The following is a 54943-nucleotide window of genomic DNA, read 5'->3' as shown; positions in this document are numbered from 1 at the left end:
CGAGGCCGGAGGTCACGAGGGCCCGGGAAACATTCACGCCCTTGCCGCCGGATTCCTGGCGGACGGAGACTGCGCGCTGCACCTCGCCCCGCTCGAGGGGGCCGGGCAGGGCAACCGTCCGGTCCAGGCTCGGGTTGGCTGTGAGGGTGACAATCATGCGACTACCACCTCCACGCCGGCCTCGGCGAGGGCCGCAGCTAGTTCGGAGCCGGGTGTGCGGTCAGTGATCACGGTATCCAGATCTTTCAACGAGGCGAACTGGACGAGCGTTTCCGCTTCCAGCTTGGACGAATCGGCCAGCACCACAATGCGGCGCGCCGAATGGACGAAGGCAGCCTTAACGGCGGCTTCTTCAGAGTCTGGTGTGCTGAGGCCGAAGCTTGCGTGGATGCCGTTGGTCCCCACAAAGGCGATGTCCGGACGCAGCCTGCCGGCGGCTTCCACCGTGTCCTGGCCCACTGCTGCCTGCGTGAGCCCGCGGACCCGGCCGCCCAGAATCTGCAGGGCGATGCCGGGGGTGCTGGCGAGCTTCGCGGCGATGGGGACGGCGTGGGTGATGACGAGGAGTTCCTGGGCCGGATCGGCCGGTTTGGCCGGAGCTGCGGCGCCGCGGGCCAGGAGGTCGGCGAGGACTTCGGTGGTTGAACCGGCGTCGAGGAGGATGCTGCTCGAGGGCCCCTTCGGGAGGAATCCGAGGGCGGCCTCGGCGATGCGGAGCTTCTGTGCCTGCCGCTGGATGGTCCGCTCGAGGATGCTCTCCTCGGTGGTGCTGAAGCGGTCAGCGGAGACCGCCCCGCCGTGCACACGGCGCACCGTTCCGGCCGATTCCAGGGCGGCCAGGTCCCGGCGGACGGTTTCGGTGGTGATGCGGAACCGCTCGGCGAGGTCGGTCACGCTGGCGCGGCCGCTGGCTGCAACGAGCCCGGCGATCTGCTGCTGACGCTCCTCGGCAAACACATACCCTCCATTGCGTAGTTACTGCTGCAGTGCGTCGGCACTGCCTCCACGGATCCCTTCACCGATCAGTGACCGTTATCACAAATCTGCAAGTACTTGACTTTATCTTCGTTCTTGTTGGTTTGTCAACGAAAAAGCCACAGAAAACCAAAAGCCGGCCCAGACCCGAAGGTCCGGCCCGGCCATGCCGTGTGGGGCCACTGCTGCCCGCCCTTTTTTGTGCGTGGCAAATTCGTGAGGTTCTACAGGCCGTTGTCGCGGCTTTCGTTGCGGGTGATCCGCTCGCCCGTGTTGGGATCCACGACGGAACGCGTCTCACTGACGCGCCGGCTCCTGCCGGGGGCGGCGATGACCAGCGAGGCGACGAGGCCGATGACGCCGACGGCCATCAGGATGTAGCCAATCAGCGTCAGGTCCACGTTGGGGATGAGGCCTGGCGTTACGGCCCAGGCGAGGATGGCGCCCAGGGCGATGAGGAAAATGGCGGAACCGATTCTCATGACTTGCTCCTTGCGTTCGCGGACTCCTGCGGCTTGGATGCGTGCGGTCGCCCTGCGTCAATTGCTAAGCATGCTGTCAAGCGTCAGGCTACATCCCGTCAACTCGCGTTTCAATCAAATCCGCAGGTCAGTGGCAGGCGGGCTTTCCAGGGACTCGCTAGGCTGATCGGATGGAGACGGTTGTGTGGTCCAGGCCGGAGGAGGAGCGCGCCGGCACCCCGCTGTTGGTGATGATGCACGGCTATGGCACGGACGAATCCCGGATGGTGAACCTTTTCGATTATCTCCCCAGGGAATTCACCTGCGCGGCACTCCGGGCGCCCATGCCAATTGCGAACGGCTATGGCTGGTTCCTGCTGGATTATTTCCTGACCAACGATTTTGCCGACGTCATCACGGCCGCCAATTCCGTGTTTTCCTGGATCGACTCGGCCAGGACGCTCCACAGCAGCGTGAGCCTCCTGGGCTATTCGCAGGGGATGGCCATGGCGAGCACGCTCCTGCGCTTGCGGCCGCACGACTTTCCGGCGGTAGTGGGGCTTTCCGGCTTCGTTTTGAATAATGACCTGCTGGCGCTCAGTGAGTCATTTGACGAGCGGCCCCCGTTCTTCTGGGGGAGGGACAAAGCCGACCTCGTCATCAACGGGGACGCTACCGCCTACACGGAGGAGTGGCTGAACGCGCACACCCGGCTCACGGCGCGGACTTATCCGGGAATGGGCCACGCCATGTCCAAGGCGGAGATGGTGGACGTCAGCGCGTTCCTTCGTCACTACGTCCTGAGCTAAAAATCGGGTTCCGGCCGGAGAGGCGGATGCCGAAATCGGGGCGCCGAAATAAAAACAGTTGCAGGGTAAATCTGCAAGCGCTTACACTCTTCTTCGGCCGGGACCCGGCCGGCAGGCGTCCACTCGGGGGTGGGCGGCTGGCAGTGCACGACTCAACAGTGTCGAAAGGGCAGGACCGCGCCATGCATCCTTGCGCCACCCCTCCCGCGGGGATGTTCAGCTGGCTTGCCCTGAACTGCCGGCACGTTCATCATGGACGTAGGCAAAGAACTGTGCGCCCGCGCCTCGACGCGTTCTGCCTGGCCCGCAACGCCGCGGTGCAAGTGGCGGAACCGCGAGAATTCACGCACCGGACATAACCCGGCCACTACGTAAGAGAAGCCGGCCGCGCAACAACTGGTACGCCGTCGCAGGCGGCCAGGGGCAACGCCGCCCGGCCCGCGAAAAATGCCGGCCTGTCCTGCAAGCTGCAGACTCACCCTCACCGAACCCCTCCGGGTCCGAGGTGCGTTGAGCCAAGGTTTCTGAGCGGCAGGTTCTGCAGGCCCGCACCCTTATGGTCACCGCCGACCACGTTCCTGTTAACTCCCAACACATTGCTGTCCGAACCCCGAAAGGACACGGAACAAAGCATGACCGAAACCCTGAATACCAGCGCCGGCAGCCGGCCCAGCTGGACCGGCGCCGCCGCCATCCTCTTTGACCTCGACGGCGTGCTTACGCCCACAGCCGTGGTTCATGAGCGCGCCTGGCAGGAGCTGTTTGACGGCTACCTCGAAACCGTCCCGGAAAAGGACGGCTACCGGGAGAGTGACTACTTCGACCACATCGACGGCAAGCCGAGGTTCGACGGCGTGCGGGACTTCCTGACGTCCCGCGGCATCACCCTTCCCGAGGGTCCCGCGGACGACGACCCGAATAACATCACTGTCCAGGGCCTGGGTAACCGGAAGAACCGGATTTTCAACGACATTGTCAGCTCCGGGGTGGAGCCCTATGCGGGATCGGTGCGTTTTCTGGAAGCCGTGCTGGACCGCGGACTTAAGGTCGCCGTCGTCTCCTCCTCACGGAACGCCCCTTCGGTGCTGCGTGCGGCAGGGCTGGCGGACCGTTTCGAGGTGGTCGTCGACGGCATCGTCGCAGCGGAGGAAGGACTGCCCGGCAAGCCCGACCCGGCAACCTATGAGTACGCCGCGCGACTCCTGGACCTGCCCAGCGAGCAGTGCATCGTCGTCGAGGACGCCGTATCCGGCGTTCAGGCGGGCAGCGCCGGCAGTTTCCATTCCGTCATCGGCGTGGACCGCGGGGCAGGCCGGCAGACGCTGCTCGACGCCGGCGCCACCCTTGTTGTCAGCGACCTCGGGGAACTCCTCTAGTTCCGGCACTGCAACCGCAAGCGGGTCCCGCCAGACCCGGCAGAATTTCCAGCATCACATCCGACCCGTCTAAGGAACGCCACTCATGGCACTCATCACCGCCAACCGCGTCCGCTTCCCCAATGACCCCTGGAAGCTCGTGGAGACGAGCCACGAACCCGGCGACGCCGGAACGCTTGAGACGCTCTTTGCCCTTGGCAACGGACACCTCGGTGTCCGCGGCGCCCACTGGGCGTCAGCCGATGCCGAGCTGCCCGGCAGCTTCATCAACGGCTTCCACGAGATATGGGACATCAAGCACGCCGAGAACGCCTATGGCTTCGCGCGCACAGGCCAGCGCATCCTCTACATTCCGGATGCCAACAACTTCACGGTCATCATCGACGGCGAATTGCTCAGCCTCGCCGAATCGACTGTGCTGGACTACCGGCGCTCCGTGGATTTCGCCACCGGCATCTACGAGTGCAGCATCGTCTGGCAGTGCCGTTCCGGCGCCACAGTGACCACGGTGGAGCGCCGGGCGGTGGGCTTCGATGCGCGCGGCAGCGTTGGCATCTCGCTGGAGGTTTCGGCCGACCGTGAAGTTTCCGCGGACGTCACCTCGTCCGTCATCAACCGGCAGGACCAGCCGGTGGAGGACCATTCCACCCACGACCCGCGCCGGGCAGGCCGGCACGCGGGCCGGGTCCTGCTGCCCCTCAGGATGGAGGGCGGCGACGGTTCGCTGCGCCTCTCGTGGGAGGCCGCGGAGTCAAAGCAGCGGGTGGGGATCGCCGTCGACCACTGGACGTCCGCCGGCCAACAGCCCTTCGATACTCTCGTGGACCAGGACGACAGCAGCGTCCGCTATGTGCTGGCGATTGCGGCTGACGAGCCGTTCCGGCTCGAAAAGAGCGTCAGCTACGCCGTGGCCCGGGGCGCCCGGACGGGCCTGCCCGGCGCTGCCGACGCGGAAGCGGGCGAGGACCCGGCGGACGCCGCGGAAGCCGGCCTGAAGCCGGTCGGCGACGTCTTCGCCGAAAGCGAGGCGCACTACCGAGGCTACTGGGCGTGCGCCGACATCCAGGTGGGCGGGCAGCCTGAGCTGCAGCAGGCCATCCGCTGGAACCTCTTCCAGCTCGCGCAGGCCACCGCAAGGGCCGGCGTGGCCGGCATCCCGGCCAAGGGCGTCACCGGTTCGGGCTACGACGGCCATTACTTCTGGGACCAGGAGGTCTACCTCCTGCCGTACCTGACGTATTCAAACCCCGACGGCGCGCGCCAGGTCCTGGAGTTCCGTCACGAGATGCTCCCGGACGCCAAGATCCGTGCCAAGGAGCTCAGCGTTGACGGTGCACTGTTCCCGTGGCGCACCATCAACGGACTGGAGGCGAGCGCGTACTACGCCGCCGGCACGGCGCAGTTCCACATCGCCGCCGCCGTTGCTTTCGCCGCCAACAGGTACGTCTGGGCCAGCGGCGATACGGACTTTGGTGCCGGGATGGGCGCCGACCTGCTGATCGAAACCGCCCGCATGTGGGCTTCCCTGGGCTTCTTCGGCAAGGACGGAGCTTTCCACATCCACGGGGTGACGGGTCCCGACGAGTACACCGCGGTGGTGAACGACAACCTCTACACGAACGTCATGGCCCGGTTTAACCTGCGGGCCGCCGCCGCACTGGACCACCCGGCAGTAGACGACGCCGAAAGGGAACTGTGGGAGGCTGCCGCGGAGCGGATCCAACTGCCCTTCGACGAGCACTTCCAGGTGTACTCGCAGGACAACGACTTCATGACCCTGGAGCCGTGGGACTGGACCACGCCGCGCTCCAAGTACCCCCTGCTGCTGAACTTCCACCCGCTGGTGATCTACCGCCACCAGGTGCTGAAGCAGGCGGACACCGTGCTCGCCATGTTCCTGCAGTGGCAGGAGTTCACCGCCGAAGAAAAGCGCCGGGCCTTTGATTTCTACGATCCGATCACCACGGGGGACTCCACCCTCTCGGCGTGTGTCCAAGGGATCATGGCCGCCGAGGTGGGGTACCGCAAGGCCGCCCTGGAGCACTTCACGAATGCCGTTTTCATCGACCTGGACAACTCCCACGGCAACACCATCGACGGCGTCCACATCGCCTCTACCGGCGGCGTGTGGAGCTCGCTGGTGTGCGGCTTCGCCGGGCTCCGCGACCAGGGGCCAGTGCCGTTCTTCGACCCGCGGCTGCCCGCGGAATGGGACACCCTGCGCTTCCACCTGAAGCTGCAGGGCCGCCCGCTCCTGGTTGAACTCGACCAGGAGGCCATCACGCTGACCGTCCTCGACGGCGAAGCGCTGGACATCGACGTGCGCGGCGTCCGGTTCACGGTGGCTTCCCAGCCGGTGCGGATCCCGCTGGAACCGGTCCACGTCCCCGAGCCTTCCGTGTTCCCGAGCGGGCCGCCGACCGCGAGCATCCCGGTGGTGCGCACACGCGAGTGAGCTAGTGCCCGGTGGTGGCCTCGGAGCCGGCGGGCAGGGTGTCCCGGCGGTCGAGCGGATGGGCGATCTCGTCCGCTGACATCCGGGCCACCAGCAGGGCCACCACCGCCATGACCGGGCACACCCCGCCCGCCACCAGGAAGATCAGCCAGATCGGGAGTACGGCGGCGGCGGGGCCGGCCAGCGCCATTGACACCGGCATCAGTGCCAGGGACACGAAAAAGTCCAGGCTGGAGACCCGCCCCAGCAGGTGCGGCGGCACGCGCCGCTGCAGCAGCGTTCCCCAGATGACCATGCCCACACTGCCCGTGGCTCCGAAGATGAAGAGCGCCAGGGCCAGCAGCCAGAAGCTGTCCATGAGCCCCACCGCCGCGAGCGGCAGGGTGCCCGCTCCCCAGCACACCATCATGACGGTCAGGTAGCGGCGCGGGAGCCGGACGGATGCCGTGACCAGCGAGGCGACGGCGCTTCCCACACCCATGACGGCCAGCAGGAAACCGAACATCCGGCTGTCGCCGCCCAGCTGGTCCCGGGTCACGAAGGGCAGGAGCACCTCGATGGGCCCGATCAGGAACAGCACCGAAATGCAGGCCCACAGCAGCGTCCAGAGCAGCCACGGCGTCCGGACCGTGTAGCTGACGCCCTCACGGAGGTCGGCGAAGAAGGAGGTCCTGCCACCGTCCTCTGCCGCGCCAGAGCCGGGTGCCGCGAGGGCATGCTGGCCCAGGAAGTTCAGGACGATGAACGCCAGCAGGTGGCACACGGCAACGCCTGTCACGGCGTGCGACGGCGACAGGGCGGCCACGACGACGCCGGCCACCGCAGGACCAGCCGCCTGCTGCAGCGTGGGGCGCAGGGTACCTTCCATGCCGTTGGCCGCGAGCAGGTCCTCCGGCGGCAGGATCCGCGGCAGAATCGCCGAGTACGCCGGGAAGAAGAACGCGGCTCCCACGCCAAGGACGAAGGCGCCGGCCACCAGGTGCCAGAGCTGAAGCCAGCCCGCCATCGCCAGCCCGCTGACCGTGGCGATCACGGCAAGGTTGATGCCCTCGACGGCGATGATCAGCAGCCGCTGCGGAACCCGGTCCGCTGCGATGCCGCCGGCCAGGACGAACGCCACAAGACCCACGCTCCCGGCAGCGGCCACGAGGGACAGTTCCAACGGACCGCCGCCGATGTGGATGACCTGGTAGACCATGGCCACGGCCCACATGCCCGAACCGAAGATGGAAATGGCGAGGGCGCCGATCAGCACGCGGTATTCGCGGTGGGAGAAGGGTCGAAGGGCGCGGGGGAGGGGCACACGGCAATCTTAGGCTGAGCCTGCGGCGCGGGGAACGCGTCCGGCGGGATAGGCTCGAGCCATGGGGAACACACCGGCCCGGCCGGGGCGGCGCAATGTGGCGCTGATCGGCGCAAACTTTGGCCTTGCCCTGCATCCGGTGGACCGGAACGGCGTTCATGTCCCCGGCGAACCCGCCAGCTGCTTCGCCTCGTTCTGGGTGGCGGACTGGTCCCGGTGGGGAACCGGAACGGTCCTCATGGTGGCCACGCTCCAGGGCTGGCGCAGCTACGGCTCCAACGAATTCTTTGCCTCCTCCCTCGCCACCGAACTGACGCGCTTCTTTCCGGAGGCGGCGCGCTTTCCGCTCGGCGCGGTCAGCCACACCCAGGACGAGTTCGACGTCGCGCTGGACCTTGAGCGGGGATTCCGGGCAACCGGGCGGCGGGCCGCTATCGAAATTTCCGGGGTGCTGGACCGGCGGCAGTTCTCCGCGCCCGACTTCCAGCTGGGGCCCGCCAGCGGCTCGATGAGCAACATCTACCATCCATGCAGCACGGGAAAGCTCTCCGAGTTCGGCGTCGAATGGCCCGGCGCCCCCACCGTCTACCCTGGACCCCGCGGGCCGTCCTCCTCCGCGTACATGGCCGTGGCCGAGTCCTGGGCGCTGTAATCAGCATGCTTGGTATGTTGGGAAGTGGCCTAGTGTTAAGGCTAGACGGCGGCCTCCGGCTGCCGGTTGATCCGACGTAGAGGTGATGATGGCCAAGCGACGCAACCCCGCGGTGAGAATCGCGCAGGAAACAGCCCACAACGCCGTGTTCGATGCCCACGGCAATCCCAAACCCGGCGTTCACAACGTGCTGCTGCGGGCCGTGGAGATTCAGCGTCCGCTGGTGCTGGCGTACATCCGCAGGCTCCAGCGCCGCAATCCGCGGGCATCCGCCGCCCAGTTGGCGGACATCCTGGAACGCGACTATCTCCGGGCAGTGACCGGCGGGGGAGCGCTGGTGGGGGCCACCGCCGTCGTTCCCGGGGTCGGGACGGTGGCGTCCCTGGGCCTCTCCGCGGCCGCGACTGTTGGCTTCCTCGAGGCGACAGCCCTCTACGCCACCTCGCTGGCCGAGCTCCACGGCATCCGGATGACCGACCCGGAGAAAGCCAGCACCCTGGTGATGGCCGTGATGCTCGGCGAGGAGGGGACCGCGCTGCTTGGTTCGCTCAGCGGGCAGGCCATGGGCAAGGGCAAGGGTGCCAGCCAGGCCTGGGGAAATGTACTGGCGGGCAGGATGTCGACATCGGGGTTCGGGTTCTTCCGCGAACGCATCCAGAAAGCCTTCCTGCGGAACCTGCTCAGGCGTCAGGGGACCGCCCTGTTCGGCCGTGCGCTGCCGTTCGGCATTGGGGCGGTGGTGGGCGGTGCCGGTAACCTCATGATGGGCCGGGCCGTCGTCGTTAATGCGAGGGAGGCCTTTGGGCCGATGCCGGACACGGTGCCGGGCGAACTCACGGAAGGTAGTACGGGTGGATCTGAACGCTGATCTCGGGGAGTCTTTCGGCTCCTGGACCATGGGTGATGACGCGGCCATGTTTGAGCTCATCACCAGCGCCAACGTTGCCTGTGGCTTCCATGCCGGGGACCCCGTGACCATGCTGGACAGCTGCCGCGCCGCCTATGAGCTGGACGTCAGGGTCGGCGCCCACGTAGGCTACCGCGACCTCGCCGGGTTCGGGCGGCGCTCCCTGGACATGTCCTTCGACGAGCTGTTCGGCGACGTGCTGTACCAGCTCGGGGCACTGGACGGAGTGGCGCATGCGGTGGGCGCCTCGGTTGACTACGTCAAGCCGCACGGCGCCCTCTACAACCGGGCGTTCCACGACGCCGAGCAGGCCTCCGCACTCGTGGCTGCTATCCAGGCCTACGATCCCGGCATGCCCATTCTCGGGCTTCCGGGATCCGAGCTGCTGAAGCAGGCCGAGGACGCCGGGCATCCCGTCTTCCGCGAGGCGTTCGTGGACCGCGCCTACCTGCCGGACGGCACGCTGGTGCCGCGCTCGCAGGAAGGCGCCGTGCTGCACGACGTCGGGCCGATCGTTGAGCGGGCAGTCCGCCTGGCGCTTAAGGGTGAGGTGGTGGCGGTGGACGGAACCGTGGTCCGGGTGGACCCCGATTCCCTGTGTATCCACGGCGACACCCCGGGCGCGGTGGAGATGGCTGCCGCCGTCCGCGCCGGCCTGGAGGAAGCCGGAGTGGAACTGTCACCGTTCGCCTGAGCGGCGCCGGCACGTTGTGGTTATCGGGGCCCGGGGCGCGCCTCGATCCGTTGCTCCAGCACCCGCGCTGTGGCAGGCGGGCTGCTGGCAGGGGTTGTTGTGCCGCGCAGCACGGGCGGCGCCGTCCCGGCCGGCTTGGCGGCGGTGAACAGCCAGTCCTGGAAGAAGCTCCCGAGGTCCTGGCCGGAAAGCTCCTGGGCCAGTCGCATGAAGTCGGCGCTGGAGACATTGCCGCCGGCATGGGCATCAGTCCATTCCCGGAGGATGTCGAAGAACACTTCGTCCCCTACCCTGTTGCGCAGCGCCTGCAGTGTCATCGCGCCGCGGACGTACACGGCGAAGTCGAAGAGGGCTGCCGTTCCCGGGTCGCCGATCTTCACTGTCCAGAACGGCGCCTGGTCAGGAATCGCGGCGGCATAAAAATCGAACAGCTGTTGAGGGGTTTCCCGCCCCTCGCTTTCGCTCCAGAGCCACTCGGCGTACGTTGCGAACCCCTCATTCAACCAGATGTCTTGCCAGCGGCTGACCGCGATATCGTCGCCCACCCACTGGTGTGCCAGTTCATGAACCACCACGGAGTCGCCCGATTCAGGGCTGGTGAAGAAGAGCCTGGAGTAGATCGGCCTTGTTTGGTTCTCCAGCGCAAAGCCGAGGTTCTTCAGGTCATCAACGGTTCCACCGGCGGCGCTGAACGGGTACGGGCCGAAGATATTGGACAGGAACCTGATAATTTCCGGCTGCCTGTTGAACGACGCCTGCACCCGGTCACCGGTGGAGGGTGGCCCCGAGCTGGGCGCGCTCCACTTTGCGTCATTCCGCGGGCTCCCAGGCGGCGGACCGGACGCTGACCAGCCGTCCGTGGTGTTGCCGTCCTCCTCGAATGACGTGGTGCCTTCCCCTGTTGATACGGTGACGTCGTCCATCGACACCCCGTCCAGCGCGACGACGTTGTCGGTGACGTAGGTCACGGAAAGTTCAACGGTCTTCCCGGCGAACCGGGAGAGGTCGAATCCCCACTGCTCCCATCCCTGGCTGGGTCCGGTCGCTGCCCACCATGCTCCGGAGCTTCCGCGTGGGCTGCATGAGCCGTTGCGGCCGGCCGTCAGGTAATGGCCGAGGAAGGGATGAATGGCCAGCAGCTGCTGGCATCCGGGACCGCTTTCGGCGGACGTATGGCCGTTCGCATCCCGGAGGGTCGTCCAGTCCTGCGCACCGGCGGTGCGCGCTTCCACCACGGCAAAGTCGCGGCCGAATTCGATGGTCCGGTTGAGCCAGAAAGAGAGCTTCGCCCCGTCCGGGGGGACCGTAAGAGTCCTGGTTAGACGGGTATAGGTTCCCGCACGGCTGTCCGACCAGGCGAAATTGTGACCCGTCCGGGCAACGACCGCCGGTGCGAACAGGTCGGGATCGATGGCGTCGATGTACCGGACCCGCCCGTCCCGGTAACGGTCCAGATTGAACTTGCCAACACTCGCCGTGGCCAGGTATGTGGCCAGGGGTTCGGGCGCGTGCCACGTCCACGTGGTTTTCCCGTCCTGCGACTCTTCGTCGCGAAGCACGCCGTTGGCCACCACAGCCAACCCGTCCGGGACAGTGATCTTGAAAGTGAAGGCCGCCTTGTCCAGGGGGTGGTCGTTGGCCGGGAACCAGGTGGCTGCCACGTGCGGCTGCCCGATGATCAGCGAACCGTCGTCGGTCCGGAGGAATCCTGAAATTCCGAACTGGTCAACGACCGGTTTCGGCACGCCGTCATAGGACACGACGGTATCGAACTCCCGGCCGTCCCTGATGCCCAGCTGCGGAATCACCGTAAGCTCCGCACCGCTGCGCCGATAGGCGGCGTCCCTGTCGTTAACCCGGATGCCGCGGACAGCCAGCCCCTGCAGGTCCAGGTTGAACGACGAGAGGTTCTGGGTTGCACGGGCACGGATGGTGGCGGACCCTGCCAGGAACCCGGTTGCCGGATCGTAGGTAAGCTCCAGCAGGTAATGCCCGACGTCGTAGCCGCCGTTGCCGTCAAGCGGATAGTAGGGATCCCCAAGGCCGGGTGCGCCGGGGCTGAAACCGCCGTCGTCAGCGTTGACCGCACGGGCCGGGACGGCCGCCACGGCAGGCAGGGCAAGCTGGGACGGCAGCGTAGCTGACAGAACCAGGGCGCAGAGAAAAAGGCCGGCGCGGTGGAACGCTGCCGGCCGGTAAGTCGCGGGACTCATGGCACCTCATTCGAAACTCCCGAACGGAGCGCCGCGGTGCCGGTCCGTGGACTGGCCACCCATGGACCGGCAGGAGACCGGGCGGCGTAGTTGACACCAAGGTGGCCCTGCCCGCCAAGGCTGTCAAGCGTCTTTTGGTGGCATCTGCGCCGGCCACCTGGGAGCACCTGCGAGCACAGGGCCGCCCGGGGCGCAGCCCGCTCAGCCGAACGTCAGGTGAGCGACCGTGAAGATGGCGAGCCCGGCGAGGGAGCCCACCACTGTGCCGTTGATCCGGATGAACTGCAGGTCCTTGCCCACCTGGAGTTCGATCTTCTGCGACGTTTCCTCGGCATCCCAGCGGGCCACCGTATCTGTGATCACTCCGGCGATGTCCGACCGGTAGGTGCGGACCAGGTAGCCGGCGGCATCGCCGATCCAGGCGTTGACCTTGCCCGCCAGCTCCTCGTCGTTGACCAGCCTGGTGCCGAAATCGCGGACGGCCGCCTTGAACTTCACCGTCAGCTCGCTCTCCGGGTCGTCGACGGCGTTGAGCAGCGCGCCCTTGATGGTGGCCCAGGTCCGGGACGCCAGTTCCCGGACCTCCGGGTCGCCCAGCACCTGCGCCTTGATCCCCTCCGCGCGGGCGATCATGGCGGGGTCATGCTGCAGATCCTGGGCCAGGTCCGTCAGGTACTTGTCGATCGACAGCCGGACCTGGTGCTGCTGGTCATCCTGGACCGCGCGGGTGAATTTCAGCAGCTCGATGTAGACCTTGTCGCCCACCAGGCCGTCCACGAAGCTGGGCACCCACTGCGGGGAACGTTCCGTGACGAGCCGGCTGACCGTCTGGTGGTTGGCAGCCACCCAGTCCGCTGCCCGGTCCACGAGGAGATCCACCAGCTTGTGGTGGTGCCCGTCGGCGAAGATCCGTTCAGCCATGCGTCCCACGGGCGGTCCCCACGGGGGAGCCAGCAGGTGCTTGCGGACCATGCCCTCGATAACTGCCTGGACGTCGTCGTCGTTCAGCACTTTGAACGTGCCCCGGATGACGGCGGCGCCCTCCTTGGCCACGCGCTCGGCGCCGCCCGGACCCGACAGCCAGCTGCCCGCCTTGCCGGAGATGTTGATGCTGGCCAGCTTGTCCTGGACCACCTGTTCAGAGAGGAAGTTGGTCTCCACGAACTCGCCCAGGGACGCGCCGATCTGGTCCTTACGGCGCGGAATGATGGCAGTGTGCGGGATTTTGAGCCCCATGGGGTAGCGGAACAGGGCCGTTACCGCGAACCAGTCGGCCAAGGCGCCCACCATGCCGCCTTCCGCCGCGGCCCGGACGTACTCCAGCCACGGGTACTGCTTCTGCAGCGCGAAGGCCACGACGAACACCACCGCCATGGCGATGAGCAGGCAGAGGGCCAGCAGTTTCATCTTCCGGAGCGCTGCCGCCTTTTCGGCGTCGCCCGCCGTGAAATCACGTACGACGGCGGGACGCGCCGGAGTGCGGCCGCCGAGTCCGCCGTTCCGCTCGGGGCTTTCCGGGGAAAGCTTCTCCGCCGGATCTTGCTGGGTGGTTGGCTCAGAGTTCACCTGCATGTACCAAGCCTAGCCCCGCTTTGGCGGCCGCGGTCGGCTAACGTGTGACCATGACAGCCGACGAGTCAGCCCCAACCCGTCCCCTGGTCTACGCCCACCGGGGTGCCAGCGCGGATTTCGCCGAGCACACCCGTGCCGCTTATCTCCGGGCACTCGCCGACGGCGCGGACGGCGTGGAGTGCGATGTGCACCTCACCCGCGACCAGCACGTCGTCCTGCTGCACGACTCCAACCTGGACCGGACCTCGGACGGTACAGGCCCCGTGGCCGAACGGACCCTCGACCAGCTGCGGCTGCTGGATTTTTCATCCTGGAAGGGCGTCCGGATCCCGGAGGCCTTCGGGCCCAGGTCCGAACAGTTCCTGACCCTGCCGGACCTGCTGGACCTGCTGCGGGCTGCCGGGCGGGAGATCGGGCTGGCCATCGAGCTGAAGCATCCCAGCCCCTACCAGCTGAAGCTGGAGGACAGGGTGCTGGAGGTGCTGCGGGCCGAAGGCTGGGACGCCGCAACATCCAGGCTGGGCAACGTCCGGGTGACCTTCATGAGCTTCAGCCCGGACTCGGTCAGGCACCTGCGCAAGGCCGTGCCGACTGAGTTCATCTGCCAGCTCGTGGACGACGTGAACGTCACCGGAATCCGCGAGGAACTGGGGCTGGGGCCTTTCACGGGCAGTGCCGTGGCCAACGTGATGAAGGCCGCGCAACTGGAGGGCGAGCGGATTCTCAACGACGGCGAAGTGGCCATTGCCGGCCCCGGCATCGACTACGTCCGCCGGCACGCAGGCACAGTGCGGCGCTGGCTGGATTCCGGCCGCCGATTCCGGGTCTGGACGGTGGACGAAGAGGACGACGTGGAGCTGTGCCGGGGGCTTGGCATCCACGAAATCACCACCAACCGGCCGGCGCAGGTCCTGGCCCGGCTCCAGCAGCCGGCCCTGGCGTCAAGCTCAGCCACCCAGTCGCAGCCGCCGCTGTGATTGAGTGGTGGCATGCCCATCACTTGGCCCCCTAAACTCCTGCGTTCCCCGGCGGTCCGCGTTGGCCTGTCCATCAGCGTAGCCACCGGCCTGTACGGGGTTTCCTTCGGGGCGCTCTCCGTCACCTCGGGCCTGGACTTCTGGCAGACCATGGCACTGAGCCTGCTGCTCTTCAGCGGCGGCTCCCAGTTTGCGTTCATCGGGGTGATTGCCGGCGGTGGCTCGGGTCTCGCCGCCATGGGGGCCGCCACCCTGCTGGGAATGCGCAACGGAATCTACGGCATGCAGCTCAACGTGCTGCTCCGGCCGACAGGGTGGCGCCGATACGCTGCCGCCCATGTGACCATCGACGAGTCCACGGCCACGAGCACCGGGCAGTCGGATCCTGACGAGCAGCTCAGGGGCTTCTGGGCCGCGGGCATCGGGATCTTTGTGCTCTGGAACCTCTTCACCGCAGTCGGTGCCCTGGCCGGCGGTGCGCTGGGCGACCCCAGGCAGTGGGGCCTCGACGGCGCGGCGGTGGCGGCGTTTCTTGGCCTGCTCTGGCCGCGGCTGAAGGGCCGGGAACCGGTGGCGATCGCCGTCGTCTGCGCCCTGGCAACCGTACTGGCCGTGCCGTTCGTCCCGGCAGGCGTCCCCATTCTCATTGCCGCCGTGGTGGCTGCGGTCATCGGCTGGGTCAGCCACGGGCGCCAGGACGAAGGGCTGGAACCGGATATCGACCCTTACGCGGAATGGCATCCCGGCCACCACCCGGGTACAGGACACCATCCGGGCCCCGGAGGTGCCAAATGAGTCTGTGGATGTGGTTGCTGCTGTCCTGCCTGTTTGCCTATGCGTGGAAACTGGTGGGCTACCTTCTCCCGGCCAGCCTGCTTCAGAACCCCAGAATGTCCCGGATGGCCGGAACCATGACCATCGGACTGCTCGCCTCGCTGACCATCGTCAACACCCTGGCCAGCGGGCAGGCCCTGGTGCTTGACGCCCGGCTGGGCGCACTGGCGGCCGCCGCGGCGGCCCTGTTCCTGCGGGCGCCCTTCCTGGTGGTTGTGCTGGCCGGCGCCGGAGCCGCGGCCCTGCTCCGGCTGGCGGGCTGGAACTGAAACATCGGGAACTGCCAGCCGGACGCCGTCGTCGTTAAGGGTGATGTGCATCACTGCCGTTGTATCCTCGAATGAAGAGGAGTGGTAAAAATGAAGGCCGTCAGCAGACTGTCACATTCCCGCGCCACGGACGCGCCGTTCGAAATCAAAGCCCCGGTAGACATCGTCCTCGAGCACCTGCGGCAGGTAGGGCCTGCGGTGGCCTCGTTGCGCAATGAGTCCTCGCGGCTGGCCGGCTGGGGCGAGGAGCTGGCCCGCCGGCTGCTGTCAGGGAACCGCCTGGTCACCGCTGGAAGCGTCGGTTCGGCGGCGGAGGTGCAGCAATTCACCGCCGAACTGCTGGGGCGCAACGCAGGTGAGCGCCAGCCATTTTCCGTCATTGCCCTGCGGCCGGGTGTGTCGGCAGGGGCTGCGCCCGTCAGCGCTATGGAAATTGCGCAGGGGCACGCGGACGAGGTCACCAGCCAGGTGCGGGCACACATCCGTTCCGGCGACGTTCTCCTGGTGGTTTCCGCCAGCGGGCACCGGCATGCCCTGCTGGAGGCGACGGCGGCCGCGAGGGCGGCCGGCGCCACCGTCTGGGCGGTTACCGGGGCAGCCCCCAACCCGCTGGCCCAGGCTGCCGACGAAGCTATCTGCATCAACTCGCCCAAGCCCCAGGTGCGGGAGGCGCAGCTGATCGCACTCCAGGCCATGAGCGAATGCCTGGCTTCGGCCCTGCGTGCCTTGTCCCAGAGGCCGGAGCCGCTTCGGTGAGGTAGACGCACAGCGCCTACGCGGTTGGATCTGCGCGGGTTAGATCTACGCTGCGCCGTAGGCGTCCGGGGCTACCGGCTCGGCCCGCCGTGCGAGCTCCTCGGTGGCCAGGTCATACCAGTCCTGGGCACCGAACACAGGCGTCGGCGTATCCAGATTCCGGTAGAGCGCGTCCACGATGATCCTGAGCTCATCGGTGGAAGCCGCGGTTATTGTTGTTTCAGGGTCAGTTGTATGTTTCATGAAGTGGGCCAGCTGTGAGCGGTTCATGATGCCACGGCCGGTCTGATTTGAACATATGCAGGAAATGACATGGTGTGCTCCGTGTATGGAACTGTCCGAGGCTGGCTTCCTAACCCACCGGTGTGCCTAGCTTACTGTGCAGGGCCTGTGTGCGGAATATGCGGATTCGTCATTCCTGCCGGCCGTGCCCTCTTGGGGGCCGCCGCTCGGACTGCAGGCCGCTACTCGAACTGGGACCCCGGAAGCGGCACCTGCGGCGGCAGCGGCCTGGTGGGCCGTTCCGCGCGGATCGCGTCTTCGACCAGGGCGGCCGGCCGGCGCCACGCGTCTGAGCCGGGCTCCATGGTGTCCACCACGCCGATCAGCATGGCGAGCAGCCGCACCATGTCGGTCAGCGAGATGTCCACCCGGAGGGTGCCCTGGTCCTGGCCGCGGTCGAGGAGCACGCCAACAGACTCGATCAGGCTTCCGGTAATGCCGGTGAGCAGATCCCGCCTGCCGGCCACGGCGCCGAGCAGGTTGGCGTTGTCACTGGCCGCAGTCATCACTGCGTCGATAACCCGGAACAGGCCCTCGGCCGCATCGCTGCCCGCAAGGGCGACGTCGATAACCGGGTCCACATTCAGCCGGAGCTGGCGGTTGAGGGCCGCCAAAACCAGCTGTTCCTTGTCCGAGAAATTCCGGAACAGCGTCGCTGGACCCACTCCCGCCGTTGCGGCGATGGTCTGCAGCGGAACGTCCGGGCCGTACTGCCGGAAACACTCGCGGGCGGCGTTAATGATCTTGTCCACATTGCGTGCAGCGTCAGCACGGAGTGGCTTGCGCTCTACTGCGAGGTTCATGAAACCAAGGTTAGCAACGCTGTGTCAGCCTGACTCCGTTACCCGTTGGTAGCGCCGAATATGACACAGAACACGTTCCGGGCGGCGTGTTCGGCCGTGTCAGACTGGAGCCATGTTGCTTGCATTTTCAGTCGCCCCTTCCGGTATTCCCGCTGACCCTGCCTTCGCTGCGGCCGGCACCGGGGACGCATCAGTGCACGACGCCGTGGCTGCTGCCGTCAAGATTGTCCGGGAGTCCGGGCTGCCCAACAAGACGGATTCCATGTTCACCACCATCGAGGGTGAATGGGACGAGGTGTTCGACGTGGTCAAGCGCGCCACAGAGGCCGTGGGGAAATTCGGCAGCAGGGTGTCCCTGGTGATCAAGGCCGACATCCGGCCAGGCTATTCCGGGGAGCTCACCGCGAAGGTCGAGCGCCTGGAAGGAGCCCTGGACGCCGCTCCGGACAGCGCCCCGGATGGTGCCGCCAAAGGGGTAGCTGACCGCAGGCAGCTGACGGGAGCCTAGCCCGGCCGGCCGCTTGCTGGAAGACTGTGCCCATGTTTGAGCACAAGCCGCGGCCCGAGTGGACGGCCGTAGAAGAGTACCTGTCCGACGTCGTCGTCCACCCCGACGACGCCGTCCAGCGCGCGGTGCGGTCCGCCGAGGAAGCCGGGATGCCGCCGATCGAGGTGACCCCGAACGCGGGAAAGCTCCTGAAGCTGCTGGTGGCGGCGTCCGGTGCCCGCAAGGTGCTGGAGATCGGCACGCTGGCCGGATTCAGCACCATCTGGATGGCCCAGGGAATGCCCGACGACGGGCGGCTGGTGACGTGCGAATACCTCCAGAAACACGCCGACGTAGCCCGGGCCAACGTGGACGCCGCCGGCGTGGGCCACAAGGTGGAGATCCGGACGGGCGCGGCCCTGCACACGCTCGCAGCCCTCGAGGCCGAAGGAGCCGGCCCGTTCGACTTCGTGTTCATCGATGCGGACAAGGAAAACAACCCGCAGTACCTGGAGTGGGCGGTGCGGCTGGGCCGGGCGGGAACGAGCATCGTGATGGACAACGTCGTGTGGGAGGGCGTGGCATTGGACCCCTCGATGGATGACGTCAACGCGCCCGGGATCATCGGGGCGCTGAAGATGATGGGGGAGGACAGCCGGCTGGACGCCACTGTCATCCAGACCGTGGGGTCCAAGGGCTGGGACGGCTTCGCGCTGGCCATCGTCCTCTAACGCAGCACCATGCCCACAGCGAAGCACCGCCCGTGCACTGGCTGTACACGGGCGGTGCTCTTCTTGCTGGGTGTTCCTACCTCTGAGGCAGTTACTGGATTGAGCTCATCGAGTTCCAGCCAGTACCCGCGACCGCCTTGCTGACGAGCGTGGTGCCGTTGCCACGGTAAAGGAGGAGGGTTCCCCTCGAGTCACGGGCGGTGATGTCTGCCCTGCCATCACCGGTCAAGTCGCCGGGGGCCACCAGGGAGCTGAAGCCACCCCAGCCGGAGCCGATCTGGACCCGGGGAACGAACCCGCCGGCGCCGTCGCCACGGTAGAGCCAGAGGCTGCCCGCAGCGTCCCGGGAGACGATATCGGGCTTGGCATCACCGTTGAAGTCGGTGCCCAGAATGGTGTTCTGGCTGTTCCAGCTGCTGCCGATCAGGATCCGTGCGCCAAGGCCGCCGTTGCCTGTGCCGGGGAAGGCGTAGAGCTTGCCGGCGCTGTCGCGGACCACCAGGTCTGCCTTGCGGTCGCCGTTGACGTCCCCGGCGGCGGTGATGGCCGTGAAGGAGTTCCAGCCCGAGCCGATCTGGGTGCTGCCGGAGAATCCGCCGATGCCGTTGCCTTTGTAGAGGTAGAGCAGGCCGGTGGAGGACCTGGCGATGATGTCTGCCTTGCGGTCATTGTTGAAGTCGCCTGCGCTGATGATCGACGTCATCGAGTTCCAGCCTGTGCCGACTTTGGTCCTCGCGAGGAAGCCGCCGGTTCCGTTGCCGCGGTAGAGCCAGAGCGTTCCGGTGGAATCGCGGGACACGATGTCCGCCCGGCCGTCACCATTGAAGTCCTGCACCTTGCGGTACGGGGCGGTGACGGTGGTGCCGATCTGCACGGTGCGGCTGGCCAGTGGGCTGACGTTGCCGGCCACGTCCGTGCCGCGGACCAGGAAGTTGTAGGTTCCGCTGACCTGTCCGTCCCACGTCTTCGGGGAAGCGCAGGTCGGATCCCAGACCGTGTTGGTGGGCTGGAGCTGGCATTCGAACCGGGCTTGCGGGTCACTGCTCGTGAAGCTCAGCGTCGGGGTGCTGTCCAGGCTGGGCGTGGACGGGAACGGTGCCACGATCGACACCGGGGGAGCAATTGTGTCCACCGTGAACCTGAGGGTCCCGGAATTCTGTCCGCCAGCCACAGCCTGCACGGAGTGGGGACCATTGGCCAGCGCCGGCAGCGTCAGTGAGTACGAGGAGCCGGTAACCGTGGCCGCCCGGGGAGCGCCGCCGTCGACAATGAGCTGAACGGGGCCGGCGGTTCCCGCCGGCAGCGTGCCCGTGATGGTAGGCGTTGCCACCCTGGTGATATTGTCCGTGTTGGACCGACCGCTATCACTGGCCGCAGCCAGGTCGGGCGTATTCGGGCCTCCAACGGAATCGGTCGCGATCAGGCCCTGGACCGTGAAAGTGTTCACGGTGAGGGTGTTGACCCCGGCTCCGCCGGCATTCGGGCCGACGACGCGCACGAAGTTGTTGCCCGAGGGGGCGCCAGTGACTGTCCGCGCAGTATTGATGTCACCGAGGGTGCCCGGTGCAGCACCCTCCTGGCGGAGGAAGGTCGCGGTCGTACCCCTGCCAAAGTCCCCCAGGAAGGCAGCGCCTACGCCGGCCCAGTCGCACGGAGTGGTGGCGGACGGTGCACAGATGCCCTGGTCCAGGGTCTGGTTGATCACGCCGGTAGCGTCCGCCGTGAAGGTGTGGAGGCCATAGGGGTGGGTGATGGTGTAGCTGGCGTTCGGCGTCAGGCCGTTAAGCCGGAACCGTAGCCGTCCGAAGCCCATCTGTTCGCCGTCGACCACGGCTCCGTTGACATGGGCGCCCTCGAGGGCAGCCTCGTACAGGCGCAGGTTGCCCGCCGAAGCCTCGGCTCCGAACCAGAAGGCTTCCTCCGGGAAGTTGTCCGGGTAGGACGCCGGCGCGCTTGGGTCAGGCGGCTCAGAGAGGCAGCCCTGCCCGCCCTGGTAGCAGAACTGCAGCCGGACGGTACCGTCCGAAAACCAGGTGGGGAACCCGTTTGCAGGGTCGACGGGCCCCATCCCGGCCGTTTCCGCGTGGGCGGGAACAGCGCCGATGGGTGACAGAGCGGCGGCGAGCAGGACGCCGGCAACGGCCGGGGCGAAGCGCCCGGCAGTGGCGGAGGACAAACGGCGCGCTGACCGGGAGCGCTTGGCTCCGTCAGGCACCAAAGGCCTCATCGCGGAATGCGAAGACATGGTAACTCCTTTTTGGACACTCGATTTGTGGCCCCCAGTACCTTCAAGGCCAAGCCGGGAGGTGCGTTCCCAACTGCTTCAACAGTGGACGCGCCACCTTGGACAAAGGTCGGATTTAGCCGGTGGGGAGCGGCCTCCGCGAGGCCCCCGAGCCGGGGCGCGCGTCGCCCGGCGACCCTCAACGGCGCGGGCTTCGGTCGGCGGGGCGGAATTAGACCATCGATTTGAGGGGGCCCAATTGGGGGCACTCCCTCAGAACCCCCACCCTCCCCAGCCTGGTCCGGGTTTTTCCAAGTAGGCCGGGACATCCTCGAAGCATCCCCAATTGGTCTCGAATGATCCCTATCGAAAGGAGGCCCGGTGATGACCGTGTCCAGACGAAATGTCCTGCTACTGGGCGGCCTCGGCGTTGTGGGAGCAAGCACTCTTTCGCTCCCGCGGACCGAGGTGGAGGCCAAGTCCGTCAGCCGGCTGAGCGCCGCAGAGATGCCCAAACCGTTCCAGTCGGCGTTCGTGAAGCCGCCGGTGCTGGTTCCGGACAGGGTGGAGATGGACCCCGCCGACGGCAAGCCCGTCAACTACTACACCCTCACGGAGAAGGCAGCCATGGCGTCCATCCTGCCGCGGCTCCAGACACCGATCCTCGGCTACAACGGCATTTTCCCCGGCCCCACGATCAGCCTCGACCAGGGCACCAAGGCGGTGGTGCGGGTCCGGAACCAGCTTCCCGCAACGCACCCGAACGATGGCCACGTGCTCTCCACGTCCACGCACCTGCACGGTTCAGCCTCGCTGCCGCAGTTCGACGGGTACGCCAGCGACGTCACCCACACCGGGTTTTTCAAGGACTACCACTACCCGAACTTCCAGCCCGCCCGCACGCTCTGGTACCACGATCATGGAGTGCACTTCACAGCACAGAACGCTTACTCCGGCCTCGCAGCCCAATACCACATGCACGATCCGCTGGAACGGCAGCTGCTCCCGCAGGGCGACTTTGACGTGCCGCTCATCATTTCCGACGCGATGTTCGCCGCGAACGGCGCCCTGGGCTATGACGACAACACCCACTCGGGCCTGTGGGGAGACGTCATCCTGGTCAACGGCAAGCCGTGGCCGGTCATGAAGGTCCAGAAGCGCATCTACCGCTTCGGGGTCCTGAACTGCAGCATTTCCCGGTCGGTGCGGCTCACGCTGAGCACCGGGGATCCGCTCATCATCGTGGGCACCGACGGCGGCCTGATTCCCACTCCGCAGAAGGTGGCCAACTACCGCCACGGCGGGGCGGAACGGTACGAGGTGCTCATCGATTTTCGGAGGTACAAGGCCGGACAGCGGATCGAGCTGCGGAACCTGTCCAACCCGAACAACGTTGACTACGACTTCACCAACAAGGTGATGGCCTTCGACGTCACGGACGAGCCCGTCAACACCAGCGATCCGACGTGGAACACGGTGCCCGCCCAGCTGGCACCCGGGAACGAGGTCATGGCGTTGACCGAGAAGCAGGCCACGAGGGTCAGGAAGTTCCGGGTCAAGCGGAACGACGTCACCAACATGTGGACCATCGACGACGACAGCTGGCAGGACGTCATTGCCAGCGGCTACAAGAAGGCGGCCGCGGAGGTTGACCTCAACGCCGTCGAGGTCTGGGAAATCGAGAACAAATCCGGTGGCTGGTTCCACCCCGTGCACATCCACCTCGTTGACTTCAAGATCCTGAGCCGCAACGGCAAGGCACCGTTCCCCCAGGAACTCGGACCCAAGGACGTTGTCTACGTGGGCGAGGGTGAGACAGTCCGCCTGCTGATGAAGTTCGGTCCGCACCGCGGCCGCTACATGGTGCACTGCCACAACCTGCCCCACGAGGACCACGACATGATGGTTCAGTTCCGGGTGGGGCTAAAGGAAGATGACAACGATCCCAACGACCCGATGACGGCGGCACTGCCCCAATGGGACGGCTAGCGGCCCACAGGGCCGAGTCAAAATCCAGGCCGGTTCCCGACAACGAAGCCGTCACCGGAAACCCTGCCGGATTCCTCCGGCAGGGTTTCCGGGGGAAAACAATTACGACGGCGGTGCTGCTGGCCGCCGGTTTGCTCGCCTCGCGCCTGTGGCTGGTGGAGCCGGTGACGGTCAGCTCCGAGAGCATGGAACCGGCGCTGCCCAAGGGCAGCACGGTGCTGATGTTCAAACCGGGTCCGGCGCTGGGTTCAATCAGGGCCGGAGACCTGGTGGTGTTCTCCAGCCCTGAGGACGGGAACGCCGCCGTGAAACGGGCCATTGCCTTCGCAGGGCAGACCGTTGCCATCGAAGACTCGGTGCTGGTGGTGGACGGGGTTCCGCAGGCCGAGCCGGGGATCGACCACAGCCGCATCGACGGCACCTACTTTGGTCCGGTCACGGTGCCGGCCGGCCACGTCTTCGTCCTGGGCGACAACCGGGCGGGTTCCATCGATTCGCGCATCTACGGGAGCGTGCCCCTGGAATCGCTGCAGGCCACGGTGCTGTGGCCCTTCGGCCGCTGATGCGGCACCCATGCGCTGCCCTGCCAAAAACACCCGCACCCAAAAGGTAAGTAAGCTGGGAATCATCGCGGCGGGCTTCCGGCCGGCCGGGATGGAAAAAGCATCGGTGACGGCAGCGGAGGAAGTCATGAAAGCATCCCAGACTCTGGCGAGCAATCTTCAGAAGGTTCTCACCGACCTGATCGAGCTGCACGTTCAGGGCAAGCAGGCGCACTGGAATCTGGTGGGCACCAACTTCCGCGACCTCCATCTGCAGTTGGACGAGATCGTGGACAGTGCCCGGCTGCTCGCCGACCAGACCGCTGAGCGGATGCGGTCCCTCCATGCGCTTCCGGACGGACGGAGCGCCACCGTCTCCTCGGGCACCAGGCTGGAGCAGTACCCTGCCGGCCTGACCGTCACGAAGGACACCGCCAAGCTCATCACCGCGAGGCTGGAACAAACGGTCAAGACCATCCGCGACGTGCACGATGAGGTGGATGAAGAAGATCCCACGAGCGCGGACCTCCTGCACGAGGCCATCACCCGGCTCGAACAGCTGGCGTGGATGGTGAACGCGGAAGTTATGCCCGCGTCGGCGCCGGTGACCGCACCGGGGCAGGACTAGCAGCGCCATGATCCGGCCATCCCGGCCCGTCCGCCTTCGCCCGGCGGAAGCCCGTAAGGCAGACGGCGAACCTGAATCTTCACTCGACCTCGAGCGGTTGCTGGACAGAATTGCATCGGCCGTGGGGGATGTCACCGCCCTGCTGGCCATCGCCCAGCAGGCCGGCCGTTCCGCGCCGAAGCCGGGTGACGGGCGGACAGCACAACTGTGGGAACTGTTGGCGTCGGTAGCCGCGGTGGATGTGGCCGCCGCCAGGGTGATGGAGCCGCACCTGGATGCCGGTGCCATCCTGGCCGAGGCCGGAACACCGGAAGCATTCACCGGATCCTGGGGCGTGTACGCAGCCGAGGCCCCCGGCACCCGGTTGACGGCCGGTCCGCCCGCCTCCGTCGGGGGGCAGTCCTCTGGTGGTGCGCCGTCACCTGCTGACGGAGAATCCCCGAACGAGACCAAAGCGGGAGAGGCCGAAGATGCCCTGACTCAAGGCGGAGCGGCAGAAGCCGGCGGGGCACAACCCACCGGGGGAGCTTCCGGCGTGCAGCTGACCGGCTCGAAGCCCTGGTGCTCGCTGGCGCAGTTTGTGGACCACGCGGTGGTGACCGCGCACACCGAAACGGGCGGCCGGGCCGCCTTTGCCGTAGATCTCAGGGCCGCCGGAGTCACGTGCGATGTGCCGGAATGGACCAGCCGCGGACTGCGAGAGATCCCCAGCGGAACGGTCCACTTCGACGGAGTGCCGGGCGTGCCGCTCGGCGGAGACGGCTGGTACTTCCAGCGTCCCGGCTTTGCCTGGGGCGGCATGGGCGTCGCCGCGTGCTGGCTGGGCGGCGCCGTGGCACTCGGCCGGCACTTCGAAGCCGCGCTCCTGCGGGGCGCCAGGTCCCAGCGTGAGCCCGACCAGGTAGCGCTCGCTGCCCTGGGCGAAGTGGACCGGATCCTGACCTCCACTATCCGGTACCTCGCCCGGGCAGCTGACTCCGTGGATGCCCAGCTCAACGGCGGCGCCGTTGGCGGGTGGAGCGAGGCGCTCCGAGTCCGGGGAACTGTTGCTGCCGCCGTCGAACGCGTACAGCTCCTGGTGAGCCAGAACCTGGGACCCGGCCCCCTGGCCTTCGACGAACGGTACGGCAAATGCATGGCGGACCTGTCCCTCTACGTGCGGCAGCATCACGCCACCCGTGACGACGCCCAGCTGGGCGTGCTCACCCTCAAGGGGGAGCACGCGTGGTGACGTTCTCGCACACCGATGCCGGCACGGACGAGGCAGCCTGGGCGGCCAGCGGCCTGGACACAATTGGCGAACTCCCGCTGGATGCGGCCGAGCTGGCACGGATGGATTTCGTTGTGCTGGTGGCCCACCCGGACGACGAATCGCTCGGCGCCGGAGGGCTGCTGGCCCGGCTCACATCAGCCGGCGCACACGTTGAGGTGCTGCTCTGTTCGGCGGGCGAGGCGTCCCACCCGGACTCGCCCACTACCACGCCTGGGCGGCTTGCCGCTGTCCGCCGGGAGGAGTTCGCGGCAGCCATGGCCGCGTTCGGGCTGGCGGAGCACTGGCAGTTCCTGAACCTTCCGGACAGCGCGCTGGCCCGGCACCGAGCCGTCATTGCCGAACGCCTGGCGGGAGTCATTGGGCAGAGGCGGGAAGGCGGGCAGCGCACCGTGGTCATTGTGGCCCCGTACCGCGGAGACGGACACATCGACCATGACACCCTCGGTGCCGTGGCGGCGGAGGCCGCCGAAGCCGGCGGCCACGGGTTGCTGGAATATCCCATCTGGTACTGGCTGTGGGCCACGCCGGGCGACGCCGCCTGGCGGAACTGGGTTCGGCTGCCCCTGAGCCCCGGTGAACAGCGGACAAAGCGTGAGGCCGTGCACACCCATGCCTCCCAGCTGGAGCCGCTCTCCGACCAGCCCGGCGACGAGGTGCTCCTGTCAGGGCAGTTTCTTTCGCACTTCTCAAGGCCCTTTGAGGTCTTCGCCTGGCAGCCCCCGGTCACCGGCCGGCGCAGCGCCGGGGATGCGGAGGCGGTCTTTGATGCCCTGCACCTCAGCGCCGAGGATCCCTGGAGGTACCAGGACAGCTGGTATGAGCAGCGCAAGCGCAGCCTGACGCTCGCCGCGCTCCCGGAACAGAAGTACGACGCCGGCCTGGAGGCCGGCTGCTCGATCGGCACCCTGAGTACGGAACTGGCACGGCGCTGCGGGAGGTTCCTGGCAGTGGACGCCAGCGAGACCGCCGTAGCGCGGGCCGACGAACGGCTCGCCCGGTACCCGGGCGCTGAAGCCAGGCAGCTGACCCTGCCGGAACAGTGGCCGGCAGGCAGCTTTGACCTGATCGTGGTCTCCGAGATGGGCTACTACCTTGCGGCGGCCGAACTGCAGGAACTGTTCACCCGGGCCTCCGCATCCCTCCTCCCGGGCGGAACGCTGCTGCTCTGCCACTGGAGGCATCCGGTTTCCGGCTGGGAGCTCGACGGCGACGCGGTCCACGCGCTGGCACGGAGCCAGCTCCGGTGGCCACCGGCCAGTGTTTACCGGGAGCGGGACTTCGTCCTCGAGGTCTTCGTCGCGCCTGGTTTCCGGCCGAAGGCCACGCATGACGGCGGATAGGGCCCGGCAGGTCATCAACCGGGTCGAGGTGGTGATGCCCGTTCATGACGAGGAGCACCACCTTGGAGCTGCGCTGCACGCGCTCGGCGTCGCGGCTCAAGCGCTGGCGAAGCACCGCCCGGGGATGGCCATGGGCATCACTGTTGTCCTGGACCACTGCATCGACCGCTCGGCGGAGATCACGGCCCGCTTCGCTGGGGCCTACGCCGGATCAAGCGCCGGACTAAGCACCGGCGTGCGGATACTGCACCGGAGATTCCGCAATGCGGGCGCCAGCAGGGCCGCGGGTGTGGCAGCAGCCCTGGAGGATGCCGGCCCGGACGATTGCGAAAGTGCGGGCCGTCTGGAAAGTGCGGGCCGTCCGGAAGCCACGGGCTCTCTGCATCTGGAAAGTACTTGGTTGGCGAACACAGACGCCGATTCCCAGGTTCCCGAGGACTGGCTCGTGCGCCAGCTGGAATTTGCTGACGCCGGCTGGGACGTGGTGCTGGGCTCCGTGGAGCCCGACTCCACCGCCATGGATCCCGAGCTTCTACTCAGCTGGCACCTCCGGCATCCGTTGGATGAAGGGCACGGCAATATCTACGGTGCCAATCTCGGCGTGCGGGCTTCGGCATACCGCCAGGCTGGCGGATTCCCGCCGCTGCGCTCCTCCGAAGACCGCGCCCTGGTGGAACACCTGCGCCGACGCGGCTTTGCCGTTATCGCCACGGACAGCACCCGTGTGGTGACTTCCGGACGGACTGCCGCCCGGGCTCCCCATGGTTTTGGCGCCTATCTCCATGCGCTCAGCGTTGAAGCTGCAGCTGGGCTCCGGAGCAGCTGATCAATGAGCAACGGCAGCGAAACTGAGTCGGCAAACGGGCTGCCGGAAGGGCAGGGCTGTGCCCGGGACAGCCCTGGCGGCTCTGCCCTCACGCCGGGTCAGGCGGCGCCACTTCCCTAAAAGGGTGGGGGTTCAGAGGGTGGGGGTTTGGGTGCCGTGGGGTGGTCCGGTGGCTTCTGTGCTCGTTCTGGTGGGTCATCTGGGTGGAAGGGTGTGCCGAAGTCTGCTGGTTCGGTGCTGTATTTCCGGCCCAGTGGGGATCGCCATTGCAGGTCCCCGGTGGGGGTGGGGTGGGTGTAGGTCCAGGCGCCGATGGATTTGGGTGCGTGGTGTTTTCGGCAGAGCATGGCGAGGTTGCCGGGTTCGGTGGTGCCGCCGTTCTGCCATTCGATGGTGTGGTCGGGTTCGCAGGTGGCGGCGGGGCGGGTGCATCCGGGGAACCGGCAGGTCCGGTCGCGGGAGTTCAGGTAGCGGCGCAGTGCTTTGGGTGGCCGGTAGGCGGTGCGGCCGACGCCGAGGGCCTGCCCGGTGGTGCAGTCGGTGAAGAGCCGTTGCCAGGTGGGGGCCAGGGCTGCCAGGTACCGGGCGGTGGCGGCATCGATGGGGCCGTAGCCTTCGAGCTCGGCGGATCCGGTGCCCGTGCCGAGGATGTTTTGGACGGGGATGGTCACGACGATCTCGGCGCGGAACGCCCCGGTTTCCGGTCCGTCGGTGGCGCCGAGGGGCTCGTCTCCATGGACAGGCCCGGGGGGCACACCGAAAAGCCCGGCGGATCCGCCCAGGAAGCGGTAGGTGAACGCGTCAGCGCGCAGCCGCGGGAGCGTGTGGTCCGGGTCGGTGTGTTGTTCGGCAGGGGTCCGGGGAAGGGTTCCGGGTTCGGCGGCGGGTGCGCTGGCTTGCCGCCCACGCTCCCGCCGGGCGGCCTCGTTGCGGGCGGTGAGGCTGTCGGGGTGAAGCCGTTCGCGCAGCCGCCGCACGCACGAGCGGAACTCGGCCGGGGTGCGGCGCCGCCCGTGCCGGGTCCGGGTGCGCTGCAGCGCCATCGTGGCGAACGTTTCGGACTGCCCGGCCGGGAGGGAGCGGGCCTGGTCCAGGATAATCCTGGCGTGCGCCTCGGAGATCTCCCTATCCTCGACCGCTTCAAGGACCTCCCACTGGGACGTGGCCAGGTCCCCGGCATCATTCAACCAGCGCGCGGCGGTGCCTTCGGAGAGGGCGCAGGCGGTGGACACCTCGCTGACGGCCAGCGCATGGGCCTCGTCCCCGCCAAAGCGCACCGGCTGGTTCTCGGCCCGCGGGGGTGACTCTTCGCCCATGGCTTCCCCGACCCGCGCCAGCGCGCGCATCTTCACCGACGTCGCCCACGCGATGACCCGGCCGGCCGATTCCACCACGCCCAGCGCCTCCTCGGCCGTCAGGAACGAGGGAAGCGGAACGCTCAGGGTGCCGGCCAGCAGTGAATCCTCCCGCTCCGTGAAGTCCACGGCCGGAACCAAACCCCCGTCACCGCTGACCGCCATAACTTCCATGCCACACGCCCAACCGGACACCGTTCCGAACACTGTGCCGGCATCCCCAACCGGACACTCCCAGACTAGGTGGACGGTACGACAATTAACCCCGTCGGCTGTTTTAGCGGTTATCTGCGCGGCACAGTACCCCGCGCCCAGCCCTTGCTGGTTACCGGTCCTTGTCCCGGACGCCAGATGCTTCACTGCTGCCTTTACGGCCGCCGTCGTGCCTTCGGTCCTGGCCGTTGCCCTGTTCGCTGTATTTCTCGCGCAGTTCACGCCCCAGCCGGATGTCTTCCTCTTCCTTCTCCTGGAGCTTGTCACTCTTCTTCGTGTCCCGGGGCGGAAGCTGGAGTGTTTCCTCGGCTTCGATGCCCGCCTGCAGCTGCCGGCCGCGTTCCATTTCGGCGTCGAACTCCGCGCCGAAAAGCAGGGACATGTTCAGGATCCAGAGCCACAGAAGCATGACGATCACGCCGCCGATGGCCCCGTACGTCTTGTTGTAGTTGCTGAAGTTGCCCACGTAGAACCCAAACCCGACAGAAGCCAGCACGAAGATCACGAGGGCGATAAGGGAACCGATGCTCATCCAGCGGATCTTTGGTTGGCGGACGTTGGGAGTGGCGTAGTAGAGGATGGCGATCACCACGATGACCAGCGCAACAATGACCGGCCACTTAGCAATGTTCCACACGGTCAGGAACACCCCGCCCAGGCCCATGACGTTGCCGATCGCTTCGGCCACAGGCCCGCTGATCACCAGCATGGCGGCGAGCAGCGCAACGATGATCAGGGAGACAAGCGTCACGCCGAGCATGGTGCCGCGTAGCTTCACGAAGCCCCGGCCTTCATCGATTTCATAGATCCGGTTCATGGCCCGGCCGAACGCGGTCACGTACCCGGATGCGGACCACAGTGCTGTCGCGAGGCCAATGAAGAGTGTGAAGCCGGCGGCCGGCGAGCTGGTCAGCTCCTGGATGGGCCCGCGGATCATCTCCACTGCCTGGCCGGGCGCGATGCGCTGGACGATTTCCAGGAGTGCCGCCGTCGTCTTTTCTGCCTGTCCAAAGATGCCGAGCAGCGAAACGAGGGCGAGCAGGGCGGGGAAGAGCGAAAAGATCGCGTAATAGGTAAGCCCGGCGGCGAGGTCGGGGCACTGGTCTCCGGTGAATTCACGCAGGGTCTTGCGGAAAATGTACTTCCACGACGGCTTGTCCAGATCCGGCGGACTGTCCGGCTTCCGCGCATCATCGGGTGCAGGCGCGGTGTCGGCCTTTGCTGTGCTGGTTTCCGGGGCTTCTTTCGTAGCCATGAGGCATCCTTTCGTTCGCGGGCAGGACGTGTTCCGGCGTCGCGGATCGTTTCCTGCCCGCTATCAGGGGGTCGGGCTCGCGGGGCGTGCAACAGGTCGCATCAGGTTCGGGTCGCTTACCGTCAGGGCAGGTGGAGTCCCGGCGCCGGGGGCGCATTGCGGCGGTCCAGGGTGAGCGGGTCGCTTCCCAGCGGATCGTCGGCCGGCTGCTTCCCGTCCAGCGGATCGTCCGCCATCCGGGTGTTCGACTGCGGGGTCTCGGTCAGTTGGGCGGAATCCAAGGGGTTGGGGTCCTGCCCGCCGTTCCGGGCGCCGGTCCCGGCTTCTTCACCAGCGGTCTTGCCAGATGCGGGCAGGGGAGCGCCGGGCGGGGAAGCGCTTGTGCGCTGGGGCTGTTGGTTCTCCGTCATGGTCAATCCCTCTCCAACGTGTGGGGGTGCCGACTGCAGCCGGCAACCACTCGCTATAAAATAGTAAGCATGGTTACTATTAGATCGTAAGTACCCTGATTGCCGCTAGTTCAATCGGCCGCTCTCCGGCGGTGTCGTGCCGGTACCAGCGGCCGGACCTTCCGGATAGTGACGTGCTGGAAAAGAGAGAGGTGGATCCACGGTGGACCCAACTGCCTGGATTTGGATCGTCGTTGTAATCGTCGTCATCGCGCTCATTGCGGTGCTTCTGATGTCCAGCCGCAAGCGCCGGGAGGCGTTCCGGCAGAAGCGCGATGAGCAGAACCGCCAGCACGCTGCCGAGATCCGCAGGAAGGCAGAGAACGCCGACCTTGAGGCACGCGAAAACGAAGCCCGGGCCATGCATGCCAAGGCTGACGCCGAGAAGGCGCAGGTCGAGGCGGCGCGGCTCCGCCAGGAGGCCGAACAGCGGCAGTCGACCGCGCAGGACCTGCGCACGGATGCCGAGAAGCACCAGTACAAGGCGAACGCCCTTGACCCGGACGTGGACGCGGACGGCAACGATGACCGGCGGGGCGATGGCGCCCGGGGGAACGAGCCGGACATGGGCGCCCGGGACATGGGTTCGCGGGCCGATGATGCGCGGGACGCCGACGCGCGCAATGCTGACGCCCGAGGCGCCGAGACGCACCCCGCTGAGACGCGCCCCGATGCCGAAGCCACCACGGACACTACCCGGCGGAACACTCCGCGCGAGTAGCCGACGACGGCCGTTAAGCCGCCGGCGACAGTAACGTACCGCCGTCGTCCGTTTGGCCCCCGCCCGAGCGAGGGGACGGGGAAGCTAACGGCGGCGAAGGAGCGTCAAGAGACTGCGCCGCGGCTTGAGCGGGGGAGACGCCGGTACGCCGGCGCCTCTTCCCATGCCGTCAATCACCTCGCGGATTGCTTCCAGCGACGGCGTTCGGGGCTCCCAGCCGAGCTCATCCCGGATCCGCTTGGTGGCCATGATCGGTGCGCCCGCCGCCATCTCCACCCATCCGGAGTCTGTCTGCTGCAGCCGCAGCCGCCACGTTGCGCCGACGAAGGCGTGCAGCGCGCGGACAGGAACGGGGAGGATCCGTGTGGCGGAGAAAAGCCTGGCCAGATTCTGAGGCGTGACCACCGGCTCAGCCGCCACGTTGAACGCCCCATTGGCCCTGCGCTCCAGGACGCGCCAGTATGCGTCCGCGACATCGTCGGCATGCACCGCCTGGAAGACCAGTTCCTCGGGAACCGGCAGGATTGGCAATGCCGGCCGGCGCGGGATGAATCTCGGGTGCACCCACCCCAGGAAGTACCTGCCGATTTCGCTTCCGGCCTGTCCCTGGAAGATGAGGCCGGGGCGCAGCCTGGCCACGGCAACCGAAGGATTATCCGCCGCGAAGCTGTCCAGCAGCTTTTCCTGCTCTGCCTTGTGCCGGCTGTAATGTGAACCCTCCATGCCTCCTGCCGGCCAGGATTCGTCCACCCGCCGGTCCTTTGCCGACCTGCTGTACGCGCCCACTGAGGAGGCGCACACGACGTGTTTCACTCCTGCTTCCCGGACGGCCGCCAGCACGTTCTCTGTGCCGGTGACATTGGTGCGGTGCAGCTGCGGGAGGTCCCGGTTCGGCTGGATCTGCCAGGCCAGGTGCACCACGGCATCGGCGCCGGCAAAAGCCCTCGCCAGGTCCTGCGCCGCCCCCTCGCTGCCTACGTCCAGGGCGTGCCACTCGACGCCCGCGTACGGGGGCCGTGACGTGTCCGGCGCGCGGCGGCTGATGCCCACCAATTCCAGCCCGCCGGGGTGTTCCTGCCTGGCCTTCTGAAGCCTGCGCAGGAGTGCCGTTCCCGCATTGCCGCTGGCGCCCGTGATCGCGATACGCATGAGGTGCCTTCCGTCCGTTGCCGTGGAAAGTTTGCCGTGGAACATTCCGGGCCAGGTCGCCCCGGGGGGCCGTGACCGTGTCCTTCGTTCGACCCTATCGCCTCGGGACCATTGTGTAATAAGCACGCTTATGATTTCCTACTTCTAAGTCTTGCCGCAGGCTTTCTCGACCTCCGAATCGAAGGAACCCACGACAATGCCAGAAACCCCGCCCTCCTTGTCCGCGTCCTTCCCAAGCCACACAGCACCCCTTTCAGCCCCTCAGCAGGCGGTCCCTTTGGCCGCCCAAACAGGGCGGCTGCACGACGCCTTCCAGAACCAGCTGGTGCTCAATTACCTGGACTTGGCTGAGTCGCTCGCTTCGCGGTATGCAGCCCGCGGCAGGGAGCGCTCAGACCTTGTGCAGGTGGCCTACCTGGGCCTCGTTAAGGCCGCCCGCGGCTTCGATGAGGAGAAGGGCGAGAGCTTCCCGGCCTACGCGGCCCCCACCATCAGCGGCGAACTCAAACGCTTTCTGCGGGACCGCTGCTGGACCGTCCGGCCGCCGCGGCGGATCCAGGATATGAGGACGCAGCTCCTGCACACTGCTCCGGACCTGTCCCAGTCGCTGGGCCGCGTTCCGTCGGCGGAGGAACTGGCCAGCGAACTGGGCGTCACCCCGGCTGAGGTCCGGGAAGCGCAGGCAGCAGGCAGCAGCATGCATCCGGATTCGCTGGACAGCCCCGATCCGTGGGGCGGACCGACCATGGGCGAGGGGCTGGTCTCGCCGGACCAGCCGATCGAGCACCTCGAAGAACTGGTGTGCCTCAACGAGGCGATCCAGGAGCTGGATCCTGACGACCGGGAGATGCTGTACAGGCGATACTTCCGCGAGGAGACCCAGGTGGAACTGGGCAGGCGGTTCGGCATCTCCCAGATGCAGGTGTCCCGGCGGCTGTCCCGGATCCTTGTCTGGCTGCAGCGCCGGCTGCTCGATGAGGATCAGGCGAGCCGGAGCTGCCCGACGGCCGCCAAAACATCCTCAACTGAAACCGCCAGCAGGGCGGGGTCAGGCGTGGCCGCGAAGGTGTCGCCGCGCCGCGCCTGAGGGTCAGTCAGCACTATGTGCGGTCCCGGTGGCGGCCCCCAGACCTCGGCCGGGGCGGGACCGAAAAGGACCACCGAGGGACACGAATACGCAGAGGCCAGGTGCGCCGCGCCGGTGTCGGCTGACACCACAAGGCGGGCCTCCGCGATGGTGGCCATGAACTCGGCCAGCCGCAGCTGCCCCGCCAGGACCTGGTCTTCAGGAAGCCCGGCGAGCCGGGCAACGTCCAGCGCCCGTGACCGTTCCGCCGAACTGCCGGTGAACACCACCTGGTGGCCGTCAGCCGCGAGGGTGCGGGCCACTTCGGCGAAGCGGTCCTCGGGCCAGAGCCGGCTGCCGTACGCGGCCCCCACGTGCAGCACGGTGGCGCCGGGGCAGCGGCTGGAAACGGCCGGCGGGAGAAGGCGGAAATCGTCCGGTTCCGCGTCGATGCCGTGCCACTGCAGCAACCTGGTCCACCGCTCACGCTCGTGGATTTCCTCCAGCCAGGCCGGTCCCGGCCGCTGGGAGGTCCGGTGGCCGACGACGGTCCTGGGCCGGACGGCGGCGAGCCGGGCCTCGCTTTCCGGCCCGCTGCCGTGCAGGTTCACGGCAATGTCCACAGTGCCGGCCTCGATAGGAATCGGAACGTCCAGGCCGTGGGTGGGAAGCAGTTCGAAACCGCCCACCAACTCCAGGGCATCCTCCAGCCAGGCCTGTGCCGCGTAGAGCAAACGGTGTTCCGGATAGGCGCGTCGCAGGGCGCGCAGCGCGGGCACAGCAACCAGCAGGTCACCCAGCTTCAGTGCCCTCAGCACGAGCAGGACCGGTTGTTCATGCTTGCCGTTCGGTGCTTCCACTGCAGCCCTTCTGCTCCTCGGCTCGGCTCCGCGAGCCGCTTGTCGAGGAGTCTAGCCGAGAAGAAGTGGGCGGCCGGTTGTTTAGGTCTCGGCCGGTCGGGGAACGGAGGGTGTATGGCAACTAACGCTTTGACGCTCAAGGCTGTGCTGTTCGACCGGGACGGGACGCTCGTGGTTGACGTGCCGTACAACGGCGACCCGCAGCGGGTTGAGCCGTATCCCGGCGCGCGGCGGGTCCTCGATGAACTGCGCAGCCTCGGCCTGGCCACCGGCGTCCTGAGCAACCAGTCGGGCATTGCCCGCGGCCTCCTGACGGCGGAGCAGGTGGACAGGGTGAACGCGCGGGTGGAGGACCTGCTGGGCCCCTTCGACGTCTGGGAAGTCTGCCCGCACGGAGCCGGTGACGGCTGCCTGTGCCGGAAGCCGGCACCGGGCATGATCCACAGCGCGTGCCGGCGCCTTGGCATCGACCCGTCCGAGGCGGCCTTCATCGGAGACATCGGCAGCGACATTGGGGCGGCATCGGCCGCCGGCGCGCGGGGCATCCTGGTACCCACTCCACAGACCAGAGCCGAAGAGGTCGAGGCGGCCCCCGAGGTTGCCGCCGACCTCGAACAGGCCGTTGCCCTGTTGCTTCGGGACCCCGTGCTTCAGGGGCCGGCATGAGCAGGGTCCTGGTGGCCCGGCTTGACAGCGTCGGTGACGTCCTCCTGGCAGGCCCGGCAGTCCGGGCCGTGGCGAACGGGCGGCGGGCCGACGGCGGCAGCCCGAACGACGTCGTCGTGCTTTGCGGACCGCAGGGCCAGTCGGCGGCCTCGCTGCTGCCCAGCGTGGCCGATGTTTTTTCCTGGGATGCCCCGTGGATCAGCAATCCGGCACCGCAGGTGGCCGGCCCGCACATCGACTCCCTGGTGGGCTTCGTCCGGAACTCCCGCATCTCCGAGGCAGTCATCCTCACCTCCTTCCACCAGTCGCCGCTGCCCCTGGCGCTCCTCCTGCGGTTGGCCGGCGTGGAGCGCATCACCGGCGCGTCCACCGACTACGCGGGGTCCCTCCTGGATGTCCGGCTGAGGCCCGGTGAGGATTTTCCCGAGGACCAGCCGGAGGCCGCGCGGGCGCTGGGCATCGCCCGGGCGGCCGGCTTCCAGCTCAAAGCCGGGGACGACGGAAAGCTCATGGTCAAGGACGCGCCGAGCATCCGCCACCTCGTCGGCGAGGGCCCCTACGTGGTGGTTCATCCCGGGGCAACGGTGCCCGCACGGGCCTGGCCGCCGCTCCACCATGCGGCGGCAGTGGAGCTTCTGGAGGGCGCAGGCCACAGGGTGGTGGTGACCGGAGGGCCGGGGGAAACCGCCCTCACCGCGACGGTGGCCGGCCCCTCCGCCATCGACCTGGGCGGGCGGACGGACTTGGCCACCCTGTCAGGGGTCCTGGCCAACGCGGACGTCGTGGTCACCGGAAACACGGGACCCGCCCACCTGGCGGCCGCCGTCGGAACCCCTGTGGTGAGCCTGTTTTCGCCAGTTGTGCCGGCCATCCGCTGGGCACCGTACGGGGTTCCGCTGGAACTGCTGGGAGACCAGAACGCGCCGTGCCGGCTCAGCCGCGCACGGGACTGCCCGGTACCAGGACATCCCTGCCTCAGCTCGGTTTCGCCGGAGCAGGTAGTGGACGCGGTGGAACGCCTGCTGAGCGGGGTTTCCTCACTCAGCACACGGAGGAAGGTCCGGAAACAATGAGAATTTTGCTCTGGCACGTGCACGGGGGGTGGACGGACGCCTTTGTCCGCGGCCGGCACGAGTACCTGCTGCCGGTCCTGCCCGGCCGCGGCGCCTGGGGACTGGGCCGCGCGGACCGGGACTGGCCCGCTTCCGTGCGGGAGGTGGCGCTCGCGGAGCTCGACGCCGGCAGCATCGACGCCGTCGTGCTCCAGCGGCCAGAGGAAGCGGCGGAGGTGGCACGCGTCCTGGGCCGCCGGCCTGGCGTCGACCTTCCTGCCGTGTACGTGGAGCACAACACGCCCAAAGGTGATGTTCCCTTTACGGTGCATCCGCTCGGGGAGCAGCGGGACATCCCGATCGTCCATGTGACCCACTTCAACGAGCTGTTCTGGGACAGCGGCCGGGCACCCACCAAGGTCATCGAGCACGGCATCGCGGATCCCGGCTACCTCTACACGGGCGAGGTTCCGGAGCTGGGCGTGGTGGTCAATGAACCGGTGCGCCGCGGACGTGTGACCGGGACGGACCTGCTGCCCCGGTTCGCTACCGTGGCCCCGCTCCAGGTCTTCGGCATGGGCGGCGGCGGGCTGGCGGACGCCACCGGCATTCCGGCCCGGCGCCTCACCGTCCGGGGTGACCTGAAAACCGCGGAGCTCCACCGTCAATTGGCGCGCTGCCGGGCATACCTGCACCCGCTGCGCTGGACTTCCCTGGGGCTGGCGCTGCTGGAGGCCATGCACTTGGGCTTGCCGGTCCTGGCACTGGCCACCACCGAGGCGGCGCGGGCCGTGCCGCCTGAGGCGGGCTGCATCTCCACCGAGGTGGAGGAACTGCGCCGCTGCGCCAGGCTGCTGCTCAACGACCCGGAGGAAGCACGACGGCGGGGCAAGGCTGCGCGGGAGGCAGCCCTTGAGCGCTACGGACTTGAGCGGTTCCTCGCCGACTGGGACGAGGTGCTGGCCGATCTGGTGCCAGGAGGACTGGCCCGCTCCAGGCAGGGGGACGGCCCGCAGCGGAGGCTTTTGGAAGTGGCGGCATCCGGGGATGCAGCTTCAAAGGGGTCCGGACCGGATGCCCTGACCGCGGCGCGAGAAGGGAATACGCATTGAAGATCTCAATGATTTCGGAACACGCCAGTCCTTTGGCAGCGCTTGGCGGAGTGGATGCTGGTGGCCAGAACGTACATGTTGCCGCCCTGTCCTCGGCATTGGCCCGGCGCGGCCACAGGGTGACGGTCTATACGAGGCGTGACGCGCCCGATTTGCCTCCGCGGGTACGTGTGCATCCCCGGCTCGAGGTGGTGCACGTGGATGCCGGGCCGGCCGAACATGTGCCCAAGGACGAGCTCCTGCCCTTCATGTCCGCCCTCGCCGACGGAGTGGTCCAGGACTGGGGCAGCTCACCGCCGCATGTGGTGCATGGACACTTCTGGATGTCCGGGGTCGCCGCGCTGGACGCGGCACGCCGCGAGCCCGGTGGCTTTCGGGTTCCCGTGGTGCAGACCTTCCACGCGCTGGGGACCGTCAAGCGCCGCCACCAGGGCGCAGCCGACACGAGCCCGGCCGAGCGGCGCTTCCTCGAACCGTCGGTGGGCCGGTCGGCGGACCGTATCCTGGCCACCTGCTCCGACGAGGTCTTCGAGTTGCGGGCCATGGGTATCGACGCCCGCCGGGTTTCCATCGCTCCCTGCGGTGTGGACCTGGACCTTTTCTCCAGCGACGGCCCGGCCGACGTACCCTCCCGGTCCAACCGGATCCTGTCCGTGGGCCGGCTGGTTCCGCGTAAGGGCGTGGACCTGGTGATCCGTGCGCTGCCGTATCTGCTCAAGGCTGGATTCGATGACGTCGAACTGCTGATTGTGGGCGGCGGGGCTGACGCGGACGGACACGGCCCGGAGGCACGCCGGCTGCTGGACCTCGCCCGGGAGCTCGGCGTGGCAGCCCACGTGGAGCTCCGGGGCCAGGTGCCCCGGGACGCAATGCCCGGCATCTTCCGAAGCGCGGATGCCGTGGTCTGCACCCCCTGGTACGAGCCCTTCGGCATCGTTCCGCTGGAGGCTATGGCCTGCGGCGTTCCCGTGGTCGCCGCTGCAGTGGGCGGCCTGACGGACAGCGTAGTGGATCGTGAAACCGGCCTGCACGTGCCGCCGAAGGACCCGGAGGCCATCGCGGAGGCCGTCGGCACCCTCCTGGCCAGCCCGGAACTCCGAGCGAAACTCGGGCGGGCGGGCGAGCGCCGGGCGAAGGCCCGCTACTCGTGGAACAGGGTTGCCGCCGAAACCGAAAAGGCCTACCAGTTGGCTGTGGCGGGCTCTGCCGAGGCAGGCAGCCTTGAACCGATGGAAGGAGCGGCACTGTGACTCCGGAATCCCTGCGGGAGGCCGAGCTTCCTGCCTTGCCCCGGATCGGCGATCCGCCCGGTTTCGCTGAAAACCGCGTTGGGCAGGAGGCCGCGCTGTCCGATCCGGCCGCGCCCGTAGCCGAAGCCATCGCGGGCTCGCGGGATGCTGTGCGCACCCATCTGGAAAACGTCCTGCCCGCACTGCGGTCCCTGGAAAGCCAGACCGACAAACTGGCCGGCTGGGGCGTGGAGCTGGCCCAGCGCCTGCTGAGCGGGCAGAAGCTGCTCGCTGCCGGCAACGGGGGCTCTGCCGCCGAAGCGCAACACCTCACGGCGGAACTTGTGGGCAGGTTTGACGGCGAGCGGATGCCTTTTTCCGCGATCTCCCTCCACGCCGAAAGTTCGGCCGTCACGGCCATTGCCAACGATTACGGCTACGCTGAGCTCTTCGCGCGGCAGGTCCGCGCCCACGGCAGGTCCGGGGACATCCTCGTGCTGCTGTCCACGAGCGGCCAGAGCCCCAACCTGCTCCGTGCAGCCGAAGCAGCAGCCAGGCTGAACGTGACTACGTGGGCTCTGACCGGCCCGGCGCCCAACCCCCTGGCGTCCTGCTGCGACGACGCAGTGGCCATCGATGCCGTTTCGGCCAACGCGCAGGAAGGACACCTGATTGCGCTGCACGCCATCTGCCGGGCCTTCGAAGCCGAGGTGGCCCGCAGGGGCCAAGGCCTTCCCGGGCAGGAGGCTGATCGCGCATGAGGATCACAGTGGTGGGCGACGTCCTGCTGGATGTGGACCTTTCCGGTGAAGCAACACGGCTGTGCCCCGACGCGCCCGTGCCGGTGGTGGACGTCTCCGATGTCCGGCGCCGGGCCGGCGGTGCCGGGCTCGTCGCCCGGATGCTGGCCCACGACGGCCACCGTGTCACCCTGGTGACTGTGCTTTCCGACGACGACCCCTCCCTCGCGCTGGAAGGCGCGCTCGCCGGCGTGCGGGTTGTCTCCGGGCCCTCCGGGGCCAGGACACCGGTAAAGACGCGGGTCAGGGCGGGCCGCCAGCCGGTGGTGCGGGTGGATGAGGGGTGTGAGCGGCCGGAAGTGCCGGCGGCCACCCCGGGCATGCTCAGGGCGCTGGAACAGGCCGAGGTGATCGTCGTGGCCGACTATGGCAGGGGCGTTGCCGCGAACCCGGAGATCCGGCGGTTGCTCGAGGCCCGCGCCGGCGACATCCCGATCGTATGGGATCCGCATCCCTCCGGCGCCGTCCCCGTCCGCGGCATGGCCGTAGTGACCCCCAACCTGTCCGAGGCGGGCAAGGCCGTGGGCTCCGGCAGTGCTGATCCGGGCGCCGGAACGCCGGCCGCGGTTGCCGACGTCGGCAAAACACTGCTGGACCGATGGCAAAGCCAGGCGGTCCTGGTGACCATGGGGGAGCGGGGCGGCCTGCTGTCCCGGCCCGGCGCTTCGCCGGTGACCATCCCGGCACCTCCCACCGAGGTCACCGATCCCTGCGGCGCCGGCGACCGGCTCGCGGCCAGCCTGGCCGTGCACCTGGCGGAGGGCCGCAGCCTTAGCGACGCCGCCGAACTGGCGATCGATGAAGCGGCCGCCTTCCTCGGCGCCGGCGGGGTGGCCTCCCTGCCGGACCGACAGCGGCCGGCCTGGCACCACAGCAGCGGGGAAGACGCCATCGGAATGGCCCGGCGGGTGCGCGCCAACGGCGGAACCGTCGTGGCCACCGGCGGCTGCTTCGACCTCCTGCACGCCGGCCATGCCCGCACCCTGGCGGCAGCCCGGGCCCTCGGCGACTGCCTGATCGTATGCCTGAACTCGGATGAGTCGGTGCGCCGGATCAAGGGCGAGCAGCGGCCCATCGTGAGCCAGCAGGACCGGGCCGAACTCCTGCTGGCACTCGAATGCGTGGACGCCGTCCTGGTCTTCGGGGAAGATACCCCCGAGGACTGCCTGGAGACGCTGCGGCCGGACATCTGGGTGAAGGGCGGAGACTACCGTGCGTCGGAGCTGCCGGAGGCCGGGCTGGTCGAGAGCTGGGGCGGGCGCTGCGTGACGGTGCCGTTCCACCAGGCCCGGTCCACCTCTGTCCTTGCGGATGCGCTGGCGAAGGTCAGCTGAAAGCCAAACTGCCACACGATCTTGCAATTCGACCCGACTGAAAGGAACACCATGACTGAATCGACTATCCGGCCCGGCCGGGTCCTGGTAACCGGCGGGGCCTCGGGACTGGGGGCCGCCGTCGTCGATGCCGTACTGAAAGCCGGAGGAACTCCGGTGGTGCTGGACCGGGACATCCGGAACGTCTCCGCGGCCAAGGCCTTCGAAGTGGACGTCTCGGACCGCGTGGCGGTGACCGAGGCTGTGCGGCAGGCCGCCGAGACCCTGGACGGGCTGGATGCAGTGGTCACGGCGGCCGGCATCGACCGCTGCGGCAAGCTGGAGGATGTGGCCGCGGACGAGTGGGAGCGCGTCATCGGGGTCAATCTGATGGGCACGGTCTCTGTTGTCCGGGCGGCTCTCCCGTACCTGAAGGCATCCCGTGGACGGGTGGTCACCATCGCGTCAACGCTGGGCAAGCGGGCACTGCCGGAGGCCACCGCCTACTGTGCTTCAAAATTCGGCGTCGTGGGCTTCAGCCACTCCCTGGCAGCAGAGACAGGCGGTGAGATCGGAGTGACCACCATGATCCCGGGCGGCATGAAGACGCGCTTCTTCGACGACCGCGCCGAGCAGTACAAGCCACAGGACGACTCACGTCTGAACGACCCCGGCAACGTGGCGCAGGCGATCCTGTTCGTCCTCTCCCAGCCCACCGGCTGCGAGGTTCGCGAAATGCTCATCTGCCATGAGGAAGAAGGCTCGTGGCCGTGAGCTGAAGCACGTCCGCGTAGACCTCTGAGGGTTCAACGGCCTTCACGGTGGACTCGTCATGGGGGCACCGTGGGGCCGTCCACCCGACCTGGGTGATATCCACGCCGCATACCTCGCAGCGTGTGGCCCACCCGAGGTGGATCCGGTGCAGGCTCCGGCCAAGTGGTGCAGCGTTGATGGCGTTGCCCGCCCAGTAGACCCCCACGGTGGGAGTGCCCAAGGCCTGGGCAAGGTGGCGCGGTCCGCTGTCGTTCGCCACCACGACACTGCTACTGGCGAGCAGTGCAGCGAGCTCACCGAGGCTGAGTTTGCCGGCGACCGACTCGATGGCGGGGCGGGGTTCCGGACCTTGTTCGACGGCGAGTTCCACCACCGTTTCGGCCAGTTCCTTTTCGCTGCTGTCGCCCACCACGTAAACCCGGAAGCCGTCGTCGGCGGCCCTCCGGGCCACGGCCGCGAAGCGTTCGGCCGGCCACCGACGGCGGGGATCAGTCGCACCCGGATGGATCACCAGTACGCGGTGGATGCCGGGTCCGTTTCCCAATGCCGGCAGCTGGGCATGCTGCTGGCCGAACTCCGGCAGTGGCTCGAGCCTGGCCTCGAGGTCACCGGGAGGGGCGCCGGCAAATCCCGCCACCTCGAGGGCCCGGAGCGGCTCATGCTGGTAGTACACGTAAGGCACGGTCCGTTCAAGCGGGGTTGCGTCCGGGGTTCTGGTGCCCACGGTGTGGCGTGCGCCGAGCCGGAGCAGGAACGGATTTGAGTACCGGCCGCCGCCGTGCAGCTGGACGGCCAGGTCAAAGTTCCGGGCGCGCATGGCGGCAAAGAACCGTTCCAGTTCCTGGTGGTCTTCCGGTCCCGGGCGGACCCCCTCGGCAAACGGCAGAATCACCGTCTCATCCACCGGGCCCACGGTCTGGGACAGCAGCTCAGCCTGGACCGGTGTGCACAGCAGGGTCACGCTGGCCTCAGGGTAGGCGGCCTTCAGCGCTGCCACCGCAGGGAGGGCAAACATCAGGTCACCCAGCCCGCCGCCGCGGAGAACGGCGATGCGGGAGATCCCGCTGAAGGGTTCCAAAACCGGGCCGATCCCGTGCCCCGTGATGCGTGCTCCGCCAAAGTCGGCGTTGAAGAGTTCCATGCAGTCAGCCCTCTCGGTTCCGGATGCGTTCAGGTCGGGATGCGTTCAGGTCGCGTTCAGTGGGGCCCACCCTACGGTGCACCGGGCCCGTTTTGCCAGCCCGGAAAACCCCGGCCTTCAGCCTGGCGGGACCCGGGCCGGCAGCTTTGAAAACTCCTGCCCCGGGTGCGTGTAAACCCCCAGACGCCGGGGTACGGATCACCTCAGAGAGGGGCGGGAACGGACGCCCGGCAACACTGCGCAGCATGCCTAAAATCCCAGTGAGGAGCCACATGCAATCGACCATCACCAGCGAGCTGGCCAACGCGGAAGACATGCTCACCATCCTGAACCCGCGAACCGGGGAAACCGTCGGCAGCCTTTCCGCCGCCGGCGCCGCGGATGTGGCGGGAGCCGTGGCGGCGGCCCGCGCTGCCCAGCCGGGCTGGGCCGCAACGACGCCGGGGGAACGCGGCAAGCTGCTGCGCGAGGCCGCCCGGGCGCTGGAGGCGGCCGCTGCCGGGCTGGCCGAACTGAACGCACAGGAGACCGGCCGTCCGGTGGAGGAAGCCCTGGCAGGCATTGCGGCCGGTGTTTCGACCCTGGAACAGTATGCGGAACTGGGGCCCGTACACCGCGGTCACAGCCTGCGCGGCAATGCGCTGGCCGCGGACTACACCATCGCCGAGCCCCGCGGCGTGGCCGTGCTGCTGACCCCGTGGAACGACCCCGTGGCCGTGGCCTGCGGACTCATCGGGGCCGCCCTGGTCACCGGGAACACGGCCATTCACAAGCCGAGCGAGCGCTGCCCCCACGTGGGAAAGCTGTTGGGGGAGGCATTGGCGCCGGTCTTCCCGCCCAACGTGCTGGCCACGCTGACCGGAGGGGCCGACGTCGGAACCCTCCTCACGCAGGAGCGGGACGTAGATATGTTCGCCCACGTGGGCTCCAGCGCCACCGGCGACCGGATTGCCCGGGCGGCGGTACTGACGGGCGCGTACGTCATCAGGGAAAACGGCGGGAATGATCCACTGCTGGTGGATGCCGACGTCGATCCCGACTGGGCAGCGGAACAGGCGGCTATCGGGGCCTTCAGCAACAGCGGGCAGATCTGCACATCCGTTGAGCGCATCTACGTCCACGCGTCCATCGCCGAACCGTTCTGCCAGGCACTGGTGGAGCAGGCCAGGGAACGAAACCGGGAAGACCGGCTGGCACCGCTCGTGGACACCCGGATGCGCGACGACGTCCAGCGGCACGTGGCCGAGGCGCTGCAACTCGGGGCGCGGGCCGTGGAGGGCGGCTCCGTTCCGGACGGGCCCGGCGCCTTCTACCCGGCCACTGTTCTGGTGGACTGCATAGAAGCCATGGACGTCATGTCCGAGGAAACGTTCGGCCCCGTGGCGCCGGTGCGCGTTGTGAACAGCTTCGAGGAAGGGCTCACCCTTGCCGCGGCCGGACGTTACGGACTGGCCGCCACTGTCCTGACCGGCAGCATCGCCCACGCCCAGCAGGCCGTCGCCGCGCTTCCGGTGGGGACGGTCAAGGTCAACGAGGTCTTCGGCGGCGCACCGGGCGGGGCTGCCCAGCCCCGGGGCGAAAGCGGGCACGGGTTTGGCTACGGCCCCGAACTCCTGGATGAATTCAGCCGGGTCAAGGTGGTGCACATCGCCGCGCCGCCCGCCCCTGTGGCCCGTGAAACCAACGGGGCGGCGTTATGACCGCCACGGAACATTCCGAACCCGTGCTTCCTGAACCGGTCCTTTCCGAACAGCGCGGCCTGGCGGCGTGGCTTCCCCGGAGGCTGGCCGAAGAACGGCCATCCGTCACGGTCGTGGGCGACTTCATGCTGGACGGCTGGTGGACCGGCTCGATCGACCGGATGTGCCGCGAGGCGCCGGCTCCCGTGGTGGACATCACCCGGCGCGACTTCGCTCCCGGCGGCGCCGCCAACACCGCCATGAACCTGGCGGCCCTCGGGGCCCGTGTCAGCGTGGCCGGAATTATCGGAACGGACGACGCCGGCACGGAACTTAGGCGCCAACTGGTCGCCGCCGGGGTGGACACCACGCTCCTCGCCGGGCACCCGGAGATGGTCACCACCACCAAGATCCGGATCAGCAGCGGCGGCCAGGTTCTCCTGCGCTTCGACGACTCCGCGGCAGCTGTCCCGCCCGACGCCCTGGCGACGTTCGGGGCGGCGGTGCCTGCCGCCGTCGGGCACCAAGATGCGGTGGTGATCTGCGACTACGGAACGGGCGTCCTCGCGGAACCTGTGCGCGGACGGCTCATCGAATCGCTGGCCGGGCGGGGCCAGGACACGCTCGTGGTGGTGGATGCGCACGATCCCCGCCCGTGGGCCGGACTCGAGCCGGACCTCGTCACGCCCAACGCCCAGGAGGCCGCCGGGATGCTGGACGTCCGGCTCGGCAGCGGGCCCGGACGCGCAGAAGTGGTGACGGCGCACGGCGGCGAGCTGCTGCAGGCCACGGGGGCACACGCCGTCGTGGTCACCCTGGACCGGGACGGCACCGTTCTCATCCCGGCCGCCGGGAACCCGCACCGGACGTGGGCCAGGCCTGCCACCGAGAAGCAGGCCTCCGGCGCGGGCGACACGTTCGTGGCGGCGCTGACCCTGGCGCGTGCCGCGTCGCTCCCTCTGACAGCCAGCCTGGACCTGGCGCAGGCGGCAGCGGACGTGGTGGTCCACCACCCGGGGACATCGGTGTGCGGCACGGACGAGCTGGGCCGGTACCTGGAAAGCTTCGCTGACACCGCCCTGACCGCCGAAGAGCTGGAGCGCCACATCCGTGCCCACCGCAGCGACGGCCAGCGCGTGGTGCTGACCAACGGCTGCTTTGACGTCCTGCACCGCGGGCATACGCGCTACCTGAACCAGGCCAAGCAGTTGGGCGACATCCTGGTGGTGGCCCTCAACAGTGACGATTCCGTCCGAAAGCTCAAGGGGCCGGGCCGCCCCATCAACAGCGTGGCCGACCGGGCCGCCGTGATCGCCGCCCTGAGCTGCGTTGACTACGTCACCGTCTTCGACACCCCGACACCGATTCCCCTGATCGAACAGCTAAGGCCGGAGATCTATACCAAGGGTGGTGACTACACGCCGGAGATGCTGGCCGAAACGGAGGCCGTGGAGGCCTACGGCGGGACGGTGACCATCCTCGACTACGTGGCCGAGCGCTCCACCACGGCAATTGTCCAGCGCATCCTCAACGGCGAAGGCGCGGCCGTGCCGGAGGGGTAGAGCAACTAGGCTTGAAGCATGACCGAAGCGGCGGAGAACTGATGGCACGGCGCGGCAAGTCAGGCGGAAAATCGGGCGGCAGGAAAGCGGTGGCGGCGGCCCCGGCACTGCTTGACGTGACCAAGAAAGCGAGTGCAGAGGGCCCCGCCGAGGGCGTCTACTACATCGACACGGGCGACTGCGAGCTCATCGCGGACCAGGACAACTCCACCGGCTGGCTGCTGCGCATCAACGGCGTGATGAGTTCGCACATCGACCTGGCCGATCCGCTCTTCCTCGACTTCGAGTACATGCGCTGGATGTCCGCCCTGATCGAATCCCGCTGGCCGACGGAGTCCAGGCCCAGGCTGCGGGGCCTGCACCTCGGCGGCGGAGCCTGCTCGTTGGCCCGGTACTTCCATGCCGCCTACCCGGACGCCCGGCAGGTGGTGGTCGAACTTGACGGGAAGCTCGCCGAATACGTCCGCGGCTGGTTCGACCTGCCCAAGGCCCCGCTGCTCCGGCTGCGCGTTGGTGAGGCCCGGGCTGTGACGGAAACCCTGACGCCTGATACCCGCGACTTCATTATCCGGGACGTGTTCGCCGGCGCGCTGACCCCCCTTCCGCTGACCACCGCCGAGTTCAACGGGCATGTCCGCCGGGTCCTTGCGCCGGGTGGCATCTACGTGGTGAATTCAGGCGACGGTCCGGACCTGAAGAATGCCCGGGAGGATGCCGCCACCATCGCGGCCGCGTTCGAGCACACCCTCATCATCGCGGACCCCGCCATGCTGAAGGGGCGCCGCTACGGCAACATGGTGATGGCCGGCAGCGACCAGCCGTTCGACGACGATCCGCAGCTCGCGCGGCGGCTGCTGGGCGGGGCGGTGCCCGCCCACGTCTGGAACGACGACAAGGTCCGGGCCTTCGCCGCCGGAGCCCAAGTGCGCCACGACCCTGTGCCCCGTGCAGATGAACCCGGTGCAGATGCACCCGGGCCCCAGCCTTTGGTCACCGGCTGAGCCGCGTCACGGGCTGAGTCGCCCCTGCCCGAGGAGCCACTCCCGGTGGGCGGTGGTCTGTTCGCGCAGCGCTGTCACCACGGCGGCGACGGCGGGCCGGCGCATCGAGTCGGGCCGCAGGACCATCCAGTAGGGCAGCCGTTCGGCGATGTTCCCGGGCAACAGGCGAACGAGGTCCTCATGCCGGTCGGCCATGAAACAGGGGAGGAACCCCACCCCGGCGCCCGCCCGGGTGGCTTCCACGTGCACGAACACGTTGGTGGAGCTCACGCCGTCGCGCATGGCCGGCACCAGCCGCCGCGGTGCGTCAAGATCGTCCACCTGCAGCATGGAATCCACGAAGTACACCAGCGGATGCGCGGTCAGAGCTTCCACCGTTTCCGGCGTCCCATTGGTCTCGATGTACTGCCGGGACGCGTACATCCCGAGCTCGTACTCGCCCAGCCTGAATGCTTCTGCCCGGTGCACCTGCGGCTCGCCCACCACCACCTCGATGTCCAGTCCCGAGCGCTGCTGCAGCGCCCGGCGCGTGACGGTTACGATTTCGACGCTGAGCCCAGGGTGATCCCTCCTCAGCCGGGCCACCGCCGGAGCAGCGATGTAGGCGCTGAAACCGTCGGTCGCCGTCATGCGTACGACGCCGGTAATCGGGTCAGGCGCGCGGCCTGACGGTCCCAGCGCACGCACCGCCGTTTCCACCTGCTCTGCCACCAGCACGGCCCGGGCCCCGAGCTCGGTCAGCTCCCAGCCCCCGGACGCCCGCGCGAGTACCCGGCCGCCGAGAGCCTTTTCCAGTGCGGCGATCCGGCGTGAGACGGTGGTGTGGTTCAGGCCCAAGACCTGGGCCGCCGTCGTGAACTTCGCCGAGCGGGAGACGGCGAGCAGCACCAGCAGATCATCCGGGTTGGCATCCATATCTGCAATTTTGCACGAACTGAGTGCCCGATTAGTCATTGAACCGCGTTCCCTCTGCAGGAATACTCGGTGAATCGGAAGTGTTGCGCGCCTTGGAAGTGAACGGCGTGCGGCACGTGTCAACGTGGACACTTGGAGGAGCAGACTGTGGACGCACAAGGGCCGGACGTGGAAAAGAACCTGAACGGCCGCAAGGCGCTGGTCACGGGCGGTGCCAGCGGCATCGGCGCGGCGTGCGTACGGGAACTGGCCGCCAGGGGAGCGAAGGTGGTGGTGGCCGACGTCGACGAAGCCGGCGCCGCGGCCCTTGCCGATGAGGTGGGCGGCACGTCCTGGGCCGTCGACCTGCTGGACGTCGAGGCGCTGGCCGCGCTGAGCCTGGACTGCGACATCCTGGTCAACAACGCCGGTATCCAGCGCATCAGCCCCATCGAGGAGTTCGATCCCGTGGCGTTCCGGCGGATCCTGGCCCTCATGCTCGAGGCGCCCTTCCTGCTGATCCGTGCCGCGCTGCCGCACATGTATGCCAACAACTTCGGGCGGATCATCAACCTGTCGTCGGTGCATGGCCTCCGGGCCTCGCCGTTCAAGAGCGCCTATGTCTCGGCGAAACACGGTTTGGAGGGGCTGAGCAAGGTGACGGCGCTGGAGGGCGGCGAGCACGGCGTCACGTCCAACTGCATCAACCCTGGGTACGTGCGCACCCCGCTGGTGGAGAAGCAGATCGCGGACCAGGCGCGCGTCCACGGGATTCCGGAGTCGGAGGTCCTGGCCAAGGTGATGCTTACCGAGTCCGCGGTGAAACGGCTGGTGGAACCCGAGGAGGTGGCCTCGCTCGTTGCGTGGCTGTCCTCCGACGCCGCCGGCATGGTCACCGGCGCCAGTTACACGATGGACGGGGGCTGGTCCGCGCGGTAGTCCCCGCTAGCTCTTTGACCCTGTCAGGGCGAGGGTGCCGCCCAGCCCGATCATCATCACCCCGCCGGTCGTGGTCACAGCTGCCACCCGGCGGGGTGAGCGGGCGAACCACTGCCTCGCGGTGCCGGCGGCGAGTGCCCAAACGCTGTCTGAAACCAGCGCAATGGCCAGGAACGTGGCACCGAGCAGGGCGAGTTGGAGGGGAATGGCGCCGGCAGAGTGATCCACGAACTGCGGGAGGACCGCCACGAAGAACACCACTGACTTCGGGTTCGTGGCCCCGACAACGAAGCCTTCACGCAGAATTCGCCGCGTGGTGGCTGGCCGGGACGGGTTCGGGCCTGCAGGGCCGCCCCGGCGGTGCAGCACCGCCTGGATTCCCAGGTAGATGAGGTAGGCCGCGCCGGCAAACTTCACCACCGTGAACAGCAGCACGGACTCAGCCAGTACGACGCCGAGCCCCAGCGCCACGCCTGCGATCTGGAGGAGTTCCCCGACCGCATTGCCAAGGACACTTAGCAGGCCGCCCCGCCGCCCGAGGGCGAGCGACCGTCCGATGACGAAGAGGACGCTCGGGCCCGGGACGGCGATCAGCAACGCGGACACCAACGCAAAGGCGAGCAGATTCTGCAGCGGGAGCATGCCTGATCGTAACGCCGCCGGCGGGCAGCCAGCCAGCACCGGTGCGCTCTAAACGTTGCGGCGTCGTGGGGCCTACGAATCCTCGGTAACCGGATTGCCGGAGGCCCGGATGTACTCCTCCACGGCCGACTCCGGCACGCGGTAGGACTTGCCGAACCGGTCGGCCGCCAGCGTCCCGGCCCGGACCATCCGGTAGACGGTCATCTTGGACAGACGAAGGGCCGCGGCGACCTCGGCGATGGTGAGGTACGCGGTGGGCAGGTTGGCGATGGACATGGGATCGGCTCCTGGTGGTCGTCGGCTGGACTGGCGGTGACCCGCCTAGTCCGGCCGCCTCAGTTGCCGGTAGTCGTAGAAGTACACCTGGTCCGAGGACCGGATCCCGATCGACCGGCCGTTCTTGACCACAACGGTGCCTTCGCGCCTGCCGTTGAACGGGTCGTCGCCCACCAGGACGTCGCCGACCTTGTACGGAACAGCGGCCGTCCGCGCGCGCTGCAGGGTCTGGGCCAGGAAACTGGGGGACCGCGCGGATTGAATATTTGGTGCCGGCGCCCCGGCCTGGATTTCCAACATGGGGACCACTCCTTCACAGTGTGACCAATCGTCGAATCACTGGCGGCGCGGGTCCGGGTCATCATCCGGGGTCAGATCCCCAGCCGGCTGGCACCGTGTAGTCCACTGTAGGAAGGAATCACCTAAGTCACACGAGTAACATCTACCTCATTTATCACATCAGGCACTCGCGTAACAGGTCCCCACTACCTGTCTTTACCCATTTCTACTACTTGTTTTTCCGTTTTCCGGCCTGGCGCGCCAATTCCCCGCGAATCCTACTCAGTTTTGGCGACCACCGGCAGCGGCGAGGTCTCATCCTCAAGGTGGGCCCGGCGTCGTCCGTTGCCTTTGACCCAGAGCCGGTAGGCGGCCACGAGCAGCGCCAGCCACACAGCCCCCACGTAGAGCGCCACACGGGTGTCCTCAAAGAAGCCAAGCACAGCGATCACAAGCCCCATGAAGGCGATGGTGAGCACGGACGCCGCCGGCCACCAGGGCGAGGGGAACTCCGACGCCGGCAGGCCCTTCCGGGCGATCTCGCGTTTCATCGCCACGTGGGAGGCGAGAATCATGACCCACACCCAGACCGTCGCGAAGGTGGCGATGGATGCGATGAGCAGGAAGACATCTTCGGGGATGACCGCATTCAGCACCACACCCACCAGCAGGATCCCGGCCATCATCACCACAGTCATCCACGGCACGCCATGCAGCGAAACCCGCCCGAAGCTCTGCGGCGCGTGTCCCTGCTTGGCCAGGCCGAAGAGGATCCGGCCGGCGCCGAAGATGTCGCTGTTGATGGCGGAGAGCGCGGCGGTGATCACCACGGCGTTGAGGATGTGGGGTGCGGCGGGAATGCCCAGGCCGCTGAAGATCTGGACGAACGGGCTGCCGTTGTTGCCGATCTCGTTCCACGGGAAGAGGCTCATCAGCACGCCCAGGGTCAGGACGTAGAACAGGAGGACCCGGACTGGCACTGTGTTGACGGCCTTCGGGATCACCTTTTTGGGGTCGGCCGCCTCACCGGCCGTGATGCCGATGGTTTCGATCCCGCCGAACGCGAACATGACGACGGCGAACGAGGCCAGGAGCCCCTCGAAGCCGTTCGGGAACAGGCCGCCGTGCTCCACGAGGTTGCCCAGGCCCGGGGCAGCCGCCGAGGCGTCGCCGTTCTGGAAGCCGAACGCGAGGATGGCTGCGCCGCCCGCGATCATCGCGATAATCGCTGAGACCTTGACCAGGGTGAACCAGAATTCGAGTTCACCGAAGACCTTGACGCTGAGCAGGTTCAGCGCCGCGAGGAGGAAGATGATGGCCAGGATCCAGACCCACCGCTCCACGGACGGGAACCAGAAGCCCATATAGATGCTGAAGGCCGTGACGTCGGCGATGGCCACGATCGCCATTTCGAAGACGTAGGTCCAGCCGGTCACGAAGCCTGCCAGCGGCCCGAGGTACCGGCTGGCATACTGCCCGAAGGATCCCGAGACCGGGTGCCGCACGGCCATTTCGCCCAGCGCGCGCATCACCATGAACACGGCGGCGCCGCCAATCATGTAAGCAAACAGCACGGCGGGGCCGGCCTTTTGGATGGCCGAAGCCGAACCGTAGAACAGGCCGGTGCCGATGGCGGAGCCCAACGCCATGAAGCGGATGTGGCGGACGTTGAGGCCGCGGTTCAGGACGGTCTCGACGGCGGATCCGACGGCAGTTCCGACGGCGGTGCGGGCGGTTCCGGCGGCGGTGGCCGCCGTCGTGCGTCCGGTGGGATTGTCGGAGGTGCTGCCGGCGGTTGCGCTGTCAGGCGCCGCCGTTTCGGCTGTTGTTTGGGCTTGCTGCATGCCAATACCTTCTCGTCATTGGGAGGGGGATCGCTATCCAGCAGACCATGTCCGGAGGGGCTGTGATGAGGCTCACGGGGGCTTGGTGTCTTTGATTTCAGACTGTGCCGCTTCAGACCACGCGGCTTTTGTTTTCCCGACGGTTCAGCGGTAGCCGTTAGCGTCAGCCGGCAGCCCGGCCTCCTGGACCTCCGCCAGGTAGCGCCAGCAGTCCGGCCGGGAGCCGTCGACGTCCGTGAAGCCGTACTCCTGCGCCAGACCGCCGGAGGAGAACGAGCCGCCGGTCCGTCGGTGTACGTCGGGATCAGCGGCGAGGGCGGCCACGGCCCGGCCCACGAAGCGCGGGCTTTCCGAGATGGCGGCGAAGTGCGGATTCGTGGCCGCTGCCTCGCGCCAATTGGCTTCGGTCACGCCGTAGTGTTCGAGCATCATTTCCGAACGCATCCAGCCCGGCGTCAGCGCCACGGCCGTGCACCCGAACTGCTTCAGCTCCTCGGACTGGCTGAAGGCGAGCCGCAGGACAGCGGACTTGGCGAGGTCGTAAAACGCGGAGAGCCGGTAGTGGGCGGCGTTGTATTCGCGGGTTCCGTCCGTCATTTCCACCACCAGTCCTCCCGGGCGGCGGATAAGCAGCGGCAGGGCGACATGGCTGGTGACCAGATGCGTGTCGACGGCGCCGTGCAGCATCCGCAAACCGCCCGCAAGGTCGTGTTCCCACAGGGGTGTATTCCACTGGATGAGGTTTTCACCGCCCCAGATGTCGTTCACCAGGATGTCCAGCCGGCCGTGCTCGTCGTCGATGCGGCGGACCAGCGCGTCCACCTCCGCGGCGTTGAAATGGTCCACTACCGCGGCGATGCCCGTCCCGCCGGCGGTGCTCACCAGGGCCGCCGTTTCGTCGATGGTTTCCGGGCGACGATAGTCGGACGCCTGGCGGCTGGTGGTGCGGCCGGTGCAGTAGACCACAGCCCCGGCCTCACCCAGGGCGACGGCTGTCCCGCGGCCCGCCCCTCGCGTTGCCCCGGCCACCAGAGCGACCCTGCCCCTTAGCGGAAACTCCATGGACAAACGCTACCGCTGTGCGCCGGAAAAGCGGGATGATGGGGCCAGTCACGGGATGTCCGGTATTCCAGACACCCGCGCCTCCGAAGGGCGGCCACAACGCCTTGGGGAGGCGCAAGCTTAAATACGGGATACCGGACACCTTTCGGAGAAACGCCGAAGAGACGGAACCCCGAACAGACAGTCAAACGACGGAGGACATATGGCAGGAACGATGGCCGCAGCCGCGGTAAAGCGGCCGGAATCAGCTGTGAAGGCAAAGGTTCCAGCCGCCGAAAACACCCTGCGGATCCTCAAACTGTTGGCTTCCAAGCGGGGGCCGATGGCGGCGTCGAACATTGCCACGGCGCTGGGGCTGCCCCGCTCAAGTGTCTACCACCTCCTGGGCGTCATGGAGGCGAACGGCTTCGTCCTGCACCTGCACGAGGAGCAGCGCTACGGCCTGGGCATCAGCGCCTTCGAGCTCAGCTCCGCCTTCTCTCGGCAGGAACCGCTGTCCAGGCTGGGACGGCCCATGCTGGCATCCCTCGTCGATGTTCTTGGCGAAAGCGCACACCTGGCCGTCCTGCACGGCCGGGATGTGCTCTACATCGTGGAGGAGCGCGCCAAGAACCGGCCATCGCTGGTGACCGACGTCGGTGTCCGGCTGCCCAGCCACCTCACCGCCAGCGGTCGCGCAATCCTTGCAGCGCTGCCAAAGTCGCAGGTCCGTGCTCTCTATCCGAACGCCGCGGCCTTCACTGCCCGGCATGAGGTGGAGGGCGCCATCATGAAGTACTCGGCCCTGTCCTCGCACCTGGACCAGGTGCGGCAGCGTGGCTACGCCACGGAACACGGCGAGGTGACGCCGGGCTTTGGATCCATCGCCGCCGCTGTCACGGATCACCTCGGATGGCCGACGGCGGCAGTGGCCGTCACGTTCCTGGAGGAGAAGCTGCCTGAGGGCCAGTGGCCGGTGCTCGCCGCCCGCGTCCAAAAGGTCGCCGACGAGCTCTCCGTTCGCATCCACGGCCGCCCGGCAGCGCAGTAGCCCAAGCAACTGGCAGCACAGGCGTTCCCGCGGCCCAGTTCGCCCTGACGCGCCGCCGGGTTGGGTCTGGGATACCGGACAGCACCGCCCGAAAACCCCTGTCTGGCCCGCTCAGAAGGGGCTTTAGTTGATACAGAAGCACTCCCGCACCACGCAACAGCACATTCCCCGCAACACGAAGGAGCCACCATGGCACCCGCCGATTTCACTACCGGTGCCCGCCCGGTCAAAGCAGCCCGCGGCACCGAGCTCACTGCCAGGTCCTGGCAGACCGAGGCGCCGCTGCGCATGCTCATGAATAACCTGGATCCGGAGGTGGCCGAACGCCCTGATGACCTGGTGGTCTATGGCGGCACGGGCCGGGCGGTGCGCTCGTGGGCTGCGTTCGATGCGATCACCCGGACTCTGGAAACCATGGAGAAGGACGAGACGCTGCTGGTCCAGTCGGGCAAGCCGGTGGGTGTTTTCCGCACCAACGAGTGGGCGCCGCGTGTGCTGCTGGCCAACTCCAACCTCGTCGGTGACTGGGCCACCTGGCCCGAGTTCCGCCGGCTCGAGGCCGAGGGCCTGATGATGTACGGGCAGATGACGGCCGGGTCCTGGATCTATATCGGCACCCAGGGCATCCTGCAGGGCACGTTCGAGACGTTCGCCGCGATCGCGCGCAAGCTCACCGGGGACAGCAACGGCACGCTCGCCGGGACCCTGACCCTGACCGGCGGCTGCGGCGGCATGGGCGGCGCGCAGCCCCTGGCCGTGACCCTGAACGAGGGCGCCTGCCTGATTGTCGACGTCGACGAGACCCGCCTGCGCCGCCGTGCCGGCAAGCGCTACCTGGACGAGGTGGAAACCGACCTGGACGCCGCGATCGCCAAGGTCCTGAAGGCCAAGGAAGAGCGCCGCGGCTGGTCCGTCGGGTATGTGGGCAACGCTGCCGAGGTTTTCCCGGAACTGCTGCGCCGCCACCGGGCCGGGGAGCTGAGCATCGACATCGTCACCGACCAGACCTCCGCCCACGATCCCCTGTCCTACCTGCCGGAGGGCATCTCCGTGGACGAATGGCACCGCGAGGCCGAGGCCGACCCGGAGGGCTTCACCAAGAAGGCGCAGGCATCCATGGCCCGGCACGTCCAGGCGATGGTCGAGTTCCAGGACGCCGGCGCCGAGGTGTTCGACTACGGCAACTCCATCCGGGACGAGGC

54 protein-coding genes (1 of these 54 cut by a window edge) are annotated in these 54943 nt (G+C 67.7%); 33 read left to right on the top strand and 21 right to left on the bottom strand.

The features are described from left to right. The 3 genes from ACFTSA_RS20885 to ACFTSA_RS20875 form a co-directional block, all read right to left on the bottom strand. Positions 1-157, bottom strand: the 5' portion of a protein-coding gene (locus tag ACFTSA_RS20885) for a 1-phosphofructokinase family hexose kinase (protein ID WP_377953745.1). It extends 842 nt beyond the left edge of the window; only the first 157 of its 999 coding nucleotides appear in the window; its start codon is at positions 155-157; its stop codon lies off the left edge, out of view. Beyond that, positions 154-957, bottom strand: a complete 804-nt coding sequence (locus ACFTSA_RS20880) for a DeoR/GlpR family DNA-binding transcription regulator (RefSeq protein WP_377953744.1) — start codon at positions 955-957, stop codon at positions 154-156. The genes ACFTSA_RS20885 and ACFTSA_RS20880 overlap by 4 nt, the downstream gene beginning before the upstream one ends. A gap of 242 nt (positions 958-1199) precedes the next feature. Next, the gene (locus tag ACFTSA_RS20875) at positions 1200-1457 is read right to left on the bottom strand and encodes a DUF6458 family protein (protein WP_354262628.1); all 258 of its coding nucleotides are present in this window, start codon (positions 1455-1457) and stop codon (positions 1200-1202) included. Positions 1458-1627: 170 nt separating this feature from the next. Here ACFTSA_RS20875 and ACFTSA_RS20870 point away from each other — a divergent pair, with 170 nt between their 5' ends. From ACFTSA_RS20870 to ACFTSA_RS20860, 3 genes are all read left to right on the top strand, one after another. Continuing rightward, a complete protein-coding gene (locus ACFTSA_RS20870; protein WP_377953742.1) occupies positions 1628-2245 on the top strand; it encodes an alpha/beta hydrolase in 618 nt (205 codons plus the stop codon). A 632-nt stretch (positions 2246-2877) separates the two neighbouring features. After that, entirely contained in the window at positions 2878-3621 is a 744-nt protein-coding gene (locus ACFTSA_RS20865; RefSeq protein WP_377953741.1) for an HAD family hydrolase, read from the top strand. A gap of 85 nt (positions 3622-3706) precedes the next feature. Next, on the top strand, positions 3707-6076 hold the full coding sequence (locus ACFTSA_RS20860; RefSeq protein WP_377953740.1) for a glycoside hydrolase family 65 protein: 2370 nt from the start codon (positions 3707-3709) through the stop codon (positions 6074-6076). 1 nt (position 6077) lies between these two features. Here the strand turns inward: ACFTSA_RS20860 and ACFTSA_RS20855 are convergent, their stop codons facing one another. Further along, positions 6078-7379: an MFS transporter gene (locus ACFTSA_RS20855; protein WP_377953738.1), complete on the bottom strand. Its 1302-nt coding sequence runs from the start codon at positions 7377-7379 to the stop codon at positions 6078-6080. Positions 7380-7440: 61 nt separating this feature from the next. Between ACFTSA_RS20855 and ACFTSA_RS20850 the strand changes: the two genes are divergently transcribed. The 3 genes from ACFTSA_RS20850 to ACFTSA_RS20840 all read left to right on the top strand — a co-directional run bounded on the left by ACFTSA_RS20850 (position 7441) and on the right by ACFTSA_RS20840 (position 9632). Beyond that, positions 7441-8031: a hypothetical protein gene (locus ACFTSA_RS20850; RefSeq protein ID WP_377953737.1), complete on the top strand. Its 591-nt coding sequence runs from the start codon at positions 7441-7443 to the stop codon at positions 8029-8031. Positions 8032-8119: 88 nt separating this feature from the next. Continuing rightward, on the top strand, positions 8120-8899 hold the full coding sequence (locus ACFTSA_RS20845) for a hypothetical protein (RefSeq protein WP_377953787.1): 780 nt from the start codon (positions 8120-8122) through the stop codon (positions 8897-8899). Next, entirely contained in the window at positions 8883-9632 is a 750-nt protein-coding gene (locus ACFTSA_RS20840; RefSeq protein ID WP_377953736.1) for a LamB/YcsF family protein, read from the top strand. Before ACFTSA_RS20845 ends, ACFTSA_RS20840 begins: the two co-directional genes overlap by 17 nt. Positions 9633-9652: 20 nt before the next feature. Here the strand turns inward: ACFTSA_RS20840 and ACFTSA_RS20835 are convergent, their stop codons facing one another. After that, the gene (locus ACFTSA_RS20835) at positions 9653-11845 is read right to left on the bottom strand and encodes a M1 family aminopeptidase (RefSeq protein ID WP_377953735.1); all 2193 of its coding nucleotides are present in this window, start codon (positions 11843-11845) and stop codon (positions 9653-9655) included. Between the two features lie 201 nt (positions 11846-12046). Further along, entirely contained in the window at positions 12047-13417 is a 1371-nt protein-coding gene (locus ACFTSA_RS20830) for a DUF445 domain-containing protein (RefSeq protein WP_377953734.1), read from the bottom strand. A 50-nt stretch (positions 13418-13467) separates the two neighbouring features. Between ACFTSA_RS20830 and ACFTSA_RS20825 the strand changes: the two genes are divergently transcribed. From ACFTSA_RS20825 to ACFTSA_RS20810, 4 genes are all read left to right on the top strand, one after another. Beyond that, positions 13468-14394 (top strand): glycerophosphodiester phosphodiesterase, encoded by a 927-nt coding sequence (locus tag ACFTSA_RS20825; RefSeq protein ID WP_377953733.1) that lies wholly within the window; start codon positions 13468-13470, stop codon positions 14392-14394. Between the two features lie 12 nt (positions 14395-14406). Beyond that, a complete protein-coding gene (locus ACFTSA_RS20820) occupies positions 14407-15189 on the top strand; it encodes an AzlC family ABC transporter permease (RefSeq protein WP_377953731.1) in 783 nt (260 codons plus the stop codon). Next, positions 15186-15497 (top strand): AzlD domain-containing protein, encoded by a 312-nt coding sequence (locus ACFTSA_RS20815; RefSeq protein WP_354262618.1) that lies wholly within the window; start codon positions 15186-15188, stop codon positions 15495-15497. The genes ACFTSA_RS20820 and ACFTSA_RS20815 overlap by 4 nt, the downstream gene beginning before the upstream one ends. A gap of 90 nt (positions 15498-15587) precedes the next feature. Then, entirely contained in the window at positions 15588-16253 is a 666-nt protein-coding gene (locus ACFTSA_RS20810) for an SIS domain-containing protein (RefSeq protein WP_377953729.1), read from the top strand. A gap of 45 nt (positions 16254-16298) precedes the next feature. On the opposite strand, the gene ACFTSA_RS20805 is transcribed toward ACFTSA_RS20810, so the two are convergent. Next, positions 16299-16496, bottom strand: a complete 198-nt coding sequence (locus tag ACFTSA_RS20805; RefSeq protein WP_377953727.1) for a hypothetical protein — start codon at positions 16494-16496, stop codon at positions 16299-16301. 221 nt (positions 16497-16717) lie between these two features. Then, positions 16718-17338 (bottom strand): TetR/AcrR family transcriptional regulator, encoded by a 621-nt coding sequence (locus ACFTSA_RS20800; protein WP_377953726.1) that lies wholly within the window; start codon positions 17336-17338, stop codon positions 16718-16720. A gap of 112 nt (positions 17339-17450) precedes the next feature. Between ACFTSA_RS20800 and ACFTSA_RS20795 the strand changes: the two genes are divergently transcribed. Both ACFTSA_RS20795 and ACFTSA_RS20790 read left to right on the top strand, forming a co-directional pair. Further along, entirely contained in the window at positions 17451-17846 is a 396-nt protein-coding gene (locus tag ACFTSA_RS20795; protein WP_377953725.1) for an MTH1187 family thiamine-binding protein, read from the top strand. A 32-nt stretch (positions 17847-17878) separates the two neighbouring features. Further along, positions 17879-18556 carry an O-methyltransferase gene (locus ACFTSA_RS20790; protein ID WP_377953724.1) on the top strand — a complete coding sequence of 226 codons (678 nt, stop codon included), beginning with the start codon at positions 17879-17881 and terminating at the stop codon, positions 18554-18556. 91 nt (positions 18557-18647) lie between these two features. On the opposite strand, the gene ACFTSA_RS20785 is transcribed toward ACFTSA_RS20790, so the two are convergent. Then, positions 18648-20801 carry an FG-GAP-like repeat-containing protein gene (locus ACFTSA_RS20785; RefSeq protein WP_377953722.1) on the bottom strand — a complete coding sequence of 718 codons (2154 nt, stop codon included), beginning with the start codon at positions 20799-20801 and terminating at the stop codon, positions 18648-18650. Between the two features lie 363 nt (positions 20802-21164). Between ACFTSA_RS20785 and ACFTSA_RS20780 the strand changes: the two genes are divergently transcribed. The 6 genes from ACFTSA_RS20780 to ACFTSA_RS20755 all read left to right on the top strand — a co-directional run bounded on the left by ACFTSA_RS20780 (position 21165) and on the right by ACFTSA_RS20755 (position 27378). Then, positions 21165-22769, top strand: a complete 1605-nt coding sequence (locus ACFTSA_RS20780; RefSeq protein ID WP_377953720.1) for a multicopper oxidase family protein — start codon at positions 21165-21167, stop codon at positions 22767-22769. Further along, on the top strand, positions 22757-23332 hold the full coding sequence (gene lepB / locus ACFTSA_RS20775) for a signal peptidase I (RefSeq protein WP_377953719.1): 576 nt from the start codon (positions 22757-22759) through the stop codon (positions 23330-23332). The genes ACFTSA_RS20780 and lepB overlap by 13 nt, the downstream gene beginning before the upstream one ends. 127 nt (positions 23333-23459) lie before the next feature. Further along, positions 23460-23939: a Dps family protein gene (locus ACFTSA_RS20770; RefSeq protein WP_377953718.1), complete on the top strand. Its 480-nt coding sequence runs from the start codon at positions 23460-23462 to the stop codon at positions 23937-23939. Between the two features lie 7 nt (positions 23940-23946). After that, on the top strand, positions 23947-25170 hold the full coding sequence (locus ACFTSA_RS20765) for a hypothetical protein (RefSeq protein ID WP_377953717.1): 1224 nt from the start codon (positions 23947-23949) through the stop codon (positions 25168-25170). Next, positions 25164-26552 carry a PIG-L family deacetylase gene (locus ACFTSA_RS20760; protein WP_377953716.1) on the top strand — a complete coding sequence of 463 codons (1389 nt, stop codon included), beginning with the start codon at positions 25164-25166 and terminating at the stop codon, positions 26550-26552. The genes ACFTSA_RS20765 and ACFTSA_RS20760 overlap by 7 nt, the downstream gene beginning before the upstream one ends. Further along, a complete protein-coding gene (locus ACFTSA_RS20755) occupies positions 26539-27378 on the top strand; it encodes a glycosyltransferase (RefSeq protein ID WP_377953715.1) in 840 nt (279 codons plus the stop codon). The genes ACFTSA_RS20760 and ACFTSA_RS20755 overlap by 14 nt, the downstream gene beginning before the upstream one ends. 116 nt (positions 27379-27494) lie before the next feature. Here ACFTSA_RS20755 and ACFTSA_RS20750 read toward each other — a convergent pair whose 3' ends face one another. The 3 genes from ACFTSA_RS20750 to ACFTSA_RS20740 form a co-directional block, all read right to left on the bottom strand. Further along, positions 27495-28907 (bottom strand): DUF222 domain-containing protein, encoded by a 1413-nt coding sequence (locus ACFTSA_RS20750; RefSeq protein WP_377953714.1) that lies wholly within the window; start codon positions 28905-28907, stop codon positions 27495-27497. A 151-nt stretch (positions 28908-29058) separates the two neighbouring features. After that, a complete protein-coding gene (locus ACFTSA_RS20745) occupies positions 29059-30201 on the bottom strand; it encodes a YihY/virulence factor BrkB family protein (protein WP_377953713.1) in 1143 nt (380 codons plus the stop codon). A 122-nt stretch (positions 30202-30323) separates the two neighbouring features. Further along, on the bottom strand, positions 30324-30611 hold the full coding sequence (locus ACFTSA_RS20740) for a hypothetical protein (protein WP_377953711.1): 288 nt from the start codon (positions 30609-30611) through the stop codon (positions 30324-30326). A gap of 202 nt (positions 30612-30813) precedes the next feature. Here ACFTSA_RS20740 and ACFTSA_RS20735 point away from each other — a divergent pair, with 202 nt between their 5' ends. Further along, entirely contained in the window at positions 30814-31371 is a 558-nt protein-coding gene (locus tag ACFTSA_RS20735) for a hypothetical protein (RefSeq protein WP_377953710.1), read from the top strand. An 84-nt stretch (positions 31372-31455) separates the two neighbouring features. Here the strand turns inward: ACFTSA_RS20735 and ACFTSA_RS20730 are convergent, their stop codons facing one another. Then, a complete protein-coding gene (locus ACFTSA_RS20730; protein ID WP_377953708.1) occupies positions 31456-32520 on the bottom strand; it encodes an NAD-dependent epimerase/dehydratase family protein in 1065 nt (354 codons plus the stop codon). Between the two features lie 277 nt (positions 32521-32797). Here ACFTSA_RS20730 and ACFTSA_RS20725 point away from each other — a divergent pair, with 277 nt between their 5' ends. Beyond that, a complete protein-coding gene (locus ACFTSA_RS20725) occupies positions 32798-33607 on the top strand; it encodes a sigma-70 family RNA polymerase sigma factor (protein WP_377953706.1) in 810 nt (269 codons plus the stop codon). Here ACFTSA_RS20725 and ACFTSA_RS20720 read toward each other — a convergent pair. Continuing rightward, positions 33502-34446, bottom strand: a complete 945-nt coding sequence (locus ACFTSA_RS20720; protein ID WP_377953704.1) for a glycosyltransferase family 9 protein — start codon at positions 34444-34446, stop codon at positions 33502-33504. The two genes, ACFTSA_RS20725 and ACFTSA_RS20720, sit on opposite strands and share 106 nt — an antisense overlap. A 114-nt stretch (positions 34447-34560) precedes the next feature. Here ACFTSA_RS20720 and ACFTSA_RS20715 point away from each other — a divergent pair, with 114 nt between their 5' ends. Genes ACFTSA_RS20715 through ACFTSA_RS20685 form a run of 7 tightly spaced genes read left to right on the top strand, consistent with a single transcriptional unit; the run spans position 34561 to position 41392 of the window. Next, a complete protein-coding gene (locus ACFTSA_RS20715; RefSeq protein ID WP_377953702.1) occupies positions 34561-35112 on the top strand; it encodes a D-glycero-alpha-D-manno-heptose-1,7-bisphosphate 7-phosphatase in 552 nt (183 codons plus the stop codon). Further along, complete coding sequence (locus ACFTSA_RS20710; protein ID WP_377953701.1) at positions 35109-36185, top strand: glycosyltransferase family 9 protein; 1077 nt, start codon at positions 35109-35111, stop codon at positions 36183-36185. Before ACFTSA_RS20715 ends, ACFTSA_RS20710 begins: the two co-directional genes overlap by 4 nt. Continuing rightward, entirely contained in the window at positions 36182-37276 is a 1095-nt protein-coding gene (locus ACFTSA_RS20705) for a glycosyltransferase (protein ID WP_377953699.1), read from the top strand. The genes ACFTSA_RS20710 and ACFTSA_RS20705 overlap by 4 nt, the downstream gene beginning before the upstream one ends. Further along, a complete protein-coding gene (locus ACFTSA_RS20700; RefSeq protein ID WP_377953697.1) occupies positions 37273-38526 on the top strand; it encodes a glycosyltransferase in 1254 nt (417 codons plus the stop codon). The genes ACFTSA_RS20705 and ACFTSA_RS20700 overlap by 4 nt, the downstream gene beginning before the upstream one ends. Further along, positions 38523-39266 carry an SIS domain-containing protein gene (locus ACFTSA_RS20695; RefSeq protein WP_377953696.1) on the top strand — a complete coding sequence of 248 codons (744 nt, stop codon included), beginning with the start codon at positions 38523-38525 and terminating at the stop codon, positions 39264-39266. The genes ACFTSA_RS20700 and ACFTSA_RS20695 overlap by 4 nt, the downstream gene beginning before the upstream one ends. Then, entirely contained in the window at positions 39263-40639 is a 1377-nt protein-coding gene (gene rfaE2, locus ACFTSA_RS20690) for a D-glycero-beta-D-manno-heptose 1-phosphate adenylyltransferase (protein WP_377953694.1), read from the top strand. Before ACFTSA_RS20695 ends, rfaE2 (ACFTSA_RS20690) begins: the two co-directional genes overlap by 4 nt. A 51-nt stretch (positions 40640-40690) precedes the next feature. Then, positions 40691-41392 (top strand): SDR family oxidoreductase, encoded by a 702-nt coding sequence (locus ACFTSA_RS20685; RefSeq protein ID WP_331569561.1) that lies wholly within the window; start codon positions 40691-40693, stop codon positions 41390-41392. On the opposite strand, the gene ACFTSA_RS20680 is transcribed toward ACFTSA_RS20685, so the two are convergent. Further along, positions 41358-42533: a glycosyltransferase family 9 protein gene (locus ACFTSA_RS20680; protein ID WP_377953692.1), complete on the bottom strand. Its 1176-nt coding sequence runs from the start codon at positions 42531-42533 to the stop codon at positions 41358-41360. The two genes, ACFTSA_RS20685 and ACFTSA_RS20680, sit on opposite strands and share 35 nt — an antisense overlap. A gap of 272 nt (positions 42534-42805) precedes the next feature. On the opposite strand from ACFTSA_RS20680, the gene ACFTSA_RS20675 reads away from it, so the two are divergent. Genes ACFTSA_RS20675 through ACFTSA_RS20665 form a run of 3 tightly spaced genes read left to right on the top strand, consistent with a single transcriptional unit; the run spans position 42806 to position 46775 of the window. Further along, a complete protein-coding gene (locus ACFTSA_RS20675; RefSeq protein WP_377953691.1) occupies positions 42806-44233 on the top strand; it encodes an aldehyde dehydrogenase family protein in 1428 nt (475 codons plus the stop codon). Beyond that, positions 44230-45774 (top strand): D-glycero-beta-D-manno-heptose 1-phosphate adenylyltransferase, encoded by a 1545-nt coding sequence (rfaE2, locus tag ACFTSA_RS20670; protein WP_377953690.1) that lies wholly within the window; start codon positions 44230-44232, stop codon positions 45772-45774. The genes ACFTSA_RS20675 and rfaE2 (ACFTSA_RS20670) overlap by 4 nt, the downstream gene beginning before the upstream one ends. A 41-nt stretch (positions 45775-45815) precedes the next feature. Then, positions 45816-46775, top strand: a complete 960-nt coding sequence (locus tag ACFTSA_RS20665) for a spermidine synthase (RefSeq protein WP_377953786.1) — start codon at positions 45816-45818, stop codon at positions 46773-46775. Between the two features lie 6 nt (positions 46776-46781). Here the strand turns inward: ACFTSA_RS20665 and ACFTSA_RS20660 are convergent, their stop codons facing one another. Next, a complete protein-coding gene (locus ACFTSA_RS20660) occupies positions 46782-47690 on the bottom strand; it encodes a LysR family transcriptional regulator (RefSeq protein WP_377953689.1) in 909 nt (302 codons plus the stop codon). A 168-nt stretch (positions 47691-47858) separates the two neighbouring features. Between ACFTSA_RS20660 and ACFTSA_RS20655 the strand changes: the two genes are divergently transcribed. After that, positions 47859-48608 carry a 3-hydroxybutyrate dehydrogenase gene (locus ACFTSA_RS20655; RefSeq protein ID WP_377953784.1) on the top strand — a complete coding sequence of 250 codons (750 nt, stop codon included), beginning with the start codon at positions 47859-47861 and terminating at the stop codon, positions 48606-48608. Positions 48609-48614: 6 nt separating this feature from the next. On the opposite strand, the gene ACFTSA_RS20650 is transcribed toward ACFTSA_RS20655, so the two are convergent. The 5 genes from ACFTSA_RS20650 to ACFTSA_RS20630 form a co-directional block, all read right to left on the bottom strand. Continuing rightward, on the bottom strand, positions 48615-49250 hold the full coding sequence (locus tag ACFTSA_RS20650) for a LysE family translocator (RefSeq protein WP_377953688.1): 636 nt from the start codon (positions 49248-49250) through the stop codon (positions 48615-48617). A 72-nt stretch (positions 49251-49322) separates the two neighbouring features. Next, complete coding sequence (locus ACFTSA_RS20645) at positions 49323-49526, bottom strand: helix-turn-helix domain-containing protein (protein WP_377953687.1); 204 nt, start codon at positions 49524-49526, stop codon at positions 49323-49325. A 45-nt stretch (positions 49527-49571) separates the two neighbouring features. Then, positions 49572-49826, bottom strand: a complete 255-nt coding sequence (locus ACFTSA_RS20640) for a hypothetical protein (protein ID WP_377953686.1) — start codon at positions 49824-49826, stop codon at positions 49572-49574. A 257-nt stretch (positions 49827-50083) separates the two neighbouring features. Further along, complete coding sequence (locus ACFTSA_RS20635) at positions 50084-51649, bottom strand: amino acid permease (RefSeq protein ID WP_377953685.1); 1566 nt, start codon at positions 51647-51649, stop codon at positions 50084-50086. 144 nt (positions 51650-51793) lie between these two features. Further along, entirely contained in the window at positions 51794-52711 is a 918-nt protein-coding gene (locus tag ACFTSA_RS20630) for an SDR family oxidoreductase (RefSeq protein WP_377953683.1), read from the bottom strand. A 202-nt stretch (positions 52712-52913) separates the two neighbouring features. Between ACFTSA_RS20630 and ACFTSA_RS20625 the strand changes: the two genes are divergently transcribed. Next, complete coding sequence (locus ACFTSA_RS20625; protein ID WP_377953682.1) at positions 52914-53741, top strand: IclR family transcriptional regulator; 828 nt, start codon at positions 52914-52916, stop codon at positions 53739-53741. 189 nt (positions 53742-53930) lie between these two features. After that, the coding region (hutU, locus tag ACFTSA_RS20620) for a urocanate hydratase (RefSeq protein WP_377953681.1) at positions 53931-54943 on the top strand (1013 nt) is incomplete at its 3' end.

Origin of the sequence: Arthrobacter sp. NPDC057013, from assembly GCF_042674585.1 — a bacterium.
In the GTDB taxonomy this organism is placed as follows: domain Bacteria; phylum Actinomycetota; class Actinomycetes; order Actinomycetales; family Micrococcaceae; genus Arthrobacter.
Note: the sequence above shows the minus strand (reverse complement) of the source record. Positions and strands in the feature narration are given on the sequence as shown.

Excerpts from the sequence above, each read along its gene's own strand:
- ACFTSA_RS20875 (WP_354262628.1), bottom strand. The coding sequence starts at position 1,457 with ATGAGAATCGGTTCCGCCATTTTCCTCATCGCCCTGGGCGCCATCCTC.
- ACFTSA_RS20870 (WP_377953742.1), top strand. The coding sequence starts at position 1,628 with ATGGAGACGGTTGTGTGGTCCAGGCCGGAGGAGGAGCGCGCCGGCACC.
- ACFTSA_RS20865 (WP_377953741.1), top strand. The coding sequence starts at position 2,878 with ATGACCGAAACCCTGAATACCAGCGCCGGCAGCCGGCCCAGCTGGACC.
- ACFTSA_RS20860 (WP_377953740.1), top strand. The coding sequence starts at position 3,707 with ATGGCACTCATCACCGCCAACCGCGTCCGCTTCCCCAATGACCCCTGG.
- ACFTSA_RS20850 (WP_377953737.1), top strand. The coding sequence starts at position 7,441 with ATGGGGAACACACCGGCCCGGCCGGGGCGGCGCAATGTGGCGCTGATC.
- ACFTSA_RS20845 (WP_377953787.1), top strand. The coding sequence starts at position 8,120 with ATGGCCAAGCGACGCAACCCCGCGGTGAGAATCGCGCAGGAAACAGCC.
- ACFTSA_RS20835 (WP_377953735.1), bottom strand. The coding sequence starts at position 11,845 with ATGAGTCCCGCGACTTACCGGCCGGCAGCGTTCCACCGCGCCGGCCTT.
- ACFTSA_RS20830 (WP_377953734.1), bottom strand. The coding sequence starts at position 13,417 with ATGCAGGTGAACTCTGAGCCAACCACCCAGCAAGATCCGGCGGAGAAG.
- ACFTSA_RS20825 (WP_377953733.1), top strand. The coding sequence starts at position 13,468 with ATGACAGCCGACGAGTCAGCCCCAACCCGTCCCCTGGTCTACGCCCAC.
- ACFTSA_RS20820 (WP_377953731.1), top strand. The coding sequence starts at position 14,407 with ATGCCCATCACTTGGCCCCCTAAACTCCTGCGTTCCCCGGCGGTCCGC.
- ACFTSA_RS20815 (WP_354262618.1), top strand. The coding sequence starts at position 15,186 with ATGAGTCTGTGGATGTGGTTGCTGCTGTCCTGCCTGTTTGCCTATGCG.
- ACFTSA_RS20810 (WP_377953729.1), top strand. The coding sequence starts at position 15,588 with ATGAAGGCCGTCAGCAGACTGTCACATTCCCGCGCCACGGACGCGCCG.
- ACFTSA_RS20805 (WP_377953727.1), bottom strand. The coding sequence starts at position 16,496 with ATGAAACATACAACTGACCCTGAAACAACAATAACCGCGGCTTCCACC.
- ACFTSA_RS20800 (WP_377953726.1), bottom strand. The coding sequence starts at position 17,338 with ATGAACCTCGCAGTAGAGCGCAAGCCACTCCGTGCTGACGCTGCACGC.
- ACFTSA_RS20795 (WP_377953725.1), top strand. The coding sequence starts at position 17,451 with ATGTTGCTTGCATTTTCAGTCGCCCCTTCCGGTATTCCCGCTGACCCT.
- ACFTSA_RS20790 (WP_377953724.1), top strand. The coding sequence starts at position 17,879 with ATGTTTGAGCACAAGCCGCGGCCCGAGTGGACGGCCGTAGAAGAGTAC.
- ACFTSA_RS20785 (WP_377953722.1), bottom strand. The coding sequence starts at position 20,801 with ATGTCTTCGCATTCCGCGATGAGGCCTTTGGTGCCTGACGGAGCCAAG.
- ACFTSA_RS20780 (WP_377953720.1), top strand. The coding sequence starts at position 21,165 with ATGACCGTGTCCAGACGAAATGTCCTGCTACTGGGCGGCCTCGGCGTT.
- lepB (WP_377953719.1), top strand. The coding sequence starts at position 22,757 with ATGGGACGGCTAGCGGCCCACAGGGCCGAGTCAAAATCCAGGCCGGTT.
- ACFTSA_RS20770 (WP_377953718.1), top strand. The coding sequence starts at position 23,460 with ATGAAAGCATCCCAGACTCTGGCGAGCAATCTTCAGAAGGTTCTCACC.
- ACFTSA_RS20765 (WP_377953717.1), top strand. The coding sequence starts at position 23,947 with ATGATCCGGCCATCCCGGCCCGTCCGCCTTCGCCCGGCGGAAGCCCGT.
- ACFTSA_RS20755 (WP_377953715.1), top strand. The coding sequence starts at position 26,539 with ATGACGGCGGATAGGGCCCGGCAGGTCATCAACCGGGTCGAGGTGGTG.
- ACFTSA_RS20750 (WP_377953714.1), bottom strand. The coding sequence starts at position 28,907 with ATGGAAGTTATGGCGGTCAGCGGTGACGGGGGTTTGGTTCCGGCCGTG.
- ACFTSA_RS20745 (WP_377953713.1), bottom strand. The coding sequence starts at position 30,201 with ATGGCTACGAAAGAAGCCCCGGAAACCAGCACAGCAAAGGCCGACACC.
- ACFTSA_RS20740 (WP_377953711.1), bottom strand. The coding sequence starts at position 30,611 with ATGACGGAGAACCAACAGCCCCAGCGCACAAGCGCTTCCCCGCCCGGC.
- ACFTSA_RS20730 (WP_377953708.1), bottom strand. The coding sequence starts at position 32,520 with ATGCGTATCGCGATCACGGGCGCCAGCGGCAATGCGGGAACGGCACTC.
- ACFTSA_RS20715 (WP_377953702.1), top strand. The coding sequence starts at position 34,561 with ATGGCAACTAACGCTTTGACGCTCAAGGCTGTGCTGTTCGACCGGGAC.
- ACFTSA_RS20710 (WP_377953701.1), top strand. The coding sequence starts at position 35,109 with ATGAGCAGGGTCCTGGTGGCCCGGCTTGACAGCGTCGGTGACGTCCTC.
- ACFTSA_RS20705 (WP_377953699.1), top strand. The coding sequence starts at position 36,182 with ATGAGAATTTTGCTCTGGCACGTGCACGGGGGGTGGACGGACGCCTTT.
- rfaE2 (WP_377953694.1), top strand. The coding sequence starts at position 39,263 with ATGAGGATCACAGTGGTGGGCGACGTCCTGCTGGATGTGGACCTTTCC.
- ACFTSA_RS20685 (WP_331569561.1), top strand. The coding sequence starts at position 40,691 with ATGACTGAATCGACTATCCGGCCCGGCCGGGTCCTGGTAACCGGCGGG.
- ACFTSA_RS20680 (WP_377953692.1), bottom strand. The coding sequence starts at position 42,533 with ATGGAACTCTTCAACGCCGACTTTGGCGGAGCACGCATCACGGGGCAC.
- ACFTSA_RS20675 (WP_377953691.1), top strand. The coding sequence starts at position 42,806 with ATGCAATCGACCATCACCAGCGAGCTGGCCAACGCGGAAGACATGCTC.
- rfaE2 (WP_377953690.1), top strand. The coding sequence starts at position 44,230 with ATGACCGCCACGGAACATTCCGAACCCGTGCTTCCTGAACCGGTCCTT.
- ACFTSA_RS20665 (WP_377953786.1), top strand. The coding sequence starts at position 45,816 with ATGGCACGGCGCGGCAAGTCAGGCGGAAAATCGGGCGGCAGGAAAGCG.
- ACFTSA_RS20660 (WP_377953689.1), bottom strand. The coding sequence starts at position 47,690 with ATGGATGCCAACCCGGATGATCTGCTGGTGCTGCTCGCCGTCTCCCGC.
- ACFTSA_RS20650 (WP_377953688.1), bottom strand. The coding sequence starts at position 49,250 with ATGCTCCCGCTGCAGAATCTGCTCGCCTTTGCGTTGGTGTCCGCGTTG.
- ACFTSA_RS20645 (WP_377953687.1), bottom strand. The coding sequence starts at position 49,526 with ATGTCCATCGCCAACCTGCCCACCGCGTACCTCACCATCGCCGAGGTC.
- ACFTSA_RS20640 (WP_377953686.1), bottom strand. The coding sequence starts at position 49,826 with ATGTTGGAAATCCAGGCCGGGGCGCCGGCACCAAATATTCAATCCGCG.
- ACFTSA_RS20635 (WP_377953685.1), bottom strand. The coding sequence starts at position 51,649 with ATGCAGCAAGCCCAAACAACAGCCGAAACGGCGGCGCCTGACAGCGCA.
- ACFTSA_RS20630 (WP_377953683.1), bottom strand. The coding sequence starts at position 52,711 with ATGGAGTTTCCGCTAAGGGGCAGGGTCGCTCTGGTGGCCGGGGCAACG.
- ACFTSA_RS20625 (WP_377953682.1), top strand. The coding sequence starts at position 52,914 with ATGGCAGGAACGATGGCCGCAGCCGCGGTAAAGCGGCCGGAATCAGCT.